Origin of the sequence: Acinetobacter sp. EKM10A, assembly GCF_011075215.1 — a bacterium.
In the GTDB taxonomy this organism is placed as follows: Bacteria; Pseudomonadota; Gammaproteobacteria; order Pseudomonadales; family Moraxellaceae; genus Acinetobacter; species Acinetobacter baumannii.
On the sequence record NZ_JAALLK010000006.1, the window covers coordinates 1 to 57,671 of the forward strand.

The 57,671-nt window shown below is 38.1% G+C and carries 51 protein-coding genes, 2 pseudogenes and 1 riboswitch (1 of these 54 running past the window's edge); of the genes and pseudogenes, 45 read left to right on the plus strand and 8 right to left on the minus strand.

The window, feature by feature from the left end; translation table 11 throughout:
• Positions 1-347: 347 nt before the first annotated feature.
• The 12 genes and pseudogenes from G9371_RS09440 to G9371_RS09495 form a co-directional block, all read left to right on the plus strand.
• Positions 348-686, plus strand: a pseudogene (locus G9371_RS09440) (hypothetical protein); the annotation flags it as partial.
• Positions 687-1,059: 373 nt separating this feature from the next.
• Positions 1,060-1,377, plus strand: coding sequence for a hypothetical protein (locus tag G9371_RS09445; RefSeq protein WP_029424228.1), 318 nt, complete (start codon positions 1,060-1,062; stop codon positions 1,375-1,377).
• A 282-nt stretch (positions 1,378-1,659) separates the two neighbouring features.
• Positions 1,660-2,571, plus strand: a complete 912-nt coding sequence (gene mumR / locus G9371_RS09450; protein WP_002058099.1) for a LysR family transcriptional regulator MumR — start codon at positions 1,660-1,662, stop codon at positions 2,569-2,571.
• A gap of 345 nt (positions 2,572-2,916) precedes the next feature.
• Complete coding sequence (locus tag G9371_RS09455; RefSeq protein WP_001987220.1) at positions 2,917-4,170, plus strand: NRAMP family divalent metal transporter; 1,254 nt, start codon at positions 2,917-2,919, stop codon at positions 4,168-4,170.
• 34 nt (positions 4,171-4,204) lie between these two features.
• Positions 4,205-4,972 (plus strand): LamB/YcsF family protein, encoded by a 768-nt coding sequence (locus tag G9371_RS09460; protein WP_029424227.1) that lies wholly within the window; start codon positions 4,205-4,207, stop codon positions 4,970-4,972.
• 11 nt (positions 4,973-4,983) lie between these two features.
• Positions 4,984-5,790, plus strand: a complete 807-nt coding sequence (locus tag G9371_RS09465) for a putative hydro-lyase (RefSeq protein ID WP_000276200.1) — start codon at positions 4,984-4,986, stop codon at positions 5,788-5,790.
• A 32-nt stretch (positions 5,791-5,822) separates the two neighbouring features.
• The gene (locus G9371_RS09470) at positions 5,823-7,406 is read left to right on the plus strand and encodes an urea amidolyase family protein (RefSeq protein ID WP_029424226.1); all 1,584 of its coding nucleotides are present in this window, start codon (positions 5,823-5,825) and stop codon (positions 7,404-7,406) included.
• Complete coding sequence (locus G9371_RS09475; RefSeq protein ID WP_032009273.1) at positions 7,406-9,124, plus strand: acetyl/propionyl/methylcrotonyl-CoA carboxylase subunit alpha; 1,719 nt, start codon at positions 7,406-7,408, stop codon at positions 9,122-9,124. Before G9371_RS09470 ends, G9371_RS09475 begins: the two co-directional genes overlap by 1 nt.
• A gap of 302 nt (positions 9,125-9,426) precedes the next feature.
• Positions 9,427-10,647 (plus strand): chloride channel protein, encoded by a 1,221-nt coding sequence (locus G9371_RS09480; RefSeq protein WP_000698627.1) that lies wholly within the window; start codon positions 9,427-9,429, stop codon positions 10,645-10,647.
• A 145-nt stretch (positions 10,648-10,792) separates the two neighbouring features.
• Entirely contained in the window at positions 10,793-11,749 is a 957-nt protein-coding gene (locus G9371_RS09485) for a DUF4747 family protein (protein WP_000150388.1), read from the plus strand.
• Complete coding sequence (locus G9371_RS09490; RefSeq protein WP_050574848.1) at positions 11,746-12,330, plus strand: hypothetical protein; 585 nt, start codon at positions 11,746-11,748, stop codon at positions 12,328-12,330. The genes G9371_RS09485 and G9371_RS09490 overlap by 4 nt, the downstream gene beginning before the upstream one ends.
• Positions 12,331-12,980: 650 nt before the next feature.
• Positions 12,981-13,541: a TetR/AcrR family transcriptional regulator gene (locus G9371_RS09495; RefSeq protein WP_029424223.1), complete on the plus strand. Its 561-nt coding sequence runs from the start codon at positions 12,981-12,983 to the stop codon at positions 13,539-13,541.
• 59 nt (positions 13,542-13,600) lie between these two features.
• Here G9371_RS09495 and G9371_RS09500 read toward each other — a convergent pair whose 3' ends face one another.
• A complete protein-coding gene (locus G9371_RS09500; RefSeq protein WP_000921218.1) occupies positions 13,601-14,032 on the minus strand; it encodes an SRPBCC family protein in 432 nt (143 codons plus the stop codon).
• A gap of 252 nt (positions 14,033-14,284) precedes the next feature.
• Here G9371_RS09500 and G9371_RS09505 point away from each other — a divergent pair, with 252 nt between their 5' ends.
• From G9371_RS09505 to uca, 4 genes are all read left to right on the plus strand, one after another.
• The gene (locus G9371_RS09505; RefSeq protein WP_029424222.1) at positions 14,285-15,448 is read left to right on the plus strand and encodes a zinc-dependent alcohol dehydrogenase; all 1,164 of its coding nucleotides are present in this window, start codon (positions 14,285-14,287) and stop codon (positions 15,446-15,448) included.
• Between the two features lie 191 nt (positions 15,449-15,639).
• Positions 15,640-15,735, plus strand: a riboswitch (guanidine-I (ykkC/yxkD leader).
• A gap of 28 nt (positions 15,736-15,763) precedes the next feature.
• Positions 15,764-16,504 (plus strand): urea amidolyase associated protein UAAP1, encoded by a 741-nt coding sequence (locus tag G9371_RS09510; protein ID WP_029424221.1) that lies wholly within the window; start codon positions 15,764-15,766, stop codon positions 16,502-16,504.
• 15 nt (positions 16,505-16,519) lie between these two features.
• Positions 16,520-17,173, plus strand: coding sequence for an urea amidolyase associated protein UAAP2 (locus G9371_RS09515; protein WP_000217385.1), 654 nt, complete (start codon positions 16,520-16,522; stop codon positions 17,171-17,173).
• Positions 17,174-17,175: 2 nt separating this feature from the next.
• On the plus strand, positions 17,176-20,781 hold the full coding sequence (gene uca / locus G9371_RS09520; protein WP_029424220.1) for an urea carboxylase: 3,606 nt from the start codon (positions 17,176-17,178) through the stop codon (positions 20,779-20,781).
• Between the two features lie 38 nt (positions 20,782-20,819).
• On the opposite strand, the gene G9371_RS09525 is transcribed toward uca, so the two are convergent.
• Positions 20,820-21,356 carry an NAD(P)H-dependent oxidoreductase gene (locus tag G9371_RS09525; RefSeq protein ID WP_029424219.1) on the minus strand — a complete coding sequence of 179 codons (537 nt, stop codon included), beginning with the start codon at positions 21,354-21,356 and terminating at the stop codon, positions 20,820-20,822.
• 92 nt (positions 21,357-21,448) lie between these two features.
• Here G9371_RS09525 and G9371_RS09530 point away from each other — a divergent pair, with 92 nt between their 5' ends.
• From G9371_RS09530 to G9371_RS09550, 5 genes are all read left to right on the plus strand, one after another.
• Positions 21,449-21,802 (plus strand): winged helix-turn-helix transcriptional regulator, encoded by a 354-nt coding sequence (locus tag G9371_RS09530; RefSeq protein WP_000024061.1) that lies wholly within the window; start codon positions 21,449-21,451, stop codon positions 21,800-21,802.
• Between the two features lie 192 nt (positions 21,803-21,994).
• Complete coding sequence (locus G9371_RS09535; protein WP_004747688.1) at positions 21,995-22,120, plus strand: hypothetical protein; 126 nt, start codon at positions 21,995-21,997, stop codon at positions 22,118-22,120.
• Between the two features lie 4 nt (positions 22,121-22,124).
• Positions 22,125-22,559 (plus strand): CopG family ribbon-helix-helix protein, encoded by a 435-nt coding sequence (locus tag G9371_RS09540; RefSeq protein WP_005111339.1) that lies wholly within the window; start codon positions 22,125-22,127, stop codon positions 22,557-22,559.
• 12 nt (positions 22,560-22,571) lie between these two features.
• On the plus strand, positions 22,572-24,383 hold the full coding sequence (atzF, locus tag G9371_RS09545) for an allophanate hydrolase (RefSeq protein WP_057690502.1): 1,812 nt from the start codon (positions 22,572-22,574) through the stop codon (positions 24,381-24,383).
• A complete protein-coding gene (locus tag G9371_RS09550) occupies positions 24,380-25,402 on the plus strand; it encodes an ABC transporter substrate-binding protein (RefSeq protein ID WP_029424217.1) in 1,023 nt (340 codons plus the stop codon). The genes atzF and G9371_RS09550 overlap by 4 nt, the downstream gene beginning before the upstream one ends.
• A 51-nt stretch (positions 25,403-25,453) precedes the next feature.
• On the opposite strand, the gene G9371_RS09555 is transcribed toward G9371_RS09550, so the two are convergent.
• From G9371_RS09555 to G9371_RS09565, 3 genes are all read right to left on the minus strand, one after another.
• Entirely contained in the window at positions 25,454-26,335 is an 882-nt protein-coding gene (locus tag G9371_RS09555; RefSeq protein WP_001000095.1) for an ABC transporter ATP-binding protein, read from the minus strand.
• The gene (locus G9371_RS09560; RefSeq protein ID WP_000542522.1) at positions 26,335-27,279 is read right to left on the minus strand and encodes an ABC transporter permease; all 945 of its coding nucleotides are present in this window, start codon (positions 27,277-27,279) and stop codon (positions 26,335-26,337) included. The genes G9371_RS09555 and G9371_RS09560 overlap by 1 nt, the downstream gene beginning before the upstream one ends.
• 95 nt (positions 27,280-27,374) lie before the next feature.
• Positions 27,375-27,776 carry a hypothetical protein gene (locus tag G9371_RS09565; RefSeq protein WP_029424216.1) on the minus strand — a complete coding sequence of 134 codons (402 nt, stop codon included), beginning with the start codon at positions 27,774-27,776 and terminating at the stop codon, positions 27,375-27,377.
• Between the two features lie 1,088 nt (positions 27,777-28,864).
• On the opposite strand from G9371_RS09565, the pseudogene G9371_RS09570 reads away from it, so the two are divergent.
• From G9371_RS09570 to G9371_RS09655, 18 genes and pseudogenes are all read left to right on the plus strand, one after another.
• Positions 28,865-29,558 (plus strand): annotated as a pseudogene (locus tag G9371_RS09570) (hypothetical protein).
• A gap of 16 nt (positions 29,559-29,574) precedes the next feature.
• Positions 29,575-30,078: a type VI secretion system contractile sheath small subunit gene (gene tssB / locus G9371_RS09575; RefSeq protein ID WP_001119042.1), complete on the plus strand. Its 504-nt coding sequence runs from the start codon at positions 29,575-29,577 to the stop codon at positions 30,076-30,078.
• Positions 30,071-31,552, plus strand: coding sequence for a type VI secretion system contractile sheath large subunit (gene tssC / locus G9371_RS09580; RefSeq protein ID WP_001066523.1), 1,482 nt, complete (start codon positions 30,071-30,073; stop codon positions 31,550-31,552). Before tssB ends, tssC begins: the two co-directional genes overlap by 8 nt.
• Positions 31,553-31,601: 49 nt before the next feature.
• The gene (locus tag G9371_RS09585; protein WP_000653195.1) at positions 31,602-32,105 is read left to right on the plus strand and encodes an Hcp family type VI secretion system effector; all 504 of its coding nucleotides are present in this window, start codon (positions 31,602-31,604) and stop codon (positions 32,103-32,105) included.
• Between the two features lie 79 nt (positions 32,106-32,184).
• Positions 32,185-32,661, plus strand: a complete 477-nt coding sequence (tssE, locus tag G9371_RS09590) for a type VI secretion system baseplate subunit TssE (RefSeq protein WP_001047031.1) — start codon at positions 32,185-32,187, stop codon at positions 32,659-32,661.
• Between the two features lie 16 nt (positions 32,662-32,677).
• Positions 32,678-34,489 (plus strand): type VI secretion system baseplate subunit TssF, encoded by a 1,812-nt coding sequence (gene tssF / locus G9371_RS09595; RefSeq protein ID WP_000568820.1) that lies wholly within the window; start codon positions 32,678-32,680, stop codon positions 34,487-34,489.
• The gene (gene tssG / locus G9371_RS09600; RefSeq protein ID WP_001190394.1) at positions 34,453-35,451 is read left to right on the plus strand and encodes a type VI secretion system baseplate subunit TssG; all 999 of its coding nucleotides are present in this window, start codon (positions 34,453-34,455) and stop codon (positions 35,449-35,451) included. The genes tssF and tssG overlap by 37 nt, the downstream gene beginning before the upstream one ends.
• Positions 35,448-36,860 carry a hypothetical protein gene (locus G9371_RS09605; protein ID WP_029424215.1) on the plus strand — a complete coding sequence of 471 codons (1,413 nt, stop codon included), beginning with the start codon at positions 35,448-35,450 and terminating at the stop codon, positions 36,858-36,860. Before tssG ends, G9371_RS09605 begins: the two co-directional genes overlap by 4 nt.
• A gap of 30 nt (positions 36,861-36,890) precedes the next feature.
• Positions 36,891-40,715 (plus strand): type VI secretion system membrane subunit TssM, encoded by a 3,825-nt coding sequence (gene tssM, locus G9371_RS09610; RefSeq protein WP_000556919.1) that lies wholly within the window; start codon positions 36,891-36,893, stop codon positions 40,713-40,715.
• A gap of 37 nt (positions 40,716-40,752) precedes the next feature.
• Positions 40,753-41,712, plus strand: a complete 960-nt coding sequence (gene tagF / locus G9371_RS09615) for a type VI secretion system-associated protein TagF (RefSeq protein WP_000557241.1) — start codon at positions 40,753-40,755, stop codon at positions 41,710-41,712.
• A 2-nt stretch (positions 41,713-41,714) separates the two neighbouring features.
• Complete coding sequence (locus G9371_RS09620; protein WP_001072410.1) at positions 41,715-42,482, plus strand: OmpA family protein; 768 nt, start codon at positions 41,715-41,717, stop codon at positions 42,480-42,482.
• Positions 42,483-42,498: 16 nt separating this feature from the next.
• Positions 42,499-42,762, plus strand: a complete 264-nt coding sequence (locus G9371_RS09625; protein ID WP_000168114.1) for a PAAR domain-containing protein — start codon at positions 42,499-42,501, stop codon at positions 42,760-42,762.
• A 218-nt stretch (positions 42,763-42,980) separates the two neighbouring features.
• Positions 42,981-45,662 (plus strand): type VI secretion system ATPase TssH, encoded by a 2,682-nt coding sequence (gene tssH, locus G9371_RS09630; protein WP_086374583.1) that lies wholly within the window; start codon positions 42,981-42,983, stop codon positions 45,660-45,662.
• A gap of 23 nt (positions 45,663-45,685) precedes the next feature.
• A complete protein-coding gene (gene tssA, locus G9371_RS09635) occupies positions 45,686-46,780 on the plus strand; it encodes a type VI secretion system protein TssA (RefSeq protein WP_029424213.1) in 1,095 nt (364 codons plus the stop codon).
• A 16-nt stretch (positions 46,781-46,796) separates the two neighbouring features.
• On the plus strand, positions 46,797-48,161 hold the full coding sequence (gene tssK / locus G9371_RS09640) for a type VI secretion system baseplate subunit TssK (protein WP_029424212.1): 1,365 nt from the start codon (positions 46,797-46,799) through the stop codon (positions 48,159-48,161).
• A gap of 17 nt (positions 48,162-48,178) precedes the next feature.
• Positions 48,179-48,985, plus strand: coding sequence for a type IVB secretion system protein IcmH/DotU (icmH, locus tag G9371_RS09645; protein WP_000083629.1), 807 nt, complete (start codon positions 48,179-48,181; stop codon positions 48,983-48,985).
• A gap of 12 nt (positions 48,986-48,997) precedes the next feature.
• Entirely contained in the window at positions 48,998-49,600 is a 603-nt protein-coding gene (locus G9371_RS09650) for a hypothetical protein (protein WP_029424211.1), read from the plus strand.
• Between the two features lie 7 nt (positions 49,601-49,607).
• Positions 49,608-50,561, plus strand: coding sequence for a M15 family metallopeptidase (locus G9371_RS09655; RefSeq protein ID WP_000972583.1), 954 nt, complete (start codon positions 49,608-49,610; stop codon positions 50,559-50,561).
• Between the two features lie 2 nt (positions 50,562-50,563).
• Here G9371_RS09655 and G9371_RS09660 read toward each other — a convergent pair whose 3' ends face one another.
• Positions 50,564-51,415: a LysR family transcriptional regulator gene (locus tag G9371_RS09660; protein WP_000460186.1), complete on the minus strand. Its 852-nt coding sequence runs from the start codon at positions 51,413-51,415 to the stop codon at positions 50,564-50,566.
• Between the two features lie 151 nt (positions 51,416-51,566).
• On the opposite strand from G9371_RS09660, the gene G9371_RS09665 reads away from it, so the two are divergent.
• The 4 genes from G9371_RS09665 (at position 51,567) to G9371_RS09680 (ending at position 55,202) form a co-directional block, all read left to right on the plus strand.
• Positions 51,567-52,235, plus strand: a complete 669-nt coding sequence (locus tag G9371_RS09665) for an ankyrin repeat domain-containing protein (RefSeq protein ID WP_001232201.1) — start codon at positions 51,567-51,569, stop codon at positions 52,233-52,235.
• A gap of 15 nt (positions 52,236-52,250) precedes the next feature.
• On the plus strand, positions 52,251-52,733 hold the full coding sequence (locus tag G9371_RS09670; RefSeq protein WP_029424210.1) for a nucleoside deaminase: 483 nt from the start codon (positions 52,251-52,253) through the stop codon (positions 52,731-52,733).
• Positions 52,733-53,911, plus strand: coding sequence for a cyanate transporter (locus G9371_RS09675; RefSeq protein WP_029424209.1), 1,179 nt, complete (start codon positions 52,733-52,735; stop codon positions 53,909-53,911). Before G9371_RS09670 ends, G9371_RS09675 begins: the two co-directional genes overlap by 1 nt.
• A gap of 133 nt (positions 53,912-54,044) precedes the next feature.
• Positions 54,045-55,202 (plus strand): winged helix-turn-helix domain-containing protein, encoded by a 1,158-nt coding sequence (locus G9371_RS09680; protein ID WP_029424208.1) that lies wholly within the window; start codon positions 54,045-54,047, stop codon positions 55,200-55,202.
• Between the two features lie 78 nt (positions 55,203-55,280).
• Here the strand turns inward: G9371_RS09680 and G9371_RS09685 are convergent, their stop codons facing one another.
• Both G9371_RS09685 and G9371_RS09690 read right to left on the minus strand, forming a co-directional pair.
• A complete protein-coding gene (locus tag G9371_RS09685; protein WP_029424207.1) occupies positions 55,281-55,739 on the minus strand; it encodes a GNAT family N-acetyltransferase in 459 nt (152 codons plus the stop codon).
• 314 nt (positions 55,740-56,053) lie between these two features.
• Positions 56,054-56,713, minus strand: coding sequence for an epoxyqueuosine reductase QueH (locus G9371_RS09690; RefSeq protein ID WP_071543225.1), 660 nt, complete (start codon positions 56,711-56,713; stop codon positions 56,054-56,056).
• A 425-nt stretch (positions 56,714-57,138) separates the two neighbouring features.
• Here G9371_RS09690 and G9371_RS09695 point away from each other — a divergent pair, with 425 nt between their 5' ends.
• Together G9371_RS09695 and soxR are read left to right on the plus strand one after the other, a co-directional pair.
• Positions 57,139-57,426, plus strand: a complete 288-nt coding sequence (locus G9371_RS09695; protein WP_000342965.1) for a hypothetical protein — start codon at positions 57,139-57,141, stop codon at positions 57,424-57,426.
• Positions 57,427-57,615: 189 nt separating this feature from the next.
• Positions 57,616-57,671: the start of a redox-sensitive transcriptional activator SoxR gene (soxR, locus tag G9371_RS09700; protein WP_000004112.1), read on the plus strand. It continues 397 nt past the right edge of the window; the window shows 56 of its 453 coding nt (coding positions 1-56); its start codon is at positions 57,616-57,618; the stop codon falls past the right edge of the window.

The following is a 57,671-nucleotide window of genomic DNA, read 5'->3' on the forward strand; positions in this document are numbered from 1 at the left end:
TATATTGATGTTTATAACATCATTTGGGGAGCAAAATATCACTTATAAGTGTTGTTCAAATTTCCTGATCCACCTCTGAAGTGACCTTTTACCAATTGGATTGGGCTATAGTGAACATTTAACATATTTTATAGATCCATCATTTAAGTTCTATGGTGGTTATGATGACTATTTTTGCAAAATTGGGGATTCAGTTAATAGCTTTTTTAATAATATTTTTTATGAAAAAAACTTTATTCAATTGTAAGTAATTAAAAAATTAACAGTCAAATACTCTAAAGTTTTGACTGTTAATTAATGTATAATTGAAAAATATTTATAAATATTTTAACTAAGTTTTTGGTTTTGTGAATTTTTATACAATTTATCCGTCTGAGTATATTGATAGAGATTTTTCTTTTGATTTGAAAGGGAAGCAAGAAATTGCCATTAATTATTTTAAATTTGACCTAAGTAATCAATTTTTAAAAAAACTTAGAATAAATTTAGATTATGATAATATTTTTTCTGATCAATTAAATGAGATATTAGAGACAGATTTTTATTATTCATCTTCAGGAATTTTACTTTTTTCAAAAAGATTTTTTAATGAAATGAAGGAAGTTCTTGCAGACGAATGTGATTTCTATCAATGTTATGTGAGAAATCAAGAAGCAGATATTTACGCCATGTATATTAAAAGAAAAAATAATTTATTAGATGAAGATGACTTTATAAAAAATGATCTTGTAATAGATGACTTTTTTATTGTTAGAGATACTGATAAACCATATATCTACGTAGTGAGCAAAAAAATTGTAGATATTATTAATAAATTTAAATTCAAAATGAATTTCTTGGAATACTAAAAAATTAATAATCTTATGTTTTGTATGTTGAGTAGAAATAACAAGCATCTCAAACTTACAAAGAGCATGGTAATGTCTTTACGACAACTCAACTATCAATAAATCTGAAAGATTCTAACTTTTATGATCAAGAAAAAGTAGTTATCTTAGTTCTACTTGAGCACAAACTCTTAAAGTGCTCCTTTTTAGTTTGATTTTTTAGGTATTTAAAATGAATAAAATGCATGTAACTTTGGCTGTAGTGGTTGGTTTAATTATTGGTGGTGTAGTCGGTGCGATAGGTTACTCTAAAACGGCCGCACGTTATGATGTGATGACCACCGCATGTGTAATGGTGAATCAGGCAGTTGAACATGAAATCTTGAAGCCTGAACATGTGAAAGAGTTAGGTGAGCTCACAGGTCAAACCCTTAAAAAAGATTATGCTTCTGTTGCATCAAAATTTAAGTTTTCTGAAAAGCAATTAGGTAATGCTTCTGAAGGTTCAAATTGTAGTCAGTTTATTGTTGGTGTGAACGCAGCACAGTAACCACGTGTGATGTTATAAAAATTACCTTCAATTACTTTTAATTTATAACGATCAACCGTCCTTAAGGGCGGTTGATGCAATTTACAGTATTTTATATTTGTAGATTTTAGAAGAATGAAAACATTGAATACATTTAGCTTTAAGTAAGTTTCTATCAAAAGCTCAACGTTATTTTTTAAGTGAAATAAATCAAATTTAACTAAAAACGAATAAATGGGTAGCCTAACTCTGCTAAAAGCTTACATACTATAAAAGTAAAGGAATTTTAAGACAGGACGAAACGTGAATTTAAAGAATCTTGAAGCATTTTACTGGGTGGTGACTTTAAATAGCTTCAATAAGGCAGCAACTAAATTACAAACCACGCAGCCTGCGGTATCTCAAAAAATCACATCTCTTGAAAATGAATTAGGTTTTAAAGTTTTAGACCGGAGCTTGCGGCAGTTTAAACTGACCCATAAAGGCATGACATTATTTAAGTATGCTGAAAAGTTTATGCGTTTAGAAACTGATTTGGTTGCAGAGCTTACCGAAAATCAGCACCTGACCGGAACCATACGTTTAGGCGTTTCCGAAACCATTGTGTATACGTGGTTGGTTGAATATATCGAAAAAGTTCAACAGGAATTCCCAAAAGTTTCGGTTGAAATTGTGGTAGATCTGACCCCTAACTTGCAAGAAGGGGTACGTACAGGCGATTTGGACATGGCCTTTTTGCTTGGGCCAACTTTGGCTTTTGAATGTATTGAGCAGTCGCTTTGTAACTTTGAACTGAGTTTCTTGGCGGCACCATCTTTTAAAGGTGGAATTGGGCAAATGTCTTTTAAATCCTTAATGTCGCATACCATTTTAACCTATCCCAAAATTACCTATCCCTATAAAGAATTAAAGGCAAAAATGAAAGAAAAGGGGATTGATGAACCACTTTCTATTACCAGTTATTCTTTAGCGACGTTATTGCGTCTAGCTGAGCAAGGTTTGGGTATTGCGGTCGTGCCAACTTTAACGGCATTAAAGGAAATTACTGACGGACGATTGGAAATATTAAATACGCCCATCCGTTTAAAAACCTTTCATTTCACGTCAATTTATATTCATGGTAATGACGTTGCTTTGAAAGAAAAATTAACTGAAGTAGCGGTTCAGGTTTCAGAAAGTGCCATGAAAAGACTCAATGAACAAATTAAAAAATAAGATGTTTCTTGAATGCTTTTTATCCCTATTTTTTCTTATTAAAAAAAGCTGTTTTGTACGTAAAACGATAAAAGCAGCTTATGTACTTCAATAAGTAAAATTTATCCCACTCTTTCTTTTGAAAATAAGTTTATAAAAATCAAAAGTTTAAAATTTTAAATTTCTGTAAAAAGTCTTATTGTTCGTAGGGATTAGCTATGTTTTTATTTTAAACACAAGATTTGATCACCGATTGTGTTGATTGGGGAACAGGGAATCTTTGTCATTTAAAAGGATTAAAGAATATCGTTTGGGACAAAAAATGATGTTCTTGATTCAATTTGAAAATAGCGTTGTTAAGCTCAAATGGATGAGGAACGCATTAATATGTCTTTACTGAAATCTTCTTTTTTATCAGATCGCCAATGGGCCATTGTTGCCTCAATTTTTATGATGGCGACCTCTGCAATGGGGCCAGGATTTTTAACCCAAACTGCTGTATTTACAGTTAAGTTAGGTGCTGCATTTGGCTTTGCAATTTTAATTTCTATTTTGATTGATTATGTCGTCCAACAAAATATCTGGCGAGTGGTGACACTTACCCAGATGCGTGCATCTGATATTGCCAATAAAGCCTTACCGGGTAGTGGTTATTTACTGGCATTTCTGGTGATTTTAGGCGGGTTTTTCTTTAGTGTCGGTAATATTGCAGGTGCAGCTTTAGGTTTAAATGCACTTTTTGGCCTAGATACAAAGTGGGGCGGTATTTTAAGTGGCGCCTTAGCCATTTTGATTTTTGCCTCTAAAAAAGCCACGCTTGCCATGGATAAAAGCATGATCGTGTTGGGATTGCTTAAAATCTTGCTGATTATTATTGTGGCCGTCATTGTAATGCCTCCTGTTGGGCAAGCAGTTCAGCAAACCTTTGCTCCAGACCAAATCGACTTTGCCATTATTACTACGATTGTTGGTGGTACAGTTGGTGGTTATATCTGTTACGCCGGAGCACACCGTTTACTCGATAAAGGTGCTGTTGGACCTGAAAATATTAATGAAGTTGCCAAAGCTGCGACCAAGGGCATTGTTGTAGTCGGCATCATGCGTTATGTGTTGTTCTTAGCATTCTTAGGTGTGGTAGTAAGCGGTGCTCATATTGATTTAGCCAGTCACGATGCCAACCCGGCAGCCCAAGCATTCCAATATGCGGCAGGCACATTTGGTTTTAAATTATTTGGTTTAATTTTCTGGGCGGCGGGTATTAGTAGCACGATCGGCGCAGCATATACCTCAGTTTCATTCTTTACTGCATTTAAAAAGAACTTAACACCAAAACAGACCAACTATACAACCATTACCTTTATCGCATTGGCTTTATTGCTCTATGTGTTATTGGGTGCAACTCCGGCAGGTCTACTCATTTTCGTAGGTGGTTTTAACGGATTGGTGTTGCCAATTGGCCTTACAATTTTTGTGTATGTGGCTGCATGCCGTAAAGATTTAATGGGTAATTATAACTATCCAAAGTGGTTGCTTATTTTAGGTGGATTAACATGTCTGTTAACGTGGTGGATGGGTTATATGTCATTTACGACAGTGTTTAACTATTTGACCAAGCTTTAAGCCAGACTTTGTTAAGTGATAAAGGAATAATGCCATGTTTGTAGATTTAAATAGTGATTTGGGCGAAAGCTTTGGCTCATGGAAAATGGGTAATGATGACCAGATTTTACCTGTCGTGACCAGCGCTAACATTGCTTGTGGTTTTCATGCTGGTGATCCGCTCGGCATTTTAAAAACAGTTCGTAAAGCAGTTGAGCTTGGCGTGACCATTGGTGCTCATGTGTCTTACCCAGACCTTGTTGGATTTGGCCGTCGTAATATGGATTTGTCACGTGACGAACTGATTGCCGACGTGCTTTACCAAATTTCTGCGCTCGATGGTTTAGCGAAAGTAACTGGCTCAAAAGTGCAGTACGTTAAACCACACGGCGCTCTTTACAACACTATTGCCCATGATCAAGCTCAGGCAGCAGCAGTGATTGATGCCATTAAAATGTATAACCCTGAACTGGTTTTAGTGGCTTTGGCGGGTTCAAACTTAGTCGAACAAGCACGAGCTGCTGGTTTAAAAGTTGTGTCCGAAGCATTTGCAGACCGTGCTTATAACAGCGATGGTTCATTGGTGTCTCGCCGTCTAGAAGGTGCGGTTTTACACGACTCGGCATTTGTTGCGAGCCGTGTGGTGTCTATGCTTAAAAATGGTGGGGTCGAGTCAATTGATGGTGTATTTACCCCAATTCAGGCTGACACGATTTGCTTACACGGCGATACCGACGGTGCACTAGAAATGTCGGCTGCCATTAAAGCCGAGCTTGTAAAAAATAATATTGAAATCCGCCCGTTTGTAAATAAAGCATCATAAGGAAGAGCGCAATGTATAAGGATATTAAAGTCGACCCAGCTCAGCTTGAAGCCGCATTAGATGCACGTTTAAAAATCCGTGCTGGCTTTGATAAACCGACAGCAGGCATGGCTGCGGGCATGACGCAGGTCAACATGATTTCAGTGCCAAGAGATTGGGCATATGACTTTTTACTCTATGCACACCGTAACCCGCAAAGCTGCCCGGTGCTTGATGTGCTCGAAGAAGGTATTTATGCAACTAAGCTTGCAGCAGATTCAGACATTCGAACTGACTTTCCGCGGTATCGCATTTGGAAAGATGGGGAAATGGTCGATGAAGTGACCGATGCGAGAGAGATTTATAATGCTCATCCTGATTTGGTGACTTTTTTAATTGGTTGTAGTTTTTCGTTTGAAACAGCTTTGCAAGAAGCGGGTATTGAAGTTCGTCATATTCATGACGATACCAATGTGCCGATGTATCTAAGCAATATAAAGTGCGAACCGGCAGGGCGTATTTCAGGAAATATGGTGGTTTCCATGCGACCAATTCCATCTCATCAAATTAGTGAAGCGGTAAAAATTACAGCGCGTATGCCAAGTGTACATGGGGCACCTGTACATATTGGTCATCCTGAAAGTTTAGGCATTAAGGATGTAAATAAGCCTGACTTTGGTGATGCTTCTCGTATAGAAGCGGGTGAAATTCCAGTGTTTTGGGCTTGTGGGGTAACACCGCAAGCAGCAGTCATGAACTCGAAAATTCCTTTTGCCATTAGTCATGCTCCGGGTTACATGTTTATTACCGATATTCCTGACCGTGCTTGGATGGGCTAAATAGCTAAAGAAGAATTAAAAAGGATAAGCAAATGCGTTTTTTATCGGTAAACGCCGATTGTTTTCTGATTGAGCTTGCGAGCCTAGAAGACACATTGGCGTTGTACAATAAATTGCAAAATACGCAATTGAATGGAATTAAAGACTTAGTCCCCGCTGCAAAAACAATTTTGGTTTTTTTTAATGAGATCGAAACCAATTTTAAAACGCTAGTTGCTTCAATTCAGAGCCTCAAAATTGATTCTGGATTTGAGCGTAGCGGTCAAGAAGTGATTGTGCCGATTTGCTATAACGGCGAAGACCTTGCGCAAGTTGCCGAGTTGCAAGGGCTTTCCATTGCCGATGTGATTAGAAAACATCACCAGAGCGTGTGGAATGTGGCTTTTATTGGGTTTGCGCCGGGTTTTGCTTATATGAGCAGTCCCGATAAGCCTTTTACCGATATTCCACGCTTAACAGTTCCCCGTAAAAAAATACCGTCAGGCTCTTTGGGGTTGGCTGGAAAATACTCTGGCATTTACCCAAAAGACAGTCCGGGTGGTTGGCAGCTGATTGGTACAACAACAGAAAAAATGTGGGATTTAGAGCGTAAAAATCCTGCATTGCTGTTACCGGGCATGACTGTACATTTTGAAGATGTCACGCATAGCCCAACTACTGTGAATGTACCGCAGCAAATCACACGTAAGGCTGAGCCGAAGCAATCGGTGCCACTATTTACAATTACTGCGCCAAGTTTACAAATGCTTATTCAAGACGAAGGGCGTTTAAATCAGACCAATATTGGTGTTGGTGTGGCAGGTGCAATGGATTTATCTGCCATGCATAGTGCCAACCGTATTGTGGGTAACCCAACCGATACACCTGTCATTGAAGTTTTAAATGGCGGCCTAAAAGCCAAAATGCAGCATGCAGGCGTTATTGCGGTGGCAGGTGCAATCTCAAACATTCGTGTGAAATTTGCCGATGGTCAAACCGCAGACTTTGCAAGCTATCAACCGATTGATTTGGATGAAGGCGATGAATTTCACATTCAACCACCAACAGCAGGCTTAAGAAACTATTTGGCAGTTCATGGTGGTATAGACGTTGAACCAGTACTCAATAGTGCTTCGTTTGACAGCTTGGCGGTGTTAGGGCCAGAACCTTTAAAGCTTGGAGATACCATTTACCAAGGGAAGGTAAAGGCAGCCAATATTAGCGTAAATGAAGTGGGTAAAAGTGATTTGCCAAAAGCTGGCGAAGTCGTTGAGCTAGATATTGTGATGGGACCGCGCACAGACTGGTTCGAACAAGACAGTATTGAGCTGCTCTGTCAGCAAGAATGGCTGGTGACCAATGAAAGCAACCGAGTCGGGCTAAGACTTTCAGGTACACAGCCTTTAACTCGCAAAATTACCCATGAACTGGAAAGTGAAGGCACATGCATTGGCGCTTTGCAAATTCCACCGAGTGGTCAGCCCGTTTTGTTTATGAATGATCACCCTTTAACAGGCGGATATCCGGTCATTGCCTCTGTTGCTAAACACCATTGGGATTTGGTGGCACAGATTCCGGCAGGTTGCCGCATCAAATTTAAAAAAATTGCCGAATTTACAGATTTTGAGAATGAATGATGAATACAGAAAAATTATTGATTGCTAACCGTGGTGAAATTGCTGTTCGTATTATTCATGCTTGTCGTGATATGGGAATTTCTTCAGTCGCGTTATATGCAGATGACGATATTGGTAGCATGCACGTCGAACTTGCAGATGAAGCATGGGGCTTGGCTGGTGCGACTGCCAGTGAAACCTATTTAAATATTCCAGCCATTATTGAAGTTGCAAAAAAATCGAAAGCAACCATGGTTCATCCTGGTTATGGCTTTTTATCTGAACGTGCCGAATTTGCCCAAGCTGTGATTGATGCAGGTTTAAAATGGGTAGGGCCATCTCCAAGTGCCATTGAAAAACTAGGCGATAAAATCGAAGCACGTAAAATTGCAGCTTCGGTTGGTGCACCGTTGGTTCAGGGTACGCAAGATCCACTCGAAAATGCAGATGAAGCTTTAGAGTTTGCCAAACAATATGGTTTACCAATTGCCATTAAAGCCGCATTTGGTGGTGGTGGGCGTGGCTTAAAAGTTGCGTGGAAACTCGAAGAAGTGAAAGAGCTTTATGAGTCGGCAGTACGTGAAGCAAAAGCTGCCTTTGGCCGTGGTGAATGTTTTGTCGAGCAATATTTAGATAAACCGCGCCATGTAGAAGCGCAAGTAATAGCCGACCAACATGGCAATATTGTGATACTGGGTACACGTGATTGCTCGTTGCAACGCCGTAACCAGAAATTAGTTGAAGAAGCACCAGCACCTTTTATTAGCGATGAGATTTATCAGCAAATTTTAACCTCGGCAAAAAATATTTGTCAGGCAGCAAACTATGTGGGTGCGGGAACAGTTGAATATTTACTGAGTCGTGACGGCAAGCTTTCATTCTTGGAAGTAAACACACGCTTGCAAGTTGAACACCCAGTGACCGAAGAAACTTCCAAAGTCGATTTGGTCGTTGAGCAAATTCGCGTGGCACAAGGCCATGAGCTTTCTATTAAAGAAACACCAAAAGCACAAGGCCATGCGATAGAGTTCCGTATTAATGCCGAAGACCCAGCCCGTGGGTTTATTCCGGCCTTTGGTGTGTTGAGTTTGTTTGAAGCGCCGTTTGGTAACGGGGTACGCGTGGACACTGGCGTTCGCACGGGTTCATTAGTATCTAGCCACTTTGACTCACTCATGGCAAAACTGATTGTCAGTGGTCCAACCCGCGAAGTTGCAATTGCCCGTGCGAAACGTGCTTTGAAACAATTCAAAATTGAAGGCGTGGCGTCGGTTTTAGACTTCCACCGTGCGGTACTCAATGAACCTGGCTTTACCGATGAATTTAATGTACATACACGCTGGATCGAAAATGACTTTAAACAAGAGTTAAAGCCAACTAAACGCGGCATTCCAAACCATCAACAACCAATGCTGCTCAGCTACATTGAAATTGATGGCAAGTTACACCGTCTAGGTTTACCTGCGGGCATGTTTGCACAAGGGCCAGCAACCGCCGTTCAAGCCCAAACAGCCGAGCCAGAAGTCAGTGCCGAGCATTTACTTGCCCCAATTAATGGTGTGATTAGTGCTTGGAAAGTTGAAAATGGTGAGCAGGTCACCGAGGGGCAAGTGGTTGCCATTATGGAAGCCATGAAAATGGAAGTTCAGGTACTGGCACACCGCAGTGGCGTTATTCAGCTTAGTGCCGAGAAAGGCGCGACCTGTCATGCAGAAACTGCTATTGCGAGTATTCACTAAGCTTTGAACTGTTTTAAATTGATTGAGTCTTAGTTCGCTACGACTCAACATAACCTTTATCTATCAAATCAGTGAGGCATTTTTTCGAGGTTGGCGTTAACGAATTTCATCTTGAAAAAATACAGTGATTATGAGATACTTGTCACAGTTTAGTGATACTAAAAATTAATCACTGTATTGAAAGCTCGCATATGCGGGCTTTAATTTTTAGCCCAGTTTAAGCATTTCTCACTTAATGAGCTGGCAGCATAAAAACAATTTGAGAATTTGGCACTCACTCAAAGGCGAATTGAAGAAAGCGAATGAAAATTCTACCTTCATCTGAATATGATCAAATTCTAAAATACAGTGTCTACTGGCTCGTCATTTCGATTGTGATTGGAGTCGTTGCAGGGTTGGCATCGACCTTAATTTTTGTGGCTTTTGATATTTCAAATAAAGTGAGAAGCCTGCATCACTGGCTTATTTATTTCTTGCCTTTTGTGGGTTTTGGTATTGGTTATCTCATTAAAAAATATGGTTCGCCCATTGAACGCGGAACTCATTTACTGATTGATGAAATTCACCAACCCAAGTCGTTTATTCCAAAACGAATGAGCCCTATCATTTTTATCACCTCAATTTTAACGCAGTTGTTTGGTGGTTCGGCAGGGCGTGAGGCGCCAGCAGTTCAACTTTCGGGTGCTTTAATTGACCACCTTAGCCATATATTAAAAATCTCGGAAGATAATCGAAAAATTTGCTTAATCGCCAGTATTGGCGCGGGATTTGCGGGGGTATTTGGCTTGCCTCTGGCAGGTGCAATCTATGGTTTAGAAATTACTGCCTTAGGTAATTTAAGATACTCAGCCATTTTTCCATGTTTTGTGTCGGCGCTGATTGCTTCGGCCATCCCTGAGCTATTCGAAATTGTTCATCCGCATGTTTTTTATGTAATTAGCGAGTTTCCAGCCATTCATTTTGGAACGCTCATGAGCCTGATTGCGGCAGGGTTGATCTTTGGTTTAGTTGCGCGTTTCTTTATTGCAGCTATTCATTTTGCGAGTGACGTCTTTTATAAATATGTTCGGTATTTGCCTTTAAGAACGATGGCGGGTGGTATTGTCATTATGCTACTCACTTTGTTCACTGCGCATCAGCAATACAATGGCTTGGGTACAGATAAAATCATTTCATCTTTTTATGTGCCGATTGAGTTTTACGACTTTTTTAACAAGACCATTTTTACCGCCATTACTTTAGGTTCAGGTTTTAAAGGTGGTGAAATTACGCCGTTGTTTTATGTGGGTGCGACATTAGGGAATGCTTTAGGGGCGGTTTTAAACCTGCCTATTTCATTGCTTGCAGGCTTAGGGTTGGTCAGTCTTTTTTCAGGCGCGAGTAAGGCACCGTTAACATCTATTATTTTAGCTGTTGAGCTATTTGGAATGAATGTTGCCACTTACGCCATTATTACCTGTTTGTTGGCAGCGCTATTTTCTGGGAATTGTGGGTTGTATCGCCGTAAAAAGTTGATGGATTAATAAGGGGTTTTGATTAGTTGAATGACGATAACGTTATTTTAATTTGGTAAAAAATATATTAAATGGTTAAATATATATTGCCTAATTTTATATTTTAATTGAATATATACTTTAATTTTTTTTTACAACACTCAAATTACTTAACATGACCATTGCTATAGATAATGCTATTAAGACCCATATTTATTCAGGTGTAAATATACGTTTACATCCACATACTGGTCCTGAATTATATATTAAACTATTTAATTTTATTAAAAAGCAACGTTTCGCGGTACCAACTGGATATAAAAATAATTTTATATCATTACAGCAAGTTTCTTATATTCCATTGGATGGTAAGTCTTTAGAAAATGGATTTATGGGGGCATTTATACGCTATACCGATCTATTTCAAGCTAAATGGGTAAATGAAAATACTGGTGAATATACAGATAGAGAAGAGCTTAAGGGGCTAATTAAAATTCCCGCTAATCTAAAAGCTGATGGTGTAATTTTCGAATTTGTTTTTTACCCAATGAGTCATACATTGATTGTTCAGATTGATAATAAAAATTCAACTACTACACCAAATACCATATTAAAATTTTTTGAGAGTGTATTTAAATCTCCTGAATTCATTAAAAATTTTAAATCTGGTGAAGTACATACTTTAAAAGAGCCGAAGGGCGTTGTAAGTATTATAAATAATAAGCGACTTAAATCAATTGAGTTTGATATTGCTAGGCCGAACCCTGATGACTTGAATGCTATATTGCAAAGAAAGGTACTAAAGTCATTAGATGATCAAAATGCTAAAAACTTAAAAGTTTCAATGGATGCTCAACAAGGCAAATACTTAAAATTAGATAAGAAAAGTCAAGCTTTAGCTTGGGTTGCAGCAGAAAATGGATCTATTTTAGCTGTCGAGAGTGATCAGAATGATAGAACGCATGTAATTAGCACAGCTAATATTTCATTAGAACAGAAAATCCCTTTACCTAAATCATTATCTTTAAGTCAGAAGTGGATAAAAGTTACACAAATAATAAAGGAAAAAATAGCTTCTGCTAAAAAAGAGTTAGAAAATAGTAAAAAAGAAACTAAAGAATTAGATACATGAAGGAAACTTTTATAAAGCAATATTGGAAAGCATATGGAGGATGGGTAGCTTTATTCCGTTCTCCTTATATGTGGATAGCTTTTATTGTAAGTTTGATGAATTATCAATTCAGCCAAAATGAAAATTGGATTGATACCCCTTTAGCTATTCTACCTAATTTATTAGGATTCACCTTAGGTGGCTATTCTATTTGGCTAGCTTTAGGGAATACATCTTTAAATGAGATATTAGCAGAAAAAGAGAGAGATGAGGATATACCTTCTGAATTTATGGTTGTGAATGCTTCTTTTGTTCACTTTATATTTTTACAGGTTCTATGCTTATTTTTATTAATTTTTATAAAAACTACAGTATTAAAAGAAACAATTATCTTTTCTATTTGGGGTTGTTATTCTCCTGTAGTCAGTAGCGTACTTGGGCTTGCTAATTTCTTTAATTGGTTTACTTTCTTTTTATTTCTTTATTCAATTCTCTCGATGTTGGGAGCTTTATTCGCATTACTTAATATTGCCTCTGTATTAGATATTTTATATAGACACAGTGCTGAAAAAAAACACCAAGAAAAAAAAGATAACGAATAAAGGGTTTCTAAAACTCCTCAACCAATCTTTATCCAATAAAAAGCCATTACAATTTAGTAATGGTTTTTTAATTTCCCCAACCGCTCTACTTTAATACAAATGTCATTTCTTACGCTTGACGCCAACAATAGCGAATACTATCCTTTGCCTGCTGGCCTACATTGCCAGTCGGTTTTAGCAGACCGTTTTCATCTAGAACATCAAAAAAGTAATTTTTTGGTGGTGAACTCGTTCGTCCCCCTTCGTAGCGGTAGGACGGAGGAGGGACGCCTTCGGGCGTGCCAGTTCCTAGATGACTGGTCTGCTAACCCTTCTTCGTTCTGCCACCATAATCATTTAGCAGTGATCTGGTAGAACTTCTATTTCATCTAGGAGTCCGCTATGCGTACTAATTCTTCTCAATTTTTGGCCTTTGCCAAAATCTCTCTATTTATACCGTTTAAATACTCTATAAATTGGTTTAACCGACTCTAGGTTTTTACACCTAAACATCGTTACGACTAAAAAATCATAGCAACAATAAACCCGAGATAGGCGAGCACATCTTTATTGTGCGGCTTTTGCATGCCTGTATTTAGCACTCAATTTAAGAGTGACGGCATTTCTATCTCTTTTATATACAACAAAAAATTATTTTAAACGGTATAACTATGCCAAATTTAGAAGCTTCATTTAGAGCACTTAGAGTGCTTCATACAGCAAAAGATTTATTTAACCAATGTGGATTTCATAAAGTCGGTATTGACCGAATTATTGCCGAATCTAAGGTGACCAAAGCCACGTTTTATAACCATTTTCATTCAAAAGAAAGGCTCATTGAAATGTGTTTAACCTTTCAAAAAGATGGGTTAAAAGAAGAAGTATTTTCTATTATTCATTCTTATCGTGAACTTATGGTGTTTGATAAGCTGAGAAAAATATTTTATCTCCATGCCAACCTCGAAGGGCTGTACCCTTTGCCTTTTAAGGCCATTTTTGAAATTGAAAAGTTTTATCCCACTGCCTATAAAGTGGTGGTTGATTATAGAAACTGGTTAGTGACTCAAATACATGGCCTACTTTTAACCGTCAAACCCACAGCTTTAATGGAAGATGCTCACATGTTTTTGTTTGTGATTGATGGGGCAATGGTTCAGTTGTTAAGTGCCAATAGCGTAGATGAATGGGATAAATTATTAGATTATTTTTTAAGAAAACTTTCTGAGTATTAAGTCTAGAAACACTAAAATAAAAAGCCCATCACTGGGCTTTTTTAGTGAGTATAGGGCTATTAAAACTTAAGTTTTTTAAGGCCACGGCTTACGCCATTTTGTAAAGCCGCTTTAATAATTGGACCAATAAAAGGAACGCGACCTTTAAAGCTAATGGTGTAATTTAAACGAGTTCGGTTATTTCCCAAGTCAGTAAATTGCATCACACCACGGTGTGCCTTAATTGGGCTAATGCCGCTTGTAATTGCGTACTCGATCAGTTCATTTTCCTTGTAGACTAAATTTGTTTCAACAAATGAAGGTGTAAACGGAATAGACATCTTGCGTGCAGAGCCAACGCCGTTACGTGCATCCTTTCCATTACTAATGCGAGTGACTTTAGCAGGGGCAAAAAGTTTACTTAGGTTTTCGTGTTCACTTAAGGCTGCAAAGACCTTGTCTACGGGTGCATCAAATTCTTGTATGATGTTGATTTTTTGAGTTTTTAACATCTTGTTCCCTCTAAAGTAAATTTGACATGAGTAATTGTCAGAATTTGGATATTAGCATGCTTTTCACTAGGCTGGAATTCTAGTTCGTCGGCGTGATTTCATCTCTATATTGCACGTTTTTTGTTAGGAGTGGAGTCTTAATTCATTTGCATTTGAGCAATATGCCTTACGTGAAAAATAACAATCGTTGCAAACCGTAAAGAAAGCCTCCTCATAATCAAATGACAATTATAGGAAATAGAGGAATAACAAATGCGCGCTCTTACTTACCACGGTGCAGAAGACGTTCGAGTAGAAACGGTTGCAGACCCGATTATTCAAGAACCAGATGACATTATTTTACGTGTGACTGCCACAGCGATATGTGGTTCCGACTTACATTTATATCGAGGCAAAATCCCAAAGACTGAACATGGCGATATCTTTGGGCATGAGTTTATGGGCATTGTTGAAGAGGTCGGTCCAGCCGTCACCGCAGTCAAAAAGGGCGACCGTGTGATTGTGCCATTTGTGATTGCGTGTGGTGAATGTTTCTTTTGCCAACTCGACCTGACTGCTGCATGTGAGACCACCAATACAGGGCGCGGCGCGATTATCAATAAAAAACAGATTCCACCAGGTGCAGCTTTATTTGGCTATAGTCATCTTTACGGCGGTGTACTGGGCGGGCAAGCAGAATATGTTCGCGTGCCAAAAGCCAATAAAGGACCTTTTAAAGTACCCGGCTCACTGTCAGATGAAAAAGTACTTTTCTTGACCGATATTTTACCTACGGCTTGGCAGGCAGTGAATAATGCCCAAGTGACGCGTGGTTCAACAGTCGCAATTTATGGTGCTGGTCCAGTCGGGCTATTAAGTGCTGCTTGTGCCAAGATGCTTGGGGCTGAAAAAATATTTATGGTCGATCACAATGAATATCGATTGAACTATGCGGCGGCAACTTATGACGCTATTCCGGTTAATTTTGATCAAGTCGATGCAGCCGAATTTATTATTCAAAATACGGACAATTACCGCGGTGTCGATGCGGTGATTGATGCGATTGGTTTTGAGGCAAAAGGCAGTGTTATTGAAACAGTCCTGACCAATTTAAAACTTGAAGGTTCAAGTGGCGCAGCACTTCGTCAATGTATAGCCGCGGTTCGCCGTGGTGGTGTGGTGAGTGTACCGGGCGTATATGCAGGTCCAATTCATGGTTTCTTATTTGGTGATGCTTTTGATAAAGGCTTAACTTTTAAAATGGGCCAAACTCATGTACATCAATATTTGCCACAACTCTTAGAATTGATTGAGTGTGGCGAATTAACACCTGAAACGATTATTACCCACCGAATGAAATTAGAAGACGCCGCAGAAGGTTATCGCATTTTTAATGAAAGAGAAGAGGACTGCCGTAAGGTGATTCTGCTTCCTTAAAAATCTCAGCCTTATAATTTCACTCTAGAGCCTCTTAATAAAAGGGGCTTTTTTTATTTTCAAGATGCACAATTTTTAGTGCAGCTTTTTATTTTCCATTCTAAAGCGCACCCAATTTGCTCAAATTAAGTATTACTTTTCACCAAAATCGTAATACTAAACTGGCATGTCCTTTGCATAGTCTTTAACAATCAAAAGTGATCTAGGGTTCCGATACTTACAGTATGTCTGGACCGAGAGTTCACGGTTCCGAGCGAACTACACGGAGGGATAAAAGCCCGGGAGGAAGTCTAAAACTATCCGACAGGAGTGGCTATGAACACTGCAAGTTATCATAACAATCAGGCGATTTGGACCGAACTTTTACCCGGAGGACATCACTGGTCGGGTCGTATTCAAAAGGGAACTATTCTTAGATTTACTTCGCTTGGCGCTCAGGCAAATGTTTCTTTGTTTTGTGTAAATGCTGCCGATGTGCTTGAACGTTTCAACATGCCCGACAGTTTAAAAGGGCAACACACTGCCTATTTAAAAGCTTCCAACGTATTGTACTCGGACCTTGGCCGAGTCATGGCTTCCATTGTTCGTGATGATCATGGTTGGAATGATGCACTTTGTGGCCCAAGCCGACCAGAACAAATTGAAAGGCAATTTGGGATACGTACATTTCAAGATGCCCGCAATGATATGTACCAAAACGGCTTAGACAGCTTACTCATTGAAATGTGTAAATACGGGCTTGCCACTCAAGACCTGAGTGCCACGGTTAACCTATTTTCTAAAGTTGCACCAGATGAAAACGGTGCTTTGTCTTATGTCAGTTCTGATAACACCAATCAATGCATTGAACTGCGTTTTGAAATGGACTGCCTATTATTTTTATCTGCTGCGCCGCATGGTTTAGACACTAGCCCAAGCTATCAACCTGCCGATATTCAACTCAGTTTATTTAAAGCCCATTCTCTAACAGACAGCGATATTTGTCGTGATGCATGTTCGCAAAATCAGCGCGCGTTTCAAAACACAGCCCGCTACTACGCACTTAGCAATATTTAAATCAGGAGAAGCATCATGACAGTTTTACAATCATTTGAAAAAGCAGTTTTAAATGAAGTTTGTCCTGCTGGCGAAGCGTGGATGTGTGAGGTTAAAAAGGGCCAATATTTTCGAATTATTGACCTTGAGGGAAACCAAGCAGTCGATACTTTATTTATGAGTGCAGAAAACCCGACTGAGCGTTATAGCGCAATGGATACTTTGGCTATTAACCAACAAATCTATTTAGAAAAGGGCACCAAGCTCTACAGTAATTTGGGCCGTCCAATTGCCGTCATTCATGATGATAACTGCGGGCGCCATGACACCATTGGCGGTGCTTGCTCATGTGAAAGTAATACAGTTCGCTATGCACATGAAACCTACCCAATGCATAGTTGCCGTAATAACTTTATGTATGCCTTGGCAAAACACCCGATTGCAAAAAAGCATGGCTTAAATGTCCGTCACATCGGCCCAAACATTAACTTTTTTATGAATGTGCCAGTAACGCCAGACGGCCAGCTTAAATTTGATGATGGAATTTCAGGGCCGGGGAAATACGTCGAAGTTCGGGCGGAAATGGATTTGATTGTTTTAATTTCAAATTGTCCGCAGCTCAATAACCCATGTAATGCCTATAACCCAACCAAAATTCAACTGGTTGTCCGTGAAGCGGAAGGGGTTTAAGCATGTTTAAAAAAGTTCTGATTGCTAACCGCGGTGCAATTGCCTGTCGCGTAATTCGCACCCTAAAAAAACTCGGAATCGCTTCGGTTGCAGTTTACTCCGAAGCCGACCGTGACTCGTTACATGTGACTTTGGCCGATGAAGCTTTCTTGATTGGTCCGGCACCTGCCCATCAAAGTTATTTAAATATTGAAAAGATCCTTGAAGTAGCAAAACATTCGGGAGCAGAAGCCATTCACCCCGGTTATGGTTTTTTGTCTGAAAATGCCGAGTTTTGTGATTTGTGCGAAAGCCAAGGAATTGCCTTTATTGGGCCAACTTCAAGCCAAATGCTGGATTTTGGTTTAAAACATACTGCACGTGAACTCGCTATTAAAAGCAATGTGCCTTTACTTCCGGGTAGCTCATTACTTTCCGATGAGGCCGAGGCTTTGACCGAAGCTGCCCGTATTGGCTATCCAGTCATGCTGAAAAGTACCGCGGGCGGTGGTGGTATTGGTATGCGTCTGGTCTGGAATGAAACTGAATTAAAAGATGCCTACCAAACCGTATCTTATTTAGCGCAGGTCAATTTTAAAGATGCAGGTTTATATTTAGAAAAATTTGTACAACATGCACGTCACATCGAAGTACAAATTTTTGGTGATGGGAAAGGGCAAGTTTTAGCGTTGGGTGAGCGTGATTGCTCGGTGCAACGCCGTAATCAGAAAGTCATTGAAGAAACACCCGCACCACACTTGAATGAACAGCAACGCGACCACCTTCAAAAAGTTGCGGTTCAACTCATGCAGTCGGTGAACTACCGTTCAGCAGGCACGGTTGAGTTTGTCATGGACACCGAAACGCAAGAATTTTATTTCTTAGAGGTCAACACGCGTTTGCAAGTTGAACACGGCGTGACCGAGCAAGTGTTTGGTGTCGACTTAGTTGAATGGATGGTTACTTTGGCAAGCGGTGACTGGTCAGTACCCACAGAAAAGTTAGAGCCAACAGGGCATTCTATTCAAGTTCGTCTTTATGCCGAAGATCCGATTAAACAGTTCCAGCCGAGTGCAGGCCTGCTTACACACGTTAAATTTGACCCGCAAGCACGAGTCGAAACATGGGTTGAAACAGGTTCAACGGTGTCGTCTTTTTATGACCCAATGATTGCCAAAATTATTGTAACTGCTGCAACACGGGACCAAGCCATACAGGCAATGAGCGCTAGTCTTGCCAACACGCAAGTCGCAGGCATTGAAACCAATCTGGAATATTTGCAAAACATTATTGCTTGCAATGTGTTTGCTTTAGGTACTCAAACCACTCGATTTTTAAATACGTTTGAATGGAAAACTCAGAAAATTGAGGTGTTGCAGGCTGGCATTCAAACTGCCATTCAAGACGTAACAGGCCGACTAGGTTATTGGGATGTTGGGGTGTCACCATCAGGTGCCATCGATCCACTCAGTTTAACTGTGGCAAACCAGCTTTTAGCCAATGAGCCAAATACCGCAGGGCTTGAATGTACCTTGCAAGGGCCAACTTTAAAGTTTCACTGCGACAGCCAAATTGTGATTACGGGCGGTGACATGCCTTCAAAACTTGATGGCGAACTTGTGCCGATGTGGCAAACCATAAATGTGAAAAAAGGCCAGATTTTAAAATGTGGGATTATCCGTTCAGGTTGCCGTAGCTATATAGGCGTGAAAGGTGGCTTTGAGGTTCCTGACTATTTAGGGTCACAGGCGACTTTTACTTTGGGGCAGTTTGGTGGGCACGCAGGCCGTAATTTATTAATTGGTGATATGCTGCCGATTACTGAATATTCCGCTCAATCGACTACAGCTTTAGCTCAAGCGCAAATTCCTAGCTTTACCCAAAACTGGGAAATTGCCGTCATGTATGGCCCACATGGCGCACCAGATTTTTTTACCAAACAAGATATTGATACCTTCTTTGCCAATGAGTTTGAAATTCACTACAACTCAAGCCGGACAGGCATTCGTTTAATTGGCCCAAAACCAGAGTGGGCACGTGAAGATGGCGGTGAGGCAGGCTTACATCCTTCCAATATTCACGACAACGCTTATGCGATTGGCGCAATTGATTTTACTGGCGATATGCCAATTATTTTGGGTCCAGATGGTCCAAGCTTAGGCGGCTTTGTTTGTCCTGCGGTAGTCATTCATTCCGAGCTTTGGAAAATCGGGCAGCTAAAAGCAGGCGATAAGGTCAAATTTGTACCCGTAAGTTATGCGCAAGCAAAAGCACTCGATCAAAAATATCATCAAAGTTTAACCGCGACTGATATAACGCTGATCGATTTTAATCCACCTATTCAAGCAGAACCAGACACTTTAAAAGATGCCGTTTTAGCTACTTTAGACGGTGAAGCTGACTTACCAAGCGTGACCTATCGACCAGCAGGAAATAGCTATTTGTTGGTGGAATATGGCGAGTTAGTACTCGACCTAAATTTACGTTTTCGTATTCATGCACTCATGCAATGGGTCAAAGATCAAAACATTCAGGGTATTATTGACTTAACACCAGGTATTCGTTCACTACAAATTCATTTTGATTCAATCCAGCTCGATCAACTTGAGCTTTTACAGAAACTTCAACAGGCAGAAGCCGAATTACCCGATATTCAAAATATGCAGGTGCCTTCACGGACTGTCTATTTGCCTTTGGCTTGGGAAGATTCACAAACTCAACTTGCTACCGAACGCTACACACAAATTGTTCGTCCAGATGCGCCATGGTGCCCAGATAACGTCGAGTTTATACGCCGTATTAATGGCTTAGCTTCAAAGCAAGCGGTTAAAGATGTGGTCTATAGTGCAAACTATTTGGTGATGGGTTTAGGCGATGTGTATTTAGGTGCACCCGTTGCAACGCCACTCGATCCACGCCAACGTTTAGTCACCACAAAATATAACCCTGCGCGAACTTGGACACCAGAAAATGCCGTGGGTATCGGCGGTGCCTATATGTGTGTCTACGGTATGGAAGGGCCGGGCGGCTATCAATTTGTTGGTCGCACGACCCAAATGTGGAGCCGTTACCGTAAAAATGCCGACTTCGAAGATGGCAAACCGTGGTTACTGCGCTTTTTTGACCAAGTTAAGTTTTATGAAGTTTCTGAGACTGAACTTCTGCAAATGCGTGAAGACTTTAAGGCGGGGCGTCTACAACTTCGTATTGAAGATGGTGTGCTTAACTTAAAAGAATACAACGAGTTTTTAAAAACACATCAAGACAGCATTCAAGCCTTTAAAGACATGCAACAAGCTAACTTTGAGGCTGAGCGCCGCCGTTGGCACGAAGCAGGTTTGCAAGAATATATTTCTGAAAGCCTAGATGCTGTTGATGAAGGTGAAACCGTGGTTATTCCTGAAGGAGGCTGTGCAGTCGAATCACACATGCCGGGTTCAATCTGGAAAATTGAATGTGCATCAGGAGATATTGTTGAAGAAGGTGCAACCCTTGCAGTAATTGAAGCAATGAAAATTGAAATTCCGATTATTGCGCCGGAACGCATGAAAGTAGAAACCATTACCATTGAAAAAGGGCAAACCGTAAAAACAGGACAAGTGCTATTTACTTTGGCACCAGTCGCTTAAACCAAAAGAGAGCATCGATATTGATGCTTTCTTTTTTATTATGCTTCGGTCAAATGTTTTAATACTTTATGGCCATGTTCAACAGCTTCTAATTTAATTTTCGACTCTGGGTTACCCGATAAAGGCGATACGTCATAAAGCAAAAATGTGCCGCTTAACTGCATGTGCGTATATTGAATTGAATGTTGAACTGATTTTAAAAAGCTATCGATTAAGTTTTCTTGGTCGTTCACCATGTTCGCTTCTTTTTGCCCGACCGTCATACTAATAATGACTTTTTTATCTTTTAATTTGTCGCCCTGAGAGCCATAAGCAAACTGATAAGTAAAAACTTCATCAAACCATAGCTTCAAAATTGCGGGCATATTAAACCAGAACATTGGATATTGCAGAATGATAGTGTCGTGGCGTAACAACGCTTCTTGTTCAGCGCTGACGTCAATTTTATAGTCCGGATAAAGCTGGAAAATATCTCGCACTTCAAGGTCCGGATAGGTTTTTACGAGTTCATTCACAATCGTTTTATTTGCAATTGATTGAGCGTAGTAGGGATGAGCTAAAATCAGTAAAGCCATGAGAGTGCCTTTAAACTATAAAAATAATAGTCACTATAATTTTTATAGTATGGGTGTACAATAACTATCAAAGTTGATAGGTGGCGTTAAAAATGGCAAATACTGAAAATAAATGTGAAATCACCATGAATGGAAAAACGTATCCATGTCATATCAGTATGGCTATGGACTTGGTGGGTGGAAAATGGAAAGGCGTTATTTTGTATTATCTAAAAGATGGGCCAAAACGCTTTAATGAAATCAATCAATTAATGCCAACAATCACAGAAATGACCTTAAGCCTTCAACTTAAACAATTAGAGCAAAGTGGCTTAATATCTCGAACCGTTTATGGTGAAAAAGCACCGATTAAAGTGGTTTATGAAATGACCGAATTAGGCCAATCTTTTAAACCTGTTTTAGAGTCTTTATCGGTATGGGCACATACAATGATTAATCAGTCATAAGATGAAAAATTAACTTTTTTAAAAATATGAATATTAGCTCCATCCCTGTGCATGGGGCTTTTTTTTGCCCAAAAATCACTCACAAATTTCTGCCACACCTATCAAAACCACCCTTAAAAACTGGCACATTTTCTGCATCTCTTATCAGTAATACAAAAACTGAATTTGGTAATACCAAGCTAGAGGTGTGATATGAACGATGTAAAACCCGTGGTTCAACCAAAGCAAACTTTAAAAGCCTTTTTAGTCCAGTTGCTTAGCGTACGCGCAGGCGTCTATATCAAGCAAAACAATCAGCCGCCTAAAACAAAAGGATAAGACTGTGGCAAAACAAAAGCTTGCTCGAATCAGTATTACCGTACCTGAAACGACACTTAATGCACTCGATCAAAAAATTGTCGAGCAGAACTATGAAAGTCGCTCGCAAGCCATTGTCGACATGATTAATAAACACCTGATTGCAGAGCAAGAACAGGCCAATGAAGTCATGGTGGGCACCCTGACGCTACTTTATGACGCTAGCCAAATGACCTTACGCAATCAATTGGTCGATTTACAACAACAGTTTTTAGCACAGGTAATTAGTTCACTTCATATTCAGCTCGACCAACAAAAGATATTGCAAGTCATGTTAATGCAGGGCGCGAGTTCTGAGCTTAGACAAATTAGCCAGCAATTTATTGTGCTGAAAGGGGTAATCAAAGGACATCTAGAACTGATGGATGCCGTCATGCCGCCTATACAGCAAAATGACTAAATGAGGAGTAGGGTGTTGAAAAATTTATGGACCATTCAAGACTGGAAAACAGCATATCAAAACGGGCAAATCCATCTTAAGGATCTGATTGGCTATGTGGCAGAAATTAAAAATGATGATCATGCATGGATTGAAATTGCATCGAACGAGCAGATTCAATCGCAAATTGATATTTTAAAAGACCAGAATATTGCTGACTTACCTCTATATGGTGTGCCATTTGCAGTTAAAGACAACATTGATGTCGCTGGCTTTCACACTACTGCTGCCTGTAAAGAGATTCAATATTTAGCGACACAAGATGCTGCCGTAGTTGCCAAGCTAAAAAAAGCTGGGGCGATTGTGGTGGGTAAAACTAACCTTGATCAGTTTGCAACTGGACTGGTTGGTGTTCGCTCGCCCTATGGCGCAGTAAAAAATAGTTTTAACCCCGAATATATCAGCGGTGGTTCAAGCTCTGGTTCTTCGGTAGTGGTCGCCAACGGTATTGTGCCTTTTAGTTTAGGGACAGACACGGCGGGTTCAGGTCGTGTTCCTGCAGGCCATAACAATATTGTGGGCCTTAAGCCGACAAAGGGCTGGTTTTCTACCACAGGTTTAATCCCTGCATGTCGGACCATTGATGTCATTTCTATTTTTGCGCTGCATGTTGATGATGCTTGGACAGTTGCCAGTTTGATGCAGGGATACGATGAAACAGATGAATATTCACGAGTACATCCAGCCAATGTACCGACTCAGTTTTCTAAACGAAAAATTGCCATTCCAGCTCAACTTGAATTTTATGGTGATATTGAATCTGAAAAAGCCTTTTTAGTTGCAGTCGAGCGTGTTAAAAAACTGGGCTATGACGTTGAGAGTATTGATTTCAGTGTGTTTAATGAGCTTGCTGCCGCACTGTATAACGATGCATGGGTGGCAGAAAGAACAGTCGCCGTTGAACGCATGACAACACGTGAAAAGGCTCATCCAGTCATTGCTCAAATTATTGCGCAGGCAGATAAATTCAAGGCAACAGATGCACTTCAAGCCGAATATAACCGTGCCGTACTGGCTCGAAAAATTAATTTGGCATTACAACCTTTTGATGCATTGATGGTTCCGACAGCACCAACTATTTACACCATTGTCGAAGTTGAAGCCGACCCATTTACTAAAAACGCGCACATGGGGGCTTATACCAACTTTGTCAATTTTGCCGATCTTTCGGCTTTAGCTTTACCTAATATACTTCGTGAAGACGGCCTACCAAGTGGCGTAACCTTTATTGCGCCAGCTTGGCACGATCAGGCACTGGCCAATTTTGCGCAGCTTTGGCAAGCCGAAACATCACTGAGCTTGGGTAAATCAACTCAACATTATCAACAAAGTCTAGAGATTAAGTCGAATCATTCAGTACAGCTTGCCGTTGTGGGAGCACATTTAACAGGCATGCCCCTTAATTTTCAGCTCACTAGTCGTAATGCCACTTTGCTCAAGAAAACTCAGACGGCAGATGCTTATAAACTCTTTGCTTTAAAAAATACCACGCCACCAAAACCAGGGCTGCAATGCGATGCAGCAGGTACATCTATTGAAGTTGAAGTGTGGGATGTTCCTTTAGCAAATTTTGGTGCCATTGTGGCCGAAGTACCTGCACCACTTGGTATTGGGAACCTGAAACTAAAAGATGGTACATGGGTTAAAGGCTTTATTTGCGAAGCGTATGCCATTCAAGATGCAACCGATATTAGCCATTTTGGAGGCTGGCGAGCTTATATACAGTCACTCAATCAAACCGCTCAAAGTGTCGTTAGTAAAAATGTTGGGGAAGTTTCTATATGATTAAAAAAGCGTTGTTATCCGTATCTATTTTATCGGCAGTTGTATTGGGTGGATGTGACAATACGGCTAAAGTGCCCGAGGCTAAACAAGACGCTCAGGCAGCCGCAAATACAAAACCAATTACCATCGGATATAGTGATTGGCCGGGCTGGGTGGCTTGGCAAGTGGCTATTGAAAAAGGCTGGTTAAAAGAAGCAGGGCTAAAGGTAGAGTTTAAGTGGTTTGATTATTCCGCGTCGCTTTCGGCCTTTTCGGCAAATCAGCTCGATGCTGTGTTGGTCACCAATGGCGATAACTTGATAACTGCTTCTGGCGGTACGCAAGGCATGATGATCATGGCAACGGATTATTCTGCGGGCAATGATGTCATCATTGCAAAAGAGGGTATTAACACCATTCAAGACTTAAAGGGAAAATCAATCGGTGTCGAAAAAGGCTTGGTTGACCATCTTTTATTGGCAACAGCTTTGTCCGATCATAACATTAAAGCGAATGAGGTGAAGCTGGTAAATTCAGCGACGAACCAATTACCTCAAGTGTTTAATAGCCCAGATATTTCCGCGATTGCTGTTTGGCAACCTGTTGCTGGTCAGGCATTAAAAGCAGTGGCAGGCTCTAAAATTATTTATACCTCTAAAGACAAGCCGGGTTTAATTTACGACACCTTAACAGTAAACATGAGTCATTTAACAGCTCATCAAGAGGAATGGAAAAAAGTTATTCAGGTGTGGGACAAAACAGTTAAATATATTAATGACCCTGCAACCCATGCCGACGCAGTTAAAATCATGGCAAACCGTTCAGGCGTCGACCCAAAACAATACGAGTTGATGGTGAGCGGTACACATTTATTAGATATCAATGCCAATAAAAAAGTATTTGCTAAATCTCAAGGCTTTGACTCGATTTATGGCTCTAGCTATCACGTCAATAAATTTAACGTCGAAAATGGGATTTATAAAACCGAACAAAATGTAGATGGGCTGATTTATCCGACACTCATAGAACAACTCAAATAAGCTCCATAAAGCAAAAAGCCCAAGTTGAACTTGGGCTTTTTTATGTGTTTCTTATTTTTCTGTACTGACCTGAGTCATACGCGGTATTTTGGGTAAGTCTTGTAAAGCTGGGTCAAGCTCATCTTCTTCAGCATGTACCAGATAATCAACTCGTGAACGGAGCTGTTTAAACTCAGGTGTGCTCATTAATTCGAGTGAGCGTGGACGCGGCAAATTAACTTCAATAATTTCCTTAATTTCACCCGGGTTGGCTTTGAGTGCCACAATTCGGTCTGCCAGCAAAATGGCTTCATCCATGTCATGGGTCACAAAAATAATGGTGATATCAATGTTTTGCCATAAATCCATTAAGTGCTTTTGCATTTTTTGGCGAGTATGTGGGTCGAGCGCACCAAAAGGTTCATCCATAAGTAAAATTTTAGGTTGATTAACTAAAGCTCTAGCAATCGCAACGCGCTGTTTCATGCCACCAGAAAGTTGGTGTGGATACTGATTTTCATATTTTTCTAAACCAATAATATTGATCCATTCGCGTGCTTGAGCTTCGGCTGTCATTTGACTGGCGCCGCGCATTTGCGGACCAAACATTACGTTTTCTTTTACAGTTTTCCACGGAAAAAGGGTATAGCCCTGAAACACCATGCCGCGTTCAGGACATGGGCCTGTAATGCATTCGCCGTCTACTAAAACTTCTCCGCTATGGTATGGGTCTAAACCTGCAATAACACGGCTTAGTGTCGATTTACCGCAGCCAGAAGGGCCAATCACACAAATAAATTCTCTTTTATGAATTTTTAAATCGAGCTTATTTAAAACAGTACGTTCAGTTTGACCATGTTTAAAAACTTGGCTCAGTTGTTTGGCTTCTAAAATCACAGGACGTTCATAAATTTTTTGAAAGTATTCATGTGCGTTAAATGTTGAATCGTTCATTATTTTGCTCCTACTTTCCAAGTGAACATCCGCTCACCTAACTTCATTAATACCCAATCACAGACCAGCCCAATCACCCCAATAATCAAAATGGCCGCATAGACGTTGTCAAAGTTTTGATAGCGTGCCTGTTGGGTGATAAACCATGTAATACCCGAGGTCGTACCAATCAACTCTGAAACAATTAAATATGTCCAAGCCCAGCCCAATAGCACACGTAAATCACGGTAAATATCAGGTAAGGCAGCAGGAATCACCACATGAAATAAACTTTTGAGCTTATTGGTGCCAAGCGTATAGCCAGCTTCAATCAAGCTTCGATCAACCATTCGAGTGGTATTGGCAATAATGAGAATTTGCTGAAAAAGAGTGCCGATCACAATAATGGCAATTTTAGGTGCGTCATTAATCCCTAAAATTGCCACTGCAAGCGCACCAAATGCAGGTGCAGGTAAGTAACGGAAAAACTCGACAAACGGTTCTGTTAACAGGGATATCCGCTTAGAAAAACCACACAAAATACCCAGTGGAATCCCGATAAGCGAAGAGATAAAAAAGGCTGAAAATACCAGTTTAATACTGTGCCATAAACTTTGATGAAACCACGGCGAATCAGGTTGTTCAGGTGGTGTGGTAAATGCGGTGACCAAAGCCTTAGCGACTTCATGGGGAGCGGGTAAATAAATCGGATTGACCAAAATACCTTGTGGTGGTGCAGAATCTCGATTGACTGCATTTTGTGCTTCGAGATAGAACACATTTTTATCAACGCGACTTCCTACTTGTAAGTAAGGAACACTGCCTGAACTTGTGATTTGTACTTGAGGATGCCAAACAAAAGGTAAGTAACTGATTGCGCACCAAAGACATATTGGAATCACGAAAGAACAAATACTGAGAATCAGCTTGTTCTTTTGCGTAAATTCCTTTGCAACATAACCCATATCGAGAGCTCCCCATTTTGATCAGTATTACGATTTTCATAAAACGTAATATTGTTAAGCAAAATAAGTGCCATCTTTAAGGTGCTCTAGATGAGTTAAGAAGATGAGGGAACTAAAGTTTCATGCAAATAAACCCAATAACATTTTTCTTCTTCTACTTTGATGCAGGCTGTGGAAGTCCGTACTGTTTCGGTTTCATCAGTTTGCTGATGTTCCTGATATTGCACCCAACAGTAATTTTCAAATTCGTATAAGGCTGTGCTTTTAAGAATAGTGATTTTTAAAGAGGGCTTTTTTCCAATATTTTGACTAAATAAGTTCTTAACTTCGGCTAAACCAATACTCTGACCTTGAACCGTAACCATCTTAAAATTTTGATCAAAACTGTTTAAAAGTGGTGTGAGACTTTGTTCTGCATTTTGACCTGTAAAAACATTTTCGATCAAAACATGTAAGTCAATGACACTTTGAATGGCCTGATCCATTTGTTTAGACATGGGTTTTCTCCTTTAAAACGGGAATGAGTGAAAGTAAGCAGAGCAAAGCTGCAATTAAAAAAGTATGTTAATAGTGGAATTGTGATGTACAGACAGTACTAAATAAAATTTATCGATTAATATTTCAGACCATATTCTCTTCTAACAATTTTAACCTATGCAATCAATCGATGAATTGATTTGATTTATATTAGCGCTCAAGCTGCCGCTAATCATTGCCAACAATGTACTTTTTGTATAAAGCAGCATAAATGAACCAATCTATTTGTTATTCAAGTCATGATTAATTCGCAGATTAAAAATATTGCTTTTTTTATAGCTATGAGGGTATCTATATCAGCCAAAATAGCCAGATATTTTGGATACTGGTGGGTAGTATTAATTTCTTTGAAAAAAATTGGTAATTCATATGAGCTATAAAGTTAAGAACTACAATTTTTGAGAAAATAAAATTTAGGTTGAATAAACTTCTCTTGGTCTGAGTCATTACAAGAACCAAAAATAATTACTTGTAATTTTTATCTAAAGCCATGTTTAAGCAAAAAATATAGAAAAGTTATGGTTATGTAGGGAAAGTATGTTTTTAGTGCTAAGGAAGCATTAAATTAATTTTAAAAAAATATGATAGGTAGACAGATTAGTCTTGACAATTTTATGGACTTTATGTAGAGCCAGTCTTTTTGTAAAGTGGGCTGTATCGATACTAATCAAATAGGATTAACTTAGATGCCCTTTATAATTAAATATTCTTAAGGAAATGTTTCATAATGCCTAATCTTATGATATTTAAATCAATTTTTAATTTAGTTTAATTTTCAAATAAAATAATAAAAATCAATAATTTATTTTTATTTACAAAAATTAACAATATTATTTTTTTATAAGAAAAACTTTAATAAGCTATATTTTATAGGCATCTTAACTATTGGCTTTTAGTTTAAGTTAATATGTTTTTTATATAAAATATGTTTATTTATATGTTAAACTGCGACTAAATTTTTTGAATATAAGGTTTTTATACTGATTTTTTAATATTCTAAAAATATTAACTTTTCGGTAAAGCCTTGAATAAATAAGAAAACAGAGGAATGAAAGTTGTGTTGAAACGAAGTATTTTGATACTTTTTTTGACTGGAAACATTATCGGTCTATCATATGCTCAAGCAGCAGAACTAGAGCCTGTAAAACTTAAAAAAAAGTTGTATTAAGAAGAACCCTCTAGCAGAAGGCCAAAATGACCCTGAGCTATTGAATATTTTTAAACAAGTTTGTGATAGTGATAATACAACTCAAAAAAATGATTTATTAGCTAAAGCTGCTATGCGGTTTTATCAAACCAATCAACCAGTTAAAGCATTGAATTTAGCAAGTCAATTGCAAAGTCAAAATATACGCGGTTCATTAATCACAGATGTCTTATTTTTATCTGGTGTGAGCATTGCAAATAATTCATTGCAACAAATGCGTAATCAGGAAATGCGATATTTAACGAATGATATAACATATCCTCCTGCAAAGCAGTTAGTTGAAAATATTCATACTGCAATGCCGGCTCCTGATCCATCGAGTTTCAAAACTAACAACTCGGAAAGCAGTTCTACTGATAATGAAAAAAGAAGTTATAAAAAACAGTACGCAACGCGTAATAAAGTGAGTGCTTCTAGAACGTCAAATAAACGAGTAGTAAGTCCAGCAAAGGCCACCGCAGTAAAACCTAAAACTGCACCTGCAGCCACTGTCAATAAATCAAAAAGTTCGCCTTTTGACCCTTTAATTAAATAATCCGGAATAGAATCTTATGGCTAAGAGAGAAAGCGTACAAAAGAAGCTTCAGCGAATTCGACCTCCACGTGTTCAGCTTACATATGATGTCGAAATTGGTGATGCGAAAGAAGCGAAAGAACTACCATTCGTTGTAGGTGTAATGGGTGATTTTTCAGCTGCATCTGAGCTTGAGCGTACAAAATTAAAAGATAAAAAATTCATTAATGTCGATTTAGATAATATTGATGAAGTAATGGAATCTCTGTCTCCAAGAGCTGCTTTTCAAGTAGACAATACGTTGACAGAAGAAGGCGGTAAAATGGCTGTTGATTTAACGTTTAAGTCAATGGAAGATTTTCGCCCGGAAAATGTTGTACAGCAAGTTGATCCATTAAAGAAATTGGTTGAGGCGCGTGAGCGTTTAACCGATTTAAGAAACAAAATTTCAAACAGTGAGCGTTTAGAAGATCTGCTTGATGAGGTTCTTAAAAATACTGATCAAATCCGTAAATTAAGTGCGGAGGCCGATCATGAATAATACTCAATCAGCAGCAATGCCACTTGTTGAAAATGAAGAAGTTAATCTTTTAGATTCGATTGTTGAACAAAGTCGTATTGCACGAAATGAAGAAGAACATTCTCGTGCTAAAAGCTTAATTGGTGAGCTTGCTAAAGAAGTAATGGCAGGGACCATTACTGTTTCTGAAAATATGACTTTATCAATTGATAAGCGTATTGCAGAAATTGATGCTCTGATTTCAAAGCAGTTAAGTCAGATCATGCACAATGAACAATTCCAAAAAATTGAGTCAACTTGGCGTGGTCTTTATTACTTTTGTCAGGAAACGCCTTCAAATCCGCTCATTAAAATTCGTATGCTCAATACGACTAAGAAAGAGTTGGTAAAAGATTTCCAAGGTGCTACAGACTTTGATCAAAGCACTTTGTTTAAGAAAATCTACGAAGAAGAATACGGCTCTTTTGGTGGTGCACCATACTCAGCATTAATTGGTGATTTTGAGTTTGATCGTACTCCATCTGATATGTATTTGCTTGAGCAAATCTCTCATGTTGCAGCGGCAGCACATGCACCATTTATTTCAGCTGCTAGTCCGAGCATTTTAGGCCTTGAATCATTTACAGATATTGATCGTCCTAGAGATGTTTCAAAAATCTTTGAAACCGCTGAATATGTTCAATGGCGTTCGTTCCGTGATAGTGAAGACTCACGTTATGTTGCATTGACTTTACCTCATGTCTTGGGTCGTCTCCCATATCATCCAAAAGAAGGTACTGCGACAGAAGGCTTTAATTTTATTGAAGATGTTTCTGGTGAAAACCACAATGAATATTTGTGGATGAATGCAGCTTATGCTTTTGGTACTCGCTTAACAAATGCATTTGATATGCATGGTTGGTGTGCTGCTATTCGCGGTGTTGAAGGTGGTGGTTTAGTTGAAGGCTTGCCAGTACATACTTTTAAAACACAAGATGGCGAAGTGGTATTCAAGTGTCCAACTGAAATTGCAATTACGGATCGCCGTGAAAAAGAGTTAAGCGATCTAGGCTTCATTCCGTTAGTACATTGTAAAAATACAGATTACGCAGCTTTCTTTGGTGCGCAATCAACTCAAAAACCTAAAAAATATGACAATGATACAGCCAATGCAAACTCGGCTTTATCAAGTCAGATTCAGTACATCATGGCTGTTTCACGTATTGCACATTACTTAAAAGCAATGATGCGAGATAAAGTGGGTAGCTTTGCTTCTGCTGGAAATGTTGAAGCATTCTTAAATGAGTGGTTGTCACAGTATGTCTTACTTGACGATGGTGCTTCTCAAGAAGCAAAAGCTCAATACCCGTTACGTGAAGCGTCTGTAAAAGTTGTAGAAGATCCTGCTCAACCAGGTCACTACAAATCTGTGGTTTTCTTGCGACCACATTTCCAGCTGGATGAGTTGTCGGTTTCTTTACGACTTGTCACTGAGTTACCTCAGTCCTCAAATTAATCAAGGTCAGCTAAAGAATAACTTTAAATTAAAAATAGGAAAGTTCTAAATGAAAGATATATACGTTGAGTTTCGCGGTAAATATAAAGTTGATGGAGAATCTCGTGATTCTGAGCACAAAGGTTGGTTAGAAGTTAACTCTTGGTCTCATAACATCCGTCAACCTAAATCTGCTACTTCAAGTAGTGTAGGCGGCCACACTGCTGAACGTGTTGAACATTCTGACATGGTTTTCGTGAAAGACTTAGACGCAACTAGCCCTAAATTATGGGAAGCTTGTTCAGCTGGTTATACATTTGATGAAGTACAAATCGACTTCTATCGTGCAAATGGCGATAAACGTATCAAGTACTTACAAATCAAATTGAAGCACGTTCTAGTTTCGAGTGTAACTCCAACTGTTAACGAAGAAGGCGTTCCTACAGAAGCATTCGGTTTGAAATATGCTGCTGTTGAGTGGACTTATAACCAACAAGATATTAACGGTACTGCTAAAGGTGCTGTTACTAAGAAATGGTCACTTTCTAATAATACAGCTTCTTACGCAGCGTAATTATTTAAGTGAATATTTGGTGGAGGCTGACATAAAGTTAGCCTCTGCTGTCTTTAAATATACTTTGTTGTGAACTCGAATGAACTTAGATCGGCTTTATCCATACGGATTTCGTTCAACTTTATTTGATCGCTTAATTCCAGAAAGTGAAGATTATGCAAAAGGTCTTTCTATTCAGCAATTAAGAGAATCTGTAGCAAAGGATTTAGAAGATTTGCTCAATAGTCGGGTAGCAAAGTTAGATCATGTGATTGATGACTATCCACTTGTAAAAAAATCGATACTTCAGTTCGGGATTATTGATTTTGTGGGGCTTTCTACAGCCAACCCTCTGGATCGGGATAAAATTTGCCAATCCATTGAGCAATCAATAGCAGCTCATGAACCTCGGCTAAGACAAATACGGGTAGAGATGTTATTAGATGGACATAATATGGGCGCATTATGTTTAAGTATTCAGGCTTATCTAAATATTCACCCCTTATATGAACCTGTTGTATTTGATGCATTGTTAAAACCAACAACGCAGCAATATGTAATTTCAGCAAGAACTTAAGCGTAGTGGGTGTGTTGTGATAGAAGAGCTTTTACCGTTTTATGAAAAACAATTACAAGAATTTGGTCAACAATCTCGGGAATTTGCCCAAAAATATCCAAAAATTGCTCAGCGCTTATCTTTAAATCAAGAGCAAATTGATGACCCACATATTGAACGTCTGATTCAGGCTTTTTCGCTGATTGCTGCTCGAATCGATAAAAAACTAACAGATAGTTACGATGTTTTTACTCGTTCTTTATTTGAGGTGATGTTCCCTCAATACTTACGACATTTTCCTGCGTGTTCAGTTGTTAGCTTTGAAGATATTAATAAGATTAAACAGCTTACAGAACCTCATCTTGTACCTCATCATACGGTTTTGAAATCTCGTAGTTTCAAAGGAGTACAGTGTGAGTTTAATACAACTCAAGATGTTAAATTACTGCCTATTCATTTAAGTGGTTTAGATTTTAAAACTACACCTAGTGCACATATGCACTTAAATCAAAATGCGACGTTGAGCCTTAAATTTGAAATTTTTAATAATGCTCATGCTTGTTTAACTGATGAGAAGCTTCCTATTTATTTGGATGCTATCTCTAATTTTCCTCTACAGGTCCTTGATAGTATTTTCAAAAAAGGAACCAGTTTTGCGGTTAAATATGGACAAACAATTGTAGAATTGAGCAAGAATCCATTCGAATTGATTGGTTTTGCAGAACAAGAAAGTTTATTACCGCTTGATCAACATACCCATCATGCTTATCGTTTGTTGATGGAATACTTTTGTTTCCCGGAAAAGTTTAGTTATCTTAAGCTCGATTTAGATTTTTTAAAGCGAATACCTCAGCATGTATCCGAATTTGAGCTTTTAATTCATTTCAAATTAAACTTAAATGATCAAGCCGTTGTTAGAAACTATTCTGAGTTAAATATTGCAAACTTTAAATTATTTACTACCCCAGTAATTAATTTATTTGAAAAATATGCTGAACCTCAGAAGATAGTTCACAAGCAATTAGAATATCCTTTAGTTACAGATGCACATCATCCTGAGTTTTATCAGGTATATTCAATACTTGAGATGAATATGGTGCGTGAAAAAACAAATCAGGAAGAAAGCTATGTTCCTGTTTTGCCTTTTTTTGCGATGAGCCATTACCACAATGATACAGCTCGCTTTTTTTACTCAGTAAACTATCAAAAGTTACAGTCCAATTTCGTTGAAATGGGCTATTCCATTATTTCTAAAAATTTAAATCCATTTTCAACGCGCTCAGATTTTATTAGCACCAAATTATTATGTTCAAACCGTGATTTACCTCATGAAGCACTGGGTCAGTCTAATAACGTATTAAATTTAAATGATAGTAGCTTGGCGAGACGTGCCATTGTTTTAAAACGACCTACAAAGCCTTATAAGTTTGAACAAGGCCAAAGTGAACAGTGGCGTGTGATCTCGCATCTTTCATTAAATAGCTTAGCACTTATGAAAGGGGATGCTGTTTCTCATGTTAAAGAGCTGCTGGCTTTATATAATTTACCGCAGTCAAAAGAAAACTATTTAATTATAGAATCAATTAAAAAATTAGAATTTTCTCTTACCCATAAACTCGTAGATGGCAAACCATTTCCAATGTTTGTAAGAGGAGTAAAAGCTGAATTACAAATTGATTCATCCGTATTTAGAGGGCATAGCTTATATATTTTTAGTCAGTTATTAAGTCGTGTTTTTAATTTAAAGGTTCAAATTAATAGTTTTGTTGATTTGGTGGTTAAGGATTATTCATCTCAGCAGGAGTTATACCAATGCAGTCAGAACGTTGGTGGCAAGACTCTTCTGTAACGGCTGAGTTGTTTCAACGCCCTAAGTCTTTTGAGTTTATTCAAGCAACACGTTTATTGCGTCATATGCCTGCTAATGACGCAGCTTTGTCATGGTCTGACCATTTTAAATTTGAGACCTCATTTAACTTAAATTTTCCGGCCACTGAAATTGAAAGTTTAGAGTTAGTAGATGAGCGTGTTCATTTAACAAACCTGATCGTTGGTCTTACCGGTATACAGGGTGCATTACCTTATACATATACAAATAAAATTAAGCAGGCTCCAAGGCAACAACGCGCTGAAACGAAAGAGTTTTTAAGCTTGTTTAATCATAAGTTGACCAGTCAGTATGTAGAGTCAAGTATTACTTATCACTTGCCTGTGCGCTATGAAATTGAAAATAAAAATGATTATTTGGATATTCTCCATGCATTGAATGGCTATGTTCGTTCACAACATCAGCAACAAGACTTGGATGAATATTTCGCTGAATTTTCAGGCCTAATGCAGGGGCAAAATAATACGGTTCATGCTTTAAAGACGATGTTGAGTTGTATTTTTAAGCATGAAATTACAATTAAAGAGTTTGTACAGGAATCGTTTAAGTTAGCTGGTGATCAGCTGACCACTTTAGGTGGAAGTCAACCGAGCTTACTTGGTATTAACACATTTTGTGGGGAAACGATTCAACAAATTGATGGAAAAATTGAGATTCAAATAGGTCCGCTTAAGCGTCAGCAATATTTAAAATTTTTACCTCATCAAGAGCTTAGCTTAAAGCTCAAAAAAATCGTAGAAACCTGGTGCAGTCCAACTTTATCGATAGATTTAAGGTTGATATTGGATGAGTCTGAAATACAACCTGTTCGCTTAACTCAAGGCCAAGAAAGTGGCCTAGGGCAAGGCGCTTTTTTAATGTCTCGTAAGCCTAATACCCATAACGATGAAACATGTTATAGCCTTATAGGAGAGCAAATATGATTAAAAAAATATTACTCTCATTCATCGCTATTTTTACAGTTGTTAGTGGATTTATCATTTTCTACTGGCGTGATGTTCAATATAATCCAAATAAAAGCGACTTTTTCCTTTATTTTTTATTATTGCCAGCAATCATTACTTTGGTGATCTTATCACCTTGGTTAATTTATAGTGTTTATAAAAGCTACAAAGAAAAGAAAGAGCAGGCTGCAAATCAAAGTCAAGATGATGATAGTCAAAAATCATCTGCTGCAATTGAACAACCTCTAGAACAGCTGGATTTTAATGTATATTCCGCTTTTGCTATACATGCCCTAGGCGAGAATGAAACTATTATTGAAGAAATACAAAATTTTAAAAGTCCGGAGCTTGATGAGCAATTGTTGAATTCGTATGGATTGCCTCTTTTATCTTATCGAATTAAAGATCTAACTGAGACAAATGATGAGGATACTCAATACGCTGCTTCACCAAGACAAGTTCGTATCATGTCTTTAATCAGACAACAACTAGAACAAAATATAGAGAATTTGTATCGCTTGGCTGAACATATAAAGCGCTCAATTTTATTTTATGAGTCTCATCAGATCCGTGAATATCATATGCATCCTGCATGGGTCGATCCAAATAGCGAATATGAAGATGTGGAAACACCCGTAGTTGAAGTACACCGTTTAAATCGACTGAATTTGCATATTTTTCTTCCAGAAGATTTATTACATGTTTGGAATGATGAGCAAAGTAATGATCTGATTTTAGAGTTTTTTAATGAGATTGGCATTATTTCCCAAAAAGTTCATATCGAATATCACTTTTTGGGTGAGCGTGTAGCTTATCAAGAATTTATTCATTTATTAAAACGCATTCAAAAGAAAGAACATGAGGTATTTCTCATGCTGGCTGTTGATTCAGAGATTGATCAAGATCTTATTGATGAAAAATCATGGATGGTCAAAGATTATATTCCGGCTGAATTTGCTGCAAGCTGTCTCCTTGCGGACCCATCATTAAAAATCGAAGAACTCGAACCGGCTAAAAACTTAAAAATTGTAGTGGGCCAAGAAAAAGCAGCCAAAGTTCTTCATACGCTAAACTTAAATGAATTACAGCAGTATGAGGGAGATGAGCCATACGTACTTATTCTTTCAGACCAGACAGATATAAAAGCAGCGAAACAATTACGGCAGCAGTTTGCACAAACTTCTGTTGAACCACATCACTATATTTATGTGAAATCTTCATTGGGGCATACCCAGCATTTAGTTGATATTTATGGCTTTATGCTCAGTATGCATTTTCCTGAACATATCGTTCCTTTTGTCTTTGGAGAAAATACAGTGTCAGCACATACATTTGTGCAGAGTGTCACTGAAAATTCAGAAGATGATGCGATGGTGTTGAATAGCTAATTTAAACTTTGAACTTAGAACGAGAATAGAATGCATACAATTTTAGGCTACTTGTGGCAGTACATCACGAATCCTAAAGCAATTATCGCCTTGTCATTGTTCGTGGCATTGATGTCTTCCTATACTTCAATTCCTCGCCATATATTTTGGGCTTTAGCATCTGCATATGCTTTAGGGCTCATCGCTTATGGAATTTATTGGCTAATTCAGCGTAAAAAGCATGCTGTTCAAGGTGAAGAGCTTGCGCAAGCGATTGAAAAGGATACCCAAGCAGAGTACGGCAAAAATAAAGATAAAGAAGAGCTGCAACTTATTAGCCAACAAATGAAAGAATCTATTCAATTGATTCGTAAGTCAAAGTTAGGCGATAAAAAGGGGAACGCAGCACTATATGAGTTGCCATGGTATATGGTCATTGGTAACCCGGCTGCTGGTAAAAGTTCTGCGATCTATAATTCCGGTTTAAAGTTTCCTTTTGAAGAAACCCATCAAAAAATGGTTTCGGCTGGTTTAAGCGGTACGCGTAATTGTGACTGGTTTTTTTCAACTGAGGGTATTTTACTCGACACCGCTGGACGTTATTCAGTCTATAGCGAAGATCACTCTGAATGGTTAGGCTTTTTAAATATCTTAAAGAAGAACCGTTCGAAGGCTCCAGTAAATGGTTTAATTCTTATTGTTAGTATTGCTGAGCTTGTTAGTCAGAGTCCAGAACACTCATTAAAGCTTGCGAAAAATTTACGCGCTCGTATTCAGGATTTAACTGAACGTTTAGAAGTGGTTGTACCCGTATATCTAGTCTTTTCAAAAATGGATTTGATCGCGGGTTTTACTGAATTTTTCGAATTCTATGAAGCACAAGAATATAATCAGGCGTGGGGTGCAACACTACCATATGAGCAAAACTCTTCTCATAATGCTGTAGATCTTTTTGAGAAACACTACAATATTCTTTATGACGGTTTAAAAGGGGTCAGTTCAACTCATCTTAGCCGTCGACATTCTCAAAATATCTCACCTAGTGTGATGACTTTCCCATTAGAATTTAAGACATTAAAACCAGCATTAAAAAGTTTTATTGCGACACTGTTTGAAGATAACCCTTACCAGTTCCAACCAGTTTTCCGCGGGTTTTATTTCACGAGTGCTTTGCAAGAAGGCGTAATAGAAAGTCCAATGACTGAGCAAATTGCACAGGAATTCCAGCTTTCCCAAATTGCTCAAAGTGAAGTAAAAGATCAACTAAAAACAACGCCTAACCATGGTTATTTCTTAAAAGGCTTGTTTTCAGATGTCATTTTAAAAGATAAAGATCTGGTTAAACAGCATGTCAATACAAGCAAAAAGCGTCAGCGTTATATTGCATTTATTGGTGCTTTAGCTGGCGTATCCATTATTCTAGGTGTGTGGGTTTGGTCATATCGTAACAATCAACAACTTATTGCTGAAGTTCAAGCTGATTTAAATAAAGTTGTTCAATTGGAAAAGAGTTCAGGTCAACAATTGTCGACTCAATTAGAGGCCTTACTTATCTTGCAAAGACGTCTACAACAGTTAGACGAATTTGATGAAAATAGACCACTAAAATTTAGTTTTGGTTTATATCAAGGTAATGAGCTACGTGAAAAATTAAAAGCTGAATATTTAAAAGGTGTTAAGCAAATTGTTTTGATACCTACACAGCAAAATATTGCTCAGTATTTGCAACGTGTAAAAAATAACGAAGCAACTTTAAAAGCAAATCATACCAATGTTGAGATCAAGCAAACTGCTCAAACTCAGCAATATTTGGAGCCTTCGGATACCAACCCTCAAGATGCTTATAATGCTTTAAAAGCATATTTAATGATGAGCAATCCACAGTATATGGATGCAAGTCACTTAAGTGATCAGGTAACGCGTTTCTGGCGTTCTTGGCTTGATGCCAATAAAGGGCAGATGCCACGTGCAGATATGATCCAAGAAGCTGAGCAGATCTTATCTTATGCAATGACATTGGCAAATGATAAACAATTCCCGATCTTGGATGCTGACTCTCAGCTCGTGGATCAGACACGTCAAGTATTGCTCTCTGTTATTAGAGGTATGCCAGCACGTGACCGTGTTTATAATGAAATTAAAATGCGTGCTGCTGTGCGCTTTCCAGCTTTAACTGTAAGCCAGATTGTAGGTGATGCAAATAAAAATATTGTATTGGGTAGTTATGCATTACCAGGGGTATTTACTCAAAAAGCTTGGAACGAGTATGTAGAAAAAGCAATTGAGGAAGCAGCAGACAAACCTACGGATACTAAAGACTGGGTGCTTAATAGCCGTCAATCTGATGATTTAACTTTTTCTGGTAGTCCAGAGCAAATCAGAAAGCAGCTTACTGCATTGTATAAACAAGAATATATTGCAGAGTGGAGAAAATTCTTAAGTGGTATTCACTATGCAAAAGCAACTCAGTTTGCTCAGCAAGTTAAAAATATTGATGTATTGGGCGAACCACAAAATTCACCAATTCGCACACTTATTGAACGCGTAGCCATTGAAACAAATTGGGATAATCCGGTTGTTCAAGCCGAGTTAGCAGCACCTCAAAAAGGATTTATTGCATGGTTTAAACGTAAGGTTTTAAACCATGATGATAAACAATTAGCAAATCAGGCTGTAACGAATGCTCAAGGGCCTATTTCTCAAGAATATCAAATGTTCTATCAATTGGTTCGTAAACGTGATGATCAGCAAGGTAAATCTTTGCTTGATGAATATATGACGAATCTTGCCTTAGTACGTAGTAAGTTTAATGAACTTAAGAATGCGGGTGAGATCGGACCGAATGCGATGACATTGGTTAAGCAAACTTTAAATGAGCAGACATCGGTATTTAACCAGACTCAAAAAATTGTAGATGAAAAGATGGCGGTTGGTTTCAGTGAAATTGATCAGCAACTTCTACAAAAATTAGTGGTGAGTCCACTTACCCAAGCCTTTGAAAGTTTAATTACACCTACTCAAGATGAAATTAATAAGCTATGGGTAATGCAAGCCTATCAACCATTTACTGCAAATCTTGCTAAGAAATATCCATTTAACTCATCAGCTTCTTTACAAGCAACAAGTAGTGAAATTGGACAAATTCTTGGTGAGAACGGCAGTATTTCCCGTTTTGTTAAAGAGAGTTTAGACCCGTTTGTTATCCGCCGCGGTTATACCTTAACCTCCAAAACATGGAAAGATTTGGGGATTAGTTTAAACCCACAATTTGTTATGAACTTCCAACGCTATGTTGCACCTACAAATGGAATGGCAACAGGTGAGTTAAATAGCCAAGCACCAGCTGCTCCGGCAACCAATCAGTCTAACTTCCAGTTCTACCCAATTCAAAACCCGCAGTTACTTTCATATACCGTTGATATTGATGGTCAGCGTATGACTTATGAAAATGGGGTGCAGCAATGGGTTAACTTTATTTGGCCAAATCAAGGCAGTATTCCGGGTGCTCGTATTACGGCTGTAGATTTACAAGGTCAAACACATACCATTTTTGATGAACCAGGTGAATACGGGATTAACCGTTTAATCGATAGTGCACAGCGTAAAGAGCAAAACGGTGGTTTTGAAATGCTTTGGCGCAGTAAGACAGATCCATCACTCTTTGTGAAAATGAACTTCCGTCTTATTAGTAGTAATTCAGGAAGTATCGGTTCAAGCCGTGGCTACTCTGGTATGCAACTGGTTGACAAAGTAACTGCGGATAAGGCTGCTCGCGTTGTATCCGCACAGCAAGCACCAGCTCAGGCAGCTGCTCCTGCCAAAACTGAAAATCCAGTTTCTGCACTAGCACAACCTGCTGCGGGAGTTAAGCCATGACATGGAAACTAACCTCTACATTCAAGGAGGAGCATTGATGCATACATTAAAAACAACTCCTCTGTATTACGGGAAAAGCCCTGCGCGTGGTGATTTCTTAAAGACAAAAGGTCAATATGCCTTAATACAGGTACTTGATCAGTGGATAACAGAAGCATTGGAATATGCAATGCAGTCAAATATGTTCAAAGAGGCATATAGCAAGTTGCCTTCATTGGATTTCTTTATTGCAAATCCACAAGAGAACATGTTCTTGGCTGCTAATTTGTTGGCGAGCGAAGACAGTTCAGGCCGAGCTTTTCCGATGGTACTCAGTCATTTACTTGAGATTGATTTGCCATATGAAAATTTATTATATGCACCTTATAGCTATAAGCATGTCTTAGTTGATTTATTTCAAAATAATCGTGCATTAAGAGGAATTAAAGACTCTGACTTATTATTTGGTAAGCTAAATCATTTACCAAATCAAATTCAGGTTTTATCTGAACGTGAATGTGTAGGTTTTTATGAAAATCATACCATGCATTCATTTGCTCAGTTAATGAAGCTAAGTATTTATGAGTTAGCTCAAAGTATGATTGGTTTAGGATTACTACTACAACCAATTTTACAAAATGGGACTAGCCGTTTAAATAAAGTCTTGATTCTACCGATTAATAATCCTGCTTATTGTTATGAAATAGCGGCATTCTGGGTCAGTATTATTTGTCGTTTTTTAAAACAGCATAATACCGAAGTATTAATTGGGTTGTTACATCGGGAGCAGCCGGTATTATTCTTTGGTTTTCAGGGTGCTGATATTTTAGCTCTTAGCGATATTTTTACTCAGAATATGGATAGCAAACATTGGGTTTCTTTAATACAAGCTCAATGGATTGATACTTATTTGGAACAGAATGCTGGTTTAGCAACGCTAGAACAATCTTTATGTCAACGCCAATTAAGTTTAAATCAAGGTTTAAAACTATTTAGACAGACTTTTTTGGGTGAATAACAATGAATCAAAAATATCAAATTAAACTTTCACAACTTATAAAAGGCTGTTTTATATATGCAATTGCGAATTATGCTTTAGCACAGCCTATAGTTGTAGAAGGTGTAGTGCCAAATGAAGCAAGTAAACAGGCTATTTTAATGAAAATGCAGTCTGTTTATGGTGCAGATCAAGTTGTCGATAAAATACAAGTTCGACCAGTTGCCGCTCCAAATGGATGGAGTGACTCTGTCACACGAGTGATTACACCTGATCTTAAAAAAGTTTCTCAGGGTAAGTTAAGTGTTAATGGAACCCGATTTGAACTGACCGGGAAAATGCTAAATCCGACAGAAATACAGCCAACCATTCAGTCTTTTCAGAGTTTGGTACAGCCTCCATATCAATTATTTTCCCAGCTTTCTGTAAATCAGGCTGAGCAGAAGATTATTGATGATGCTTTAAAAAATCGAATTATTGAATTTGAATCTGGTAGTGCAGTATTAACTGAAGCTGGGCAAAAAATTCTTGATGAAATGGCTGTTGCTTTAAATAAAGTGGGCGGGAAAAAAGTCAAAATTGTGGGGCATACCGATAGTTCTGGTGATGCGACCAAAAACTTAAAACTCAGCCAAGATCGAGCTTTAGCAGTTAAAAATTACTTAATTAGTAAGAATATTCCTGCTGATCATTTATCTACCGAAGGTTTAGGTTCATCTAAGCCTGTAGCGGACAATACTTCTGCGGAAGGTAGAAAGAAAAACCGCCGAATTGAGTTCACCGTTTTATAGGGATAAGGAGAAGAATATGGCTAGCCCTTACATTACGATTGGATGCCCAACGACAGGTGGAGGGCAAGTCATTTCTGGTAATAGTACATTTTTAATTGATGGAATCGCAATTGCATGTGTAGGTGATAAAGCAACTTGTCCGGCGCATAAAACGGTTTCTACGATTGTTTCCGGCGACCCAAATATGCAAGTGATGGGAAAAGCAGCTGCAAGAGTAAATGATTCATTATCGTGTGGTTGTAAATTATTACCGAAACAAAGTTTGGTTAATCAAGGGTAGCAGAGGGTATATCTTTTTTCTTAAATGTTTAAGTTAAAAAGATATGTGTACTAATTAAATGATCTTAAATGGTATTAGATTTTTTATTCAGATATAAGAAATCTAATAAATCATATTAATGATTGTAATGCTGGGTTATTTGTCGGATAAAGCTAAATTTTGGTAATATACGGGCATTATGATTTTAAGTATTAAATTATTTAAAAATATTGAGAGTAATGATGAGTAGTTTAAAAATTTTAATTACAAAACTTTCTACAGCTGCACGCACTGCTTTAGAAAAATCTGCTAATGCTTGTGTTCTTCAGCAAAACTACGAAATTGAAATTGAACATTTATTTTTAGAGTTACTTAATCAGTCTTTAGAAAACGATTTAAAAATTTTATTAAAAAAATATAAAATCTCAGCCGATGCTTTGGCAGATGATTTAAAAGAAACAATTTCTCAATTACCAAAAGGTAATACACGTACTCCAATTTTTGCTAAATCAATTGTTCGTTTATTTGAACAAGCTTGGTTATTGGCTTCAGCAGAACAAAATCCTGTCATTCGTAGTGGTCATTTATTGGTTGCATTATTAACTGCACCAGACCTCTATCAAATTGCAACGAGAGCTTCGAGTTTATTTGATCTTTTCCCGATAGACTCAATGAAACATAAGTTTCTTGAAATTTGTGAAAAAAGTGTAGAACAACAAGAAGAATCAAAAACAACTTCACAAGCAGCTGAATTAGAACAAGCCGCGACTCCAACTGCAAAAACTCAAAAAACACCTGCTTTAGATCAATATACAATTAATTTAACTGAAAAAGCGAAGAATGGTGGGATTGACCCTGTTATTGGGCGTGAATATGAAATTCGTTTGATGCTCGATATTTTAATGCGTAGACGTCAGAACAACCCAATTTTAACTGGTGAGCCAGGTGTAGGTAAAACAGCTGTAGTTGAAGGGTTGGCTTTAAAAATTGCTCAAGGTTTAGTTCCTGAAGCATTAAAAAATGTTCATTTGCACGTTTTAGATATGGGGCTTTTGCAAGCTGGGGCAAGTGTTAAAGGTGAATTTGAAAACCGTTTAAAGCAAGTTATTCAAGAAGTCCAATCATCGGCTCATCCTATTATTTTATTTATTGATGAAGCGCATACGCTTATTGGAGCAGGTGGCCAAGCGGGGCAAAACGATGCTGCCAATCTTTTAAAACCTGCACTTGCTCGTGGTGAGTTACGTACTATTGCTGCAACAACATGGGCAGAATATAAACAGTATTTTGAGAAAGATGCTGCATTGAGCCGCCGTTTTCAGGTGGTAAAGGTTGAAGAACCGACCGAAGAAGTTGCTGTAGATATGTTACGTGCAATGATTCCCGTAATGCAAAAGCACTTTAATTTACAAATTGATGATGAAGCAATTGTAACGGCTGTACATGCCTCTCATCGCTATATTAGTGGTCGTCAACTTCCAGACAAAGCAGTAAGTGTTCTTGATACTGCGGCAGCGCGTGTAGCTTTGACCCAAAATGCACAGCCAGTCAAACTTGATCAATTAAAAGCACAAGAACATAACTTAAAGCTTGAGCAACAAATTTTGGAAAATGAACACCGTCAAATTCCAATACATCATGAAAGATTAGAAAATCTGAAAAACCAACTAGAGTCATTACAAAGTGAGATCCAAGAGACTCAGGAACAATGGCAAAAAGAATTAGAGCTAGTTCGTAAAATTCAGGAATTAGAATCGCAGAGCCATTCTAATGAGTCTGAAGCCTACGATCAGATTAATTTAATGCGCAAAGACCTTGCTGATATTCAGGGACAACAGCCGTTAGTTTTTGAGCGAGTAAACTCTCAGATCATCAATGAAATTATTTCTGATTGGACAGGTATTCCTGTTGGGAAAATGGTCAATGATGAAATTAAGCAGATTTTAACGCTTGAAGATAAATTGGGTGAGCGTGTAATGGGGCAAGATTATGCACTTACACAATTAGTTCAAGGGATTAAAACTTCAAAAGCTAAATTAGAAGACCCAAATAAACCTCAAGGGGTGTTCCTTTTAGTTGGACCTAGTGGGGTTGGTAAAACCGAAACTGCTTTAGCCTTGGCTAATGAGTTATATGGCGGTGAACAGCATTTAATCACGATTAATATGTCTGAGTATCAAGAAGCACATACTGTCTCTTCGCTTAAAGGTGCTCCTCCAGGCTATGTTGGCTATGGTCAGGGTGGGGTTTTAACTGAAGCTGTACGCCGTAATCCTTATAGTGTTGTGTTACTCGACGAAATTGAAAAAGCACATAGCGATGTTCAGGAGTTATTCTATCAAGTATTTGATAAAGGCACTTTAGAGGATGGTGAAGGGCGCGTTATTGATTTTAAAAACACGACAATCTTATTAACTTCAAATACAGGCTCGAGTGCAATTATGCAGGCATGTTTAAATCAGCCTGTAGAAGAATGGCCTACCGCAGAAGATTTAATCGAACATTTAAAGCCGAGTTTATATAAACAGTTTAAGCCAGCCTTTTTAGGGCGTATGAGAGTTGTGCCATATTTCCCATTGCATGATGATTTATTGGTTCGAATTATTAAACATAAATTGGGCAAAATTACTGCTCGAATTGAAAAACAATATGGAACGGAAGTTCAATATTCAGATGACTTGGTTGAGTTGCTACTCAGCCGTTGTACTGAAGTGGATAGTGGCGCCCGTAATGTTGATAACATCTTAAATTCTACAGTTTTACCTGCTTTGGCAACTGAAATTTTAGTGGCGTTGGCAGATCAAAAATTGCCGAAATTGATCATGATTGATGCAAAAGATGACGAGATCCAATATTTACTAGATCCTGTGGCGAAGCCTGCTAAAAAACGGACTAGTAAAAAGTTGAAATCAGAAGTTTAAAAATTTAATAGAGCCAAAATTAGATGAGTATTGATATTTCTGAACTACTTAAACCCATTAATGACAGCTTGCTTTGTGGTGAGGATTATTCATTTTCTAATGAATTTCACGAGATAAAGAAAGCCAGAACACAGGATGATCTATTATTAGATCAGGGGGATTGGGTTGCTGAACGGAAGCAGGCAGATTGGGACTTTGTTGCGAAGAGTGTAAGCACTTTGCTCATTGAAAAAACCAAAGATATCCGTCTATTAACTTGGGTAATAGAAGCCTGGACTCATCTAAATGGTTTTGAAGGTATGGTAAAGGGAATCACTTTAACTCATACCATGCTGAACCAATATTGGCAGGATATTCATCCGATTATTGAAGATGATGATTTGGATCAGCGTATTGGTTTATTACAAGGTCTTATTAATCAGTTGCCAATGCTGTTGAAGAAAGTACCTTTAACCAACACAGCTCCTTATTATAACTTGCTTGATTACGATAATTTTCTATATCACGAAAATATACGCCGTAAGCAAACAGAAGAGTACGAGAGTCAGTCAGGTCCATCTGAATTAGAACAATTTGATCAAGCGATCTTTAATACCTCTAAAACCTTTCAATACTCAAATTATCAAGAGTTTAATTCGGTTTTAACGGAGTGGAATGTTTTAAAGCAGACACTCGACCATTTAATGGGATTAGATTCACCGAGTTTTGCTGCAATTGATTCTGCATTTGAAACAATACACAGCACTTTACGTAAAATTTACAAAGCAGAGGCTTTTGGTACTGGGCTTGCGCCGAGCCAAGAACAGGCCGCTGTCATTATGACACCGTCTATGGAAAATCAAGTGCCTGTACAAATCGTATCAGATCAGCCTATGTTTCAGCCACAAGCACAAACTCACTTGGCTAATCGAGAGCAAGCAATGAAAGTGCTGCAAGAAATAGCTGATTATTTTCAAGCAAATGAGCCCCATAGTCCTGTGAGCTATATGCTCCAAAAGACCATTAAATGGAGCCAAATGCCGCTGCATGAATGGTTAGCACAAGTGATTAAAGATGAGCATCCATTGCAAATGGTTCAGGAAATGTTAGGTGTTCAACCTAAAAATGAATATGAATAAAGATTGGTAAAGAGATATGTTTAAAGCTGAAAAAGTCCTGTGGGGCGAAGGTTTATTTTTAAGACCTCAACATTTCCAGATTCAAGATACCTATCATGAACAACGTTTAAATCATACGGTTCGTGCTGTTGTGCCATTTTCCTATGGCGTTCAAAAACTTAATTTTGATGAAGCACAGCTAAGTACGCATATTCTTGCACTTGAATCGGTAGAAATGATTTGGCAAGATGGTGAAATATATCAAGCGCCTGCTTATGACTTATTACCTGAACCTATTTTGCTTGATGAGCTTAATTTACGTGGTGAAATGGTCATCTATTTGGCATTACCATTATTACAAGCCAATAAACAAAATTTAATCGATCAAAATCAATCACAAAAGGGGCGCTATCAATCACATTTGGTTGAGACCCACGATCTGTTCACAAACGCGACAGAAGCTGATATCAGCTTATTACGTCGCCGAGCTGTGTTTAAATTATTAGATGCACATAGTAATCCTGATCATAATTTAGATGGTTTCCTGTATTTGCCAATAGGCAAAATTAAACGTCAGAGTTCAGGTGCTTTTGAAATTGACCGCAAATTTATTCCGCCCATTTTGCATGTCGATGCATCTGAGACCTTGGTTTCAAATTTAAAAAGAACCTTGAATGTTATTAAGGCCAAAATTAAAACGATTCAAACCAATAATCGAGAAAATGAGCAGAAATTAATTGAATTCCGTTCAGGTGATATCGTTTCGTTTTGGTTGGTAAATGCTTTAAATACTGCTCATGCTGGTCTGAGCCATTTCTTGCAATATCCGCAAATTCATCCGGAACGCTTATTCTTTGAATTGCTACGTTTGGCAGGTTCATTATTAACTTTCTCGACAGCTTATGAAGTTGATCAGTTGCCTGCATATAAACATCATAATTTGCAAGAGAGCTTCACCCAGCTCGACACAATTTTACGTGATTTGCTCGATACGATTATTTCGAGTCGTTACATCAGTATTGCCCTTAAAGAAATTCGCCCTTCATATTGGGTGGGAAGTCTCGAAACCGATAAGATTACTCGAGATACCAGACTTTATATTGCTGTATCAAGTAGCGCGATGCAGACCCACGAGTTGATTCAAATCGTTCCTTTACGATTTAAAATCGGTAGTACTTTAGATGTTGAACAACGTGTTGTTGCAGCATTACCAGCAATTCCATTACATCACTTAATCCAAGTTCCAACTGCTATTCCAGTACGTTCGGGTGTGAGCTATTTTGAAATCGAACCGCATCATGAACTCTATCAACGTATGTTGGATTCAGAAACGATTTGTATTTATGTTCCGGCTGGGTTCCAAGATATCAGTATTGAGCTGATTGCGGTCATGAACGCTTAAAGATAAAGGAGAGAAAAATGTCACAATCTACAGGTGCTCCTTCTTTATTTGACGATGGGCAAATTGGGACAGGGGGGAATAATAATAGCCAGTCCCAAGTAAAATTACAGGCAATTAATCTGATTGATTTATTGCATGATGGTTTTTACTTAATCTTTTTAATTCGAAATCAGTATGTGCCAGCTGATCCACAGCGCTTTCGTGAAAAAATTCTAGATTTGCTTAATCGATTTGAGCAACAAGCGAAAAAGTTACAATTTTCAGCTGATGATATTCATGATGCTAAATATGCGTTTTGTGCGCTAATTGATGAAACGATCGTAACCCAGCAAGACCCAAGCTATTTTAATTTACAAAATTCTTGGTTAATTAGCCCATTACAGTTAAGTCTGTTTGGTTCTCAGTTAGCGGGTTATCAATTCTTCGAAATTTTAGAGCAACTACGTAGTCGTGGAAAAGAGCGATTAGCTGCTCTTGAAGTCTTCCATTACTGCTTATTATTAGGTTTTCAGGGTAAATACCGTATTGAGTCAATTGAAAGCCTTAACCATTTGGTGGCACGAGTAGGCGATGAAATTGATTATCTGAAAGGGAAAAAAGTGGCCTTCTCGCCATTCTCGGCAATTCCTGATCAGATACGAAATATTATCCATCGTGAGCTACCTTTTTTCTGGATTTTGATTTTCTTATTGATTTTTGCATTACTTACCTTTGCAGGTTTAAGATTTATGCTTAACAATCAAAATGATAAAGCATTATCTAATTATCAAAATGTGATTTCTGCCCCACAAGAGCAGGCACATATTACTATTTACTTACCTTGATGATGGAAAGAAATGGCTCAGGAAAAACCAACTTCTATTCGAGTTTTGCAATCGAATAAAAAAAAGTCGAGATCACCAGTAATCTATATCATCATTGGTATTATTGCAGGCGTTTTTGTAAGTATCTCGCTGTTCCTGTTCTTGTCTCAACCGTATTCGTCAGATCCTACAAGTGTTGAGAGCAAATCGAATCAAGATCAGGAGCTTGACCAAGTCTTGATGACTAATTCTTCTGCACATGACCAAGCAGTAAGTGATCAGCAAGAGCAAACTGATCCGATGAGCCATGATGGTTTTGAGCAACCTAAAGAGAATGAGTTAAGTAACATTTTTAAGCCTGCTCCTCATAAAGAGGCAGTACCTAACCCGCAACGTGTTTCACCTTTTGATGCACAGTTAACAGGTGAACAGGTTGTACCTAAGCAACAGGCTGCAGCTAAACCTGTACAGCCAAAACTACAGGTAGTTCAGCAAAAACCGGCTACCCAGACGAAAGTGGTTCAAGCCAAACCCGCTGAGGTAAATAAAGCTCCGGTTGAACAAGAGGCTGATGTGGAACCACCTAAAGCTTCGGTTGATATTAAGATTACACGAAGTCCATTTGCTGTGAATTAGTTAAGTCATGATGATTTTTCTAATTTTCTTTTGTTTTGCTTGCCTTGCTATAGGGTTAGCATTTTTGATGTCTTATGAGTTAAGAAATAAGGGTAGAACATTTGTTCTATCTTTATTACCTCAGGGGCGTCGGCAGCTAAATCAAGTTAGACAATTTGCTCAAACAATGAATCAGGCTGCGGCTCCTGAAAAACTACAATCACATTGGCATTTACAGCAATGGTGGATTGTAATCGCAGGATTTTTTTTATTTGCCAGTATTTTAATTTTTGCTTTTACTCGCCCAATCAGTTCAACACGAATTGAAGCCGAGTATCTTAAAAAAACTGATCCGCAAATTTATGCATTATTAAATGGAGAAATATTATCGCCTCCACCTGAAGTAGATGAAAGCCTGATTGAAGCTGCAATTGTTGAAGCAACTCAGTTAGAGCAGCAATATGCTTCTCAAGAAAGTGGTGTTATAAATTCTTCACCAATTGATAATACAAGTTTTGATGGCCGTGCGATTTTAGATACGAGTTTAGTCAACCGTAAGTGGGATAAAATGAACCCACGCTATAAGCAGCGTTTGCTTATGGTCTTTAAAATTATGAAAGAACAATATGGTTATGAACTTGTTTTGCTTGAAGGTTATCGTAGTCCAGCACGTCAAAATATGTTGGCAGGCAATCCGAATACAACCAGAGCAAAAGGGTATCAAAGTTATCATCAATTTGGTTTGGCGGCAGATGTGGCCTTTAAGCGAAACGGTAAAGTTGTTATTTCTGAACGTGACCCATGGGCTATGCAGGGTTACCGCCTATATGGGCAAGTTGCTGAGTCTGTCGGGCTTACCTGGGGTGGTCGCTGGAAATCTATACAAGATTATGGCCATACAGAATATAGAATGCCAGGCTTGAAGAAAACTCAAGAAATGGCGGAAAAGCTGATTGCTGAAAGCTTAAATGACATAAGTTAAACCTATGAGCCTGATTGGAAGCGATCATGTAAAACGGTAGTCATGTGATCGACAAGCTGGGAAATCAACCCAGCTTTTTCCCATGTATAAATTGAAACAACCATAGGTGAAGCTTCACCTAAAGATTTATATCTACGTACACGACGGCCTTTTGTTGTACTAACTGGTAGTAAAGATATTCCCAAACCTGTTTCGACACTTACTAGAACACTTTCTAAACTACTGCCTGTAAAAGCAATATACCAACGTCGCCGTTCACGTTCTAATGTTTCAAACATTTCATCTCGATAAAGTCCACCTTGAGGAAAGGTCACTAAACGAATTGGTTCAGATAAAGATGTAATCGCATTTTCACTTTCAAACCATGCCATTTCTTCAGGAAAGGAGGCATAACAATCGGCGCTGGCTGCTGATTCTTTCACAATAACAATATCCAGTTCACCATTACGATAGCGCTCTGTCAGGTTACGGCTTAAGCCTGAAGTGACATCTAACCGAATAGTACGATGTTCTTGAGCAAATAGACCAAAAACTTCTGCCATAGCAGTACTCATCATATCTTCTGGCAATCCAATTCGAATAGGGATGCTGCCAGCTGGATCTTTTAAGACCGCCTCGGCCTCTTGTTGAAGCGTCAAAATCCTTTGAGCATAACCAATTAAATATTCACCTGAAGCTGTTAATTGTAATGGTCTTGCTGTGCGATCAATAAGGGAGTGACCAACCGATTCTTCGAGGCGTGCTAACTGCTGACTAATAGTTGATTGTGTCAGATGCAACTTATCAGCGGCGGCTGTAAAACTACCACTTTCAAAAATGGTTACAAATGCACGAAGAAGACGAGGGTCAAACATAAATGAATACCATCAATAACGCAGAGAACAAGATACTTGAGTATTTATAATCTTAATACAATCGATTAAATAATTTAATTTCCAAATACTTTTAAGCGCGCTTATTCTAGTGCCAAATTGTTATGCAATTCATTTTTATTTGGAGTGTTTCATGCGTAAGTCCCTCATATGGATCAATCTGATCATTGCGATGGGCGCTTTGGGTTTTACAAATGCGGTAAATGCAAAAGATGAATTCCCTTTACACATGGCAGCTGCAAATGATGATATTCAGTTAATAAAACATATTTTGTCTCAAAAGACCTTAATTGATGCTCGTGATGAAACAGGTTCAACAGCATTAATGGTGGCAACAAGAGCAAACAATATACATGCTGCTCATATGTTGATTGAGGCCGGCGCAGATGTAAATGCTAAAGATAATATACAAGATAGTCCTTATTTGTATGCAGGCGCACAAGGTTATTTAAAAATTTTAAGAATGACACTCATGCATGGTGCCGATTTAAAGAGTACTAACCGTTATGGGGGAACCGCGCTTATTCCAGCAGCAGAACGGGGCCATGTAGAAACTGTCCGTACTTTAATTGCCGCAGGTGTAAACGTAAATCATGTCAATAATTTAGGTTGGACAGCTTTACTAGAAGCAATCATTTTAGGTAATGGCAAATCCAATTATCAGCAAATTGTGGCACTTTTGCTAAAAGCTGGTGCCAATCCGAATTTGGCAGATAAAGATGGGATCACACCATTACAACATGCACGTACAAGAGGATATCGTGAAATTGAAAAACTCCTTCTTGTAGCTGGTGCAAAGTAGATGGAGGAAGAATAAATGAAAGCAAATCAGGAATTTTTACGTCAAGCCATTGAGCTTGCTTATAACAATATAGAAAAAGGTGGCCGACCATTTGGCGCAGTAATTGTAAAAGATGGCAAAGTAATTGCTTCAGGTGTTAATCAAATTTTGACAACCAATGATCCGACAGCACATGCTGAACTATTGGCGATTCGGACAGCCAGCCAAGTTCTAGGAACCGCGAATTTAGAAGGCTGTTCGGTATTTGCAAGCGGGCATCCATGTCCTATGTGTATGGCTGCAATGCGTTTAGCGGGTATAAAAACAGTTAACTATGCTTATTCTAATGAAGATGGCGCACCGTTTGGTTTATCTACAGCTGAAATATATGCCGATCTTGTAAAACCATTTGCTGAACAGTCCATGAAAATCGAATATGTGCCTGTTCGATTTGAAGACCGTACCGACCTTTATGTGTTTTGGAAAAATTATCAAGCTAAGCAATTAGGCCTAAAGTAATGAAGCAGTCTGGAGCTTTCTTGACTCGTCCCATGCTTATTGTGACAGTCGCTTTGGTTGGACTCAATTTAAGACCTTTTATGACCAGTATTGGTCCTTTAGTCTCAAAGATTCGAGCAGGTACCGGATTAAGTTTACAAGGAATAGCTTTACTCACTTTATTGCCCATGATGTTGATGGGACTTATTGCCTTTATTGGTCCAATCGTACAGAGCGTGGTTGGAGAACGCAGAGTTGTTTTGGGCTCCTTACTGACTATATGTATTGGATGCGCACTTAGATTTTTATTTCCTACAGCTGAGGGTGTAATTGCTAGTGCAATAATTATTGGTTTAGGCGTCGCGCTGATACAGGCTGCTTTTCCAGGAATTATTAAACGAGAGTTTAGTCAACATATCGGGCCTATGATGGGGCTTTATTCAGCTATGCTTATGGGTGGTGGCGCACTAGGCGCATGGTTGGCACCTGTGATTTCCAATATAACGGGTCTATGGTCACTGGGGCTGGCTTTCTTTACTATACCCGCTGTATTAGCATTAGTATCAACATTTATTTTTTTACCCTCCATTGTAAGTTCGACTGCCCATCTGTCACCTGTAAAAACGTTATTAAAGAAACCTAGAACATGGTTGTTAATGCTGTGTTTTGGTTTGGTCAATGGTGGCTATTCTTCGGTGGTTGCGTGGTTGGCACCTTCGTTTCAAGATCATGGCTGGAGTATTTCTCAAAGTGGGAAATTGCTTGCCTTACTTGCCTTGGGTCAAGCAGCCTCGGCTCTGTCTTTGCCTATTTTAGCTAGGAAATATAAAGATCGACGTCCGTGGTTGTGGTTTACTCTATTCATGCAATTTGCTGGCTTTGCAGGACTTGCTTTTATACCTGAATTTGCACCTGTGTTATGGGCAATTTGTTTAGGAATAGGCTTGGGAGGTTGTTTTGCCTTAACACTTATTGTGGCATTAGACCATTTTGAAGAGCCGAACAATGCGGGTGCTTTATCTGCACTTATGCAAGGAGGAGGTTTTTTACTTGCTGCAATACCGCCTTGGTTTGTAGCAGCTTTGCATGACTTTACAGGGACTTATAAGGCAGGTTGGATTTTTCATTTATGTAGTGTGATATTGGTTATTGTGTTAGTGGTAAGGTTAGCTCCAAGAAGTTATAACAAAATTCACTAATAAAAGTTTAGGTGAGTAAAGAATATTACGGTCCTAAAGAAATACTATTTTGAAGGGAAGATGGTTAAAGAAAAGTGATAGGATAATATTGAAACTTTCAGTTTTTAAATGAACACAACAATATTTGATTTTTATGACATCTTCTTTGAAAAAAATAGCTTTATTAAAACAGGGCTTAGGAAAAAATAGTCCATTCGCAGCAGGTAGGCAAGGAACATTAGAGGCGATTGAGCATTTAGGTTATGTACAGATTGATACCATATCTGTCGTTGAACGTGCTCATCACCATATATTGTGGAGTCGAGTGCCAGATTATGATTTAAGCCATTTAAACAGTTTGGTTCGTGAGCGGCAGATTTTCGAATATTGGTATCATGCGGCATCTTATCTTCCTATGAAAGATTATCGATATGCATTACCGGCAATGATGTCTGTCAGAAAAGGGGAAAGTCGCTATTTTAATAGAGGCGATCAACACCTTATGAATGAAATTCTGGCACGTGTTCGTGCCGAAGGTAAAATTCGATTAAGAGATATTGATAAGAAAAATAAAAAGAGTTTAGGGAATTGGTGGAATACCGGTCCAGGCCGCCGTGCTTTTGAGCAGTTATATATGCAAGGTGACCTGATGATCTGTGAACGTAATGGTATGGAAAAAGTTTACGATTTGACAGAACGCTGTCTACCTGAAAATATTGATTTAAGTTTGCCTACGCTTTACGAATATGCTCAGTATTTATTTAATAATACGCTTCGAGCTCATGGCGCATTTACGTGGAAACAATTGGTTCATTTAAAGAAAAATGATTTAAAAGAAACCATGCGTGTCGTGCTAAAAGAGCAGATTGATGCAGGTGTTGTATCAGCGATTAAACTTGCCGACGGACAAACTTTATATGTTGATGTAACTGCAATAGAGCAACAATTGGATACTGATTTTGGTCTAAAAATACTTTCGCCTTTTGATAACTCTCTTATTCATCGTGACCGTTTAACTTCCTTATTTGAATTTGATTATCGGATCGAATGCTATGTGCCAGCGGCCAAACGGGTATTTGGATATTTCTGTTTGCCTATTCTTTATCAAAATGAGTTAGTAGGACGAGTCGACTGTAAAGCACACCGAACAGTAAAAGAACTAGAAGTGATTAGTCTACATTTAGAAAAAACGGTAAAAGATAAAGAGCATTTCTTTTTTGAATTAGATCAGGAACTCAAGCGTTTTGCAGCATTTAATCAATGCTCAACTGTGAATGATAAGGTAGTCAAACTCATTCGCAGCAAACTTTAAATACAAACCTAATTGGATGTCAAAAATGATTAAAGCTAAAACACCAAAAGAGTGAAAATTTTTGGTGTTTAACTTCGCTTAGTTCAAAGACATACGGTATTGAATAATGCCGGGTTTTTGTGCAATCCAATCATAGAGCTTTTGGGCTGTTTGATTGCTTTCTTGAGTATGCCAATATAAACGTTCACAGCTATGTTCGGTGGCTTGCTTCTGTACATACTCAATAAGTTGTTTACCAATTTGTCGTCCACGAACTTCAGGTGATACATACAGATCTTCTAAATAACAGTAGTTATTTTCTGCCCAAGTAGACCGATGAAACATATAAGTGACAAAACCTAAGATACGTTCTTTATTTTTGGCAACAGCACAATAAATAGGTTCTTTTTCATCGAAAAAACGATCCCAAGTCATTTTTGTGATATGGAGGGGTAAATTGACCTGATAGAAATTTTGATAGGCAACCCAATATTCTAACCATTGAGTATAGTCTTGTTGTTGAACTGGCGAGACTTCGATCGTTTCATTTTGAATCATAATTACACTTCATTCTGACTAATTGATGAAATTATATATTGGATATGAATGTTTTATAGAAACATTAAAGTATTAAAAACTAACACAATAAATTTGATGAGAAAAGAAATTGCTTATTTTTATAACTTTCTAAAATAAAAATTTTTTTATTAATCTTATTTTAAGCTAGCTTTATTATTCTAATAAAACAAAGCTCGTCTAAGTACACCTTTTAGCCACATTCTCCAGATGTGGCTCTTTTTATTTGCGGTTAGAAAAATCTAGAAGTAAATAAATATAATTAAATATTTATTTTTGAATTGCTATAAGTTTTTTTAATCATTTTCCATTGCATTACTATAAAACTTAACACCTATTTTAATGCGATCTCGACCATTACTCATACGCCAGCGATTCGTATCACGTAGGGAATACACACAGCCACAATATTCTTGCTGGTAGAATTCTTCACGTTTACTAATTTCAATCATGCGGCTAGAGCCACCATTTTTTCGCCAGTTGTAGTCCCAGTACTGAATATCGGGATAGTGTGAAGCAGCGCGAATCCCGCAGTCATTGATTTGCGCCATATTTTTCCATCTTGAAATCCCTAAAGAGCTGCTGATTAGACTAAACCCATTTTCATAAGCATATAAAGCGGTACGCTCGAAGCGCATATCAAAACACATGGTACAGCGGATACCGCGTTCAGGTTCATTTTCCATACCTTTAGCACGGGCAAACCAATTATCGGTGTCATAATCTGCATCAATAAAGGGAATATTATGTTTTTCTGCGAAGCGGATATTTTCTTCTTTACGAATGAGATATTCTTTTACCGGATGAATATTAGGATTATAAAAGAATATAGAAAAGTTTATATTAGACTCAATTAATGACTCCATTACTTCTCCAGAGCAGGGAGCACAGCAAGAATGGAGTAATAATTTATTATGTCCAGATGGGAGTTCGAGTTTTTGACGTTGAATAGCCATAATTAAAAAATAAGTTATATTTTTATATATTTTAGATTTTTTAACTGCTTATAAAAATGAATTTTTTTCAATTAATGATGAAAATATCTAATCTTTATTATTTGTGCTGAATAATAAAGTATTTTTTAATTTTATTACATATAATAAATAATATATTATATTTGTGTAATATTATTAAAATAATTTTAACTTTCTATTATCAAAAAAGTACACTCTATAGAAAATAGGAATAATTTTATATTTGTGTAACTATTTGTCTTTTATATATTTATCTACTTAGTTTTAGCTAGAAAAATTGTGTGATGAACGTCTCAAATAAGTATTATTTTTTAAATTTAAATATTTTTTTAGATTTATATTTTTAATAAATTTATACTAAAACAGTTATTCTATTTTTCTCATTTGAGTATGTGATATTTTAAGATATGGACGATTGGCAATGTAAGTATTGTAATGGTTACATTATGGTTAATCATTCAAGGATAGAGGTAGGGGAAAAAGTTTACTTTTTGGTATATAAATTCGATGCAAAAAATGAAAGAAAAAAACTATATAAAAAAGGAACTGTAATTGCACGTTGCGATAGTATTTTACATATCGAATCAAGAAAAAAGACATATAAAATAGAGGAGGCTAAAGTCTATCCTTTAGGTGCACCTATGCCATTTGTTTATAATATGTTCTGGATATGTGGTTGTGAAAACAGGCCATAATATTTTTATTGAATCTAAAAATGAATAGTGAATTTAAATAATTTTGATGATTTTTTATTCAATTTTGCAAATTATAGTTTTAATTTTTATAAATAGCTTAAATTGCTGAACGGTTAAAGTTAGATTGCAATTTGACAAAATTTTAGCATCCTTTTATAAGACCTCAACTAAGCTTGAGATTAATAAAAAATGAGTGAAAGGAATCAAAGTCGTTTGTTAACGGTTGGAGAGGTTGCAAAACGTAG

Excerpts from the sequence above, each read along its gene's own strand:
- G9371_RS09445 (WP_029424228.1), top strand. The coding sequence starts at position 1,060 with ATGAATAAAATGCATGTAACTTTGGCTGTAGTGGTTGGTTTAATTATT.
- G9371_RS09455 (WP_001987220.1), top strand. The coding sequence starts at position 2,917 with ATGGATGAGGAACGCATTAATATGTCTTTACTGAAATCTTCTTTTTTA.
- G9371_RS09460 (WP_029424227.1), top strand. The coding sequence starts at position 4,205 with ATGTTTGTAGATTTAAATAGTGATTTGGGCGAAAGCTTTGGCTCATGG.
- G9371_RS09465 (WP_000276200.1), top strand. The coding sequence starts at position 4,984 with ATGTATAAGGATATTAAAGTCGACCCAGCTCAGCTTGAAGCCGCATTA.
- G9371_RS09470 (WP_029424226.1), top strand. The coding sequence starts at position 5,823 with ATGCGTTTTTTATCGGTAAACGCCGATTGTTTTCTGATTGAGCTTGCG.
- G9371_RS09475 (WP_032009273.1), top strand. The coding sequence starts at position 7,406 with ATGAATACAGAAAAATTATTGATTGCTAACCGTGGTGAAATTGCTGTT.
- G9371_RS09480 (WP_000698627.1), top strand. The coding sequence starts at position 9,427 with ATGAAAATTCTACCTTCATCTGAATATGATCAAATTCTAAAATACAGT.
- G9371_RS09485 (WP_000150388.1), top strand. The coding sequence starts at position 10,793 with ATGACCATTGCTATAGATAATGCTATTAAGACCCATATTTATTCAGGT.
- G9371_RS09490 (WP_050574848.1), top strand. The coding sequence starts at position 11,746 with ATGAAGGAAACTTTTATAAAGCAATATTGGAAAGCATATGGAGGATGG.
- G9371_RS09495 (WP_029424223.1), top strand. The coding sequence starts at position 12,981 with ATGCCAAATTTAGAAGCTTCATTTAGAGCACTTAGAGTGCTTCATACA.
- G9371_RS09500 (WP_000921218.1), bottom strand. The coding sequence starts at position 14,032 with ATGTTAAAAACTCAAAAAATCAACATCATACAAGAATTTGATGCACCC.
- G9371_RS09505 (WP_029424222.1), top strand. The coding sequence starts at position 14,285 with ATGCGCGCTCTTACTTACCACGGTGCAGAAGACGTTCGAGTAGAAACG.
- G9371_RS09510 (WP_029424221.1), top strand. The coding sequence starts at position 15,764 with ATGAACACTGCAAGTTATCATAACAATCAGGCGATTTGGACCGAACTT.
- G9371_RS09515 (WP_000217385.1), top strand. The coding sequence starts at position 16,520 with ATGACAGTTTTACAATCATTTGAAAAAGCAGTTTTAAATGAAGTTTGT.
- uca (WP_029424220.1), top strand. The coding sequence starts at position 17,176 with ATGTTTAAAAAAGTTCTGATTGCTAACCGCGGTGCAATTGCCTGTCGC.
- G9371_RS09525 (WP_029424219.1), bottom strand. The coding sequence starts at position 21,356 with ATGGCTTTACTGATTTTAGCTCATCCCTACTACGCTCAATCAATTGCA.
- G9371_RS09530 (WP_000024061.1), top strand. The coding sequence starts at position 21,449 with ATGGCAAATACTGAAAATAAATGTGAAATCACCATGAATGGAAAAACG.
- G9371_RS09535 (WP_004747688.1), top strand. The coding sequence starts at position 21,995 with ATGAACGATGTAAAACCCGTGGTTCAACCAAAGCAAACTTTAAAAGCC.
- G9371_RS09550 (WP_029424217.1), top strand. The coding sequence starts at position 24,380 with ATGATTAAAAAAGCGTTGTTATCCGTATCTATTTTATCGGCAGTTGTA.
- G9371_RS09555 (WP_001000095.1), bottom strand. The coding sequence starts at position 26,335 with ATGAACGATTCAACATTTAACGCACATGAATACTTTCAAAAAATTTAT.
- G9371_RS09560 (WP_000542522.1), bottom strand. The coding sequence starts at position 27,279 with ATGGGTTATGTTGCAAAGGAATTTACGCAAAAGAACAAGCTGATTCTC.
- G9371_RS09565 (WP_029424216.1), bottom strand. The coding sequence starts at position 27,776 with ATGTCTAAACAAATGGATCAGGCCATTCAAAGTGTCATTGACTTACAT.
- tssB (WP_001119042.1), top strand. The coding sequence starts at position 29,575 with ATGGCTAAGAGAGAAAGCGTACAAAAGAAGCTTCAGCGAATTCGACCT.
- tssC (WP_001066523.1), top strand. The coding sequence starts at position 30,071 with ATGAATAATACTCAATCAGCAGCAATGCCACTTGTTGAAAATGAAGAA.
- G9371_RS09585 (WP_000653195.1), top strand. The coding sequence starts at position 31,602 with ATGAAAGATATATACGTTGAGTTTCGCGGTAAATATAAAGTTGATGGA.
- tssE (WP_001047031.1), top strand. The coding sequence starts at position 32,185 with ATGAACTTAGATCGGCTTTATCCATACGGATTTCGTTCAACTTTATTT.
- tssG (WP_001190394.1), top strand. The coding sequence starts at position 34,453 with ATGCAGTCAGAACGTTGGTGGCAAGACTCTTCTGTAACGGCTGAGTTG.
- G9371_RS09605 (WP_029424215.1), top strand. The coding sequence starts at position 35,448 with ATGATTAAAAAAATATTACTCTCATTCATCGCTATTTTTACAGTTGTT.
- tssM (WP_000556919.1), top strand. The coding sequence starts at position 36,891 with ATGCATACAATTTTAGGCTACTTGTGGCAGTACATCACGAATCCTAAA.
- tagF (WP_000557241.1), top strand. The coding sequence starts at position 40,753 with ATGCATACATTAAAAACAACTCCTCTGTATTACGGGAAAAGCCCTGCG.
- G9371_RS09620 (WP_001072410.1), top strand. The coding sequence starts at position 41,715 with ATGAATCAAAAATATCAAATTAAACTTTCACAACTTATAAAAGGCTGT.
- G9371_RS09625 (WP_000168114.1), top strand. The coding sequence starts at position 42,499 with ATGGCTAGCCCTTACATTACGATTGGATGCCCAACGACAGGTGGAGGG.
- tssH (WP_086374583.1), top strand. The coding sequence starts at position 42,981 with ATGATGAGTAGTTTAAAAATTTTAATTACAAAACTTTCTACAGCTGCA.
- tssA (WP_029424213.1), top strand. The coding sequence starts at position 45,686 with ATGAGTATTGATATTTCTGAACTACTTAAACCCATTAATGACAGCTTG.
- tssK (WP_029424212.1), top strand. The coding sequence starts at position 46,797 with ATGTTTAAAGCTGAAAAAGTCCTGTGGGGCGAAGGTTTATTTTTAAGA.
- icmH (WP_000083629.1), top strand. The coding sequence starts at position 48,179 with ATGTCACAATCTACAGGTGCTCCTTCTTTATTTGACGATGGGCAAATT.
- G9371_RS09650 (WP_029424211.1), top strand. The coding sequence starts at position 48,998 with ATGGCTCAGGAAAAACCAACTTCTATTCGAGTTTTGCAATCGAATAAA.
- G9371_RS09655 (WP_000972583.1), top strand. The coding sequence starts at position 49,608 with ATGATGATTTTTCTAATTTTCTTTTGTTTTGCTTGCCTTGCTATAGGG.
- G9371_RS09660 (WP_000460186.1), bottom strand. The coding sequence starts at position 51,415 with ATGTTTGACCCTCGTCTTCTTCGTGCATTTGTAACCATTTTTGAAAGT.
- G9371_RS09665 (WP_001232201.1), top strand. The coding sequence starts at position 51,567 with ATGCGTAAGTCCCTCATATGGATCAATCTGATCATTGCGATGGGCGCT.
- G9371_RS09670 (WP_029424210.1), top strand. The coding sequence starts at position 52,251 with ATGAAAGCAAATCAGGAATTTTTACGTCAAGCCATTGAGCTTGCTTAT.
- G9371_RS09675 (WP_029424209.1), top strand. The coding sequence starts at position 52,733 with ATGAAGCAGTCTGGAGCTTTCTTGACTCGTCCCATGCTTATTGTGACA.
- G9371_RS09680 (WP_029424208.1), top strand. The coding sequence starts at position 54,045 with ATGACATCTTCTTTGAAAAAAATAGCTTTATTAAAACAGGGCTTAGGA.
- G9371_RS09685 (WP_029424207.1), bottom strand. The coding sequence starts at position 55,739 with ATGATTCAAAATGAAACGATCGAAGTCTCGCCAGTTCAACAACAAGAC.
- G9371_RS09690 (WP_071543225.1), bottom strand. The coding sequence starts at position 56,713 with ATGGCTATTCAACGTCAAAAACTCGAACTCCCATCTGGACATAATAAA.
- G9371_RS09695 (WP_000342965.1), top strand. The coding sequence starts at position 57,139 with ATGGACGATTGGCAATGTAAGTATTGTAATGGTTACATTATGGTTAAT.